The sequence below is a fragment of the Curtobacterium sp. NPDC098951 genome (assembly GCF_044759965.1).
Classification (GTDB): domain Bacteria; phylum Actinomycetota; class Actinomycetes; order Actinomycetales; family Microbacteriaceae; genus Curtobacterium.
Genome location: NZ_JBIWAG010000003.1, coordinates 644,870 through 700,991 on the forward strand (window position 1 = coordinate 644,870; position 56,122 = coordinate 700,991).

Annotated in this window: 55 protein-coding genes and 1 tRNA gene (1 of these 56 only partly in view); 37 read left to right on the forward strand and 19 right to left on the reverse strand. The window is 72.0% G+C overall.

Annotation, left to right across the window (positions count from 1 at the left end; genetic code table 11):
* Nucleotides 1-242 precede the first annotated feature (242 nt).
* The 7 genes from ACIQUC_RS12130 to ACIQUC_RS12160 all read left to right on the forward strand — a co-directional run bounded on the left by ACIQUC_RS12130 (nucleotide 243) and on the right by ACIQUC_RS12160 (nucleotide 7,529).
* Nucleotides 243-1,577, forward strand: a complete 1,335-nt coding sequence (locus ACIQUC_RS12130; RefSeq protein WP_402267127.1) for an enolase C-terminal domain-like protein — start codon at nucleotides 243-245, stop codon at nucleotides 1,575-1,577.
* Nucleotides 1,578-1,634: 57 nt separating this feature from the next.
* Nucleotides 1,635-2,873, forward strand: coding sequence for a sugar ABC transporter substrate-binding protein (locus tag ACIQUC_RS12135; RefSeq protein WP_022908585.1), 1,239 nt, complete (start codon nucleotides 1,635-1,637; stop codon nucleotides 2,871-2,873).
* Between the two features lie 102 nt (nucleotides 2,874-2,975).
* Nucleotides 2,976-3,944 carry a carbohydrate ABC transporter permease gene (locus ACIQUC_RS12140; RefSeq protein WP_402267131.1) on the forward strand — a complete coding sequence of 323 codons (969 nt, stop codon included), beginning with the start codon at nucleotides 2,976-2,978 and terminating at the stop codon, nucleotides 3,942-3,944.
* A complete protein-coding gene (locus ACIQUC_RS12145; RefSeq protein ID WP_022908587.1) occupies nucleotides 3,937-4,857 on the forward strand; it encodes a carbohydrate ABC transporter permease in 921 nt (306 codons plus the stop codon). The genes ACIQUC_RS12140 and ACIQUC_RS12145 overlap by 8 nt, the downstream gene beginning before the upstream one ends.
* Nucleotides 4,858-4,918: 61 nt before the next feature.
* Nucleotides 4,919-6,244 carry an alpha-L-fucosidase gene (locus tag ACIQUC_RS12150; protein ID WP_022908588.1) on the forward strand — a complete coding sequence of 442 codons (1,326 nt, stop codon included), beginning with the start codon at nucleotides 4,919-4,921 and terminating at the stop codon, nucleotides 6,242-6,244.
* A complete protein-coding gene (locus ACIQUC_RS12155) occupies nucleotides 6,244-6,570 on the forward strand; it encodes an L-rhamnose mutarotase (protein ID WP_402267134.1) in 327 nt (108 codons plus the stop codon). Before ACIQUC_RS12150 ends, ACIQUC_RS12155 begins: the two co-directional genes overlap by 1 nt.
* Nucleotides 6,567-7,529, forward strand: a complete 963-nt coding sequence (locus tag ACIQUC_RS12160) for an aldo/keto reductase (protein WP_402267137.1) — start codon at nucleotides 6,567-6,569, stop codon at nucleotides 7,527-7,529. Before ACIQUC_RS12155 ends, ACIQUC_RS12160 begins: the two co-directional genes overlap by 4 nt.
* 92 nt (nucleotides 7,530-7,621) lie before the next feature.
* Here ACIQUC_RS12160 and ACIQUC_RS12165 read toward each other — a convergent pair whose 3' ends face one another.
* From ACIQUC_RS12165 to ACIQUC_RS12190, 6 genes are all read right to left on the reverse strand, one after another.
* Nucleotides 7,622-7,900: a GlsB/YeaQ/YmgE family stress response membrane protein gene (locus tag ACIQUC_RS12165; RefSeq protein WP_402267140.1), complete on the reverse strand. Its 279-nt coding sequence runs from the start codon at nucleotides 7,898-7,900 to the stop codon at nucleotides 7,622-7,624.
* Nucleotides 7,901-7,997: 97 nt separating this feature from the next.
* Nucleotides 7,998-8,633 carry a FadR/GntR family transcriptional regulator gene (locus ACIQUC_RS12170; protein ID WP_402267272.1) on the reverse strand — a complete coding sequence of 212 codons (636 nt, stop codon included), beginning with the start codon at nucleotides 8,631-8,633 and terminating at the stop codon, nucleotides 7,998-8,000.
* Nucleotides 8,634-8,747: 114 nt separating this feature from the next.
* Nucleotides 8,748-9,494 (reverse strand): SDR family NAD(P)-dependent oxidoreductase, encoded by a 747-nt coding sequence (locus ACIQUC_RS12175; RefSeq protein ID WP_402267143.1) that lies wholly within the window; start codon nucleotides 9,492-9,494, stop codon nucleotides 8,748-8,750.
* Nucleotides 9,491-10,360, reverse strand: a complete 870-nt coding sequence (locus tag ACIQUC_RS12180; RefSeq protein WP_402267145.1) for a fumarylacetoacetate hydrolase family protein — start codon at nucleotides 10,358-10,360, stop codon at nucleotides 9,491-9,493. The genes ACIQUC_RS12175 and ACIQUC_RS12180 overlap by 4 nt, the downstream gene beginning before the upstream one ends.
* A gap of 41 nt (nucleotides 10,361-10,401) precedes the next feature.
* Nucleotides 10,402-11,241 (reverse strand): amidohydrolase family protein, encoded by an 840-nt coding sequence (locus ACIQUC_RS12185; RefSeq protein WP_402267148.1) that lies wholly within the window; start codon nucleotides 11,239-11,241, stop codon nucleotides 10,402-10,404.
* A gap of 51 nt (nucleotides 11,242-11,292) precedes the next feature.
* Complete coding sequence (locus ACIQUC_RS12190; protein WP_402267150.1) at nucleotides 11,293-11,556, reverse strand: glutaredoxin family protein; 264 nt, start codon at nucleotides 11,554-11,556, stop codon at nucleotides 11,293-11,295.
* 73 nt (nucleotides 11,557-11,629) lie between these two features.
* Between ACIQUC_RS12190 and ACIQUC_RS12195 the strand changes: the two genes are divergently transcribed.
* From ACIQUC_RS12195 to ACIQUC_RS12225, 7 genes are all read left to right on the forward strand, one after another.
* Nucleotides 11,630-12,607: a PrsW family intramembrane metalloprotease gene (locus tag ACIQUC_RS12195; protein WP_402267154.1), complete on the forward strand. Its 978-nt coding sequence runs from the start codon at nucleotides 11,630-11,632 to the stop codon at nucleotides 12,605-12,607.
* Between the two features lie 43 nt (nucleotides 12,608-12,650).
* Nucleotides 12,651-14,339, forward strand: a complete 1,689-nt coding sequence (locus tag ACIQUC_RS12200; protein ID WP_402267157.1) for an adenosylhomocysteinase — start codon at nucleotides 12,651-12,653, stop codon at nucleotides 14,337-14,339.
* Nucleotides 14,336-15,706 carry an amidohydrolase family protein gene (locus ACIQUC_RS12205; protein WP_402267160.1) on the forward strand — a complete coding sequence of 457 codons (1,371 nt, stop codon included), beginning with the start codon at nucleotides 14,336-14,338 and terminating at the stop codon, nucleotides 15,704-15,706. Before ACIQUC_RS12200 ends, ACIQUC_RS12205 begins: the two co-directional genes overlap by 4 nt.
* Nucleotides 15,703-16,200 carry a cupin domain-containing protein gene (locus ACIQUC_RS12210; protein ID WP_022908599.1) on the forward strand — a complete coding sequence of 166 codons (498 nt, stop codon included), beginning with the start codon at nucleotides 15,703-15,705 and terminating at the stop codon, nucleotides 16,198-16,200. The genes ACIQUC_RS12205 and ACIQUC_RS12210 overlap by 4 nt, the downstream gene beginning before the upstream one ends.
* A gap of 83 nt (nucleotides 16,201-16,283) precedes the next feature.
* The gene (locus ACIQUC_RS12215; RefSeq protein ID WP_402267163.1) at nucleotides 16,284-17,105 is read left to right on the forward strand and encodes an ABC transporter substrate-binding protein; all 822 of its coding nucleotides are present in this window, start codon (nucleotides 16,284-16,286) and stop codon (nucleotides 17,103-17,105) included.
* Nucleotides 17,106-17,109: 4 nt separating this feature from the next.
* Nucleotides 17,110-17,988, forward strand: coding sequence for an amino acid ABC transporter permease (locus ACIQUC_RS12220; protein ID WP_402267166.1), 879 nt, complete (start codon nucleotides 17,110-17,112; stop codon nucleotides 17,986-17,988).
* On the forward strand, nucleotides 17,985-18,761 hold the full coding sequence (locus ACIQUC_RS12225; protein ID WP_022908603.1) for an amino acid ABC transporter ATP-binding protein: 777 nt from the start codon (nucleotides 17,985-17,987) through the stop codon (nucleotides 18,759-18,761). The genes ACIQUC_RS12220 and ACIQUC_RS12225 overlap by 4 nt, the downstream gene beginning before the upstream one ends.
* A gap of 8 nt (nucleotides 18,762-18,769) precedes the next feature.
* On the opposite strand, the gene ACIQUC_RS12230 is transcribed toward ACIQUC_RS12225, so the two are convergent.
* Nucleotides 18,770-19,735, reverse strand: coding sequence for an NAD(P)H-quinone oxidoreductase (locus tag ACIQUC_RS12230; RefSeq protein WP_402267170.1), 966 nt, complete (start codon nucleotides 19,733-19,735; stop codon nucleotides 18,770-18,772).
* A gap of 131 nt (nucleotides 19,736-19,866) precedes the next feature.
* Between ACIQUC_RS12230 and ACIQUC_RS12235 the strand changes: the two genes are divergently transcribed.
* A complete protein-coding gene (locus ACIQUC_RS12235) occupies nucleotides 19,867-20,337 on the forward strand; it encodes a hypothetical protein (RefSeq protein WP_402267173.1) in 471 nt (156 codons plus the stop codon).
* A gap of 75 nt (nucleotides 20,338-20,412) precedes the next feature.
* Here the strand turns inward: ACIQUC_RS12235 and ACIQUC_RS12240 are convergent, their stop codons facing one another.
* From ACIQUC_RS12240 to ACIQUC_RS12255, 4 genes are read right to left on the reverse strand one after another with little or no spacing between them, the layout of a single operon-like run.
* The gene (locus tag ACIQUC_RS12240) at nucleotides 20,413-21,291 is read right to left on the reverse strand and encodes an aldo/keto reductase (protein ID WP_402267176.1); all 879 of its coding nucleotides are present in this window, start codon (nucleotides 21,289-21,291) and stop codon (nucleotides 20,413-20,415) included.
* A gap of 55 nt (nucleotides 21,292-21,346) precedes the next feature.
* Nucleotides 21,347-22,606, reverse strand: coding sequence for an FAD-dependent oxidoreductase (locus ACIQUC_RS12245; protein ID WP_402267179.1), 1,260 nt, complete (start codon nucleotides 22,604-22,606; stop codon nucleotides 21,347-21,349).
* 36 nt (nucleotides 22,607-22,642) lie between these two features.
* Nucleotides 22,643-23,110: a DUF6264 family protein gene (locus tag ACIQUC_RS12250; RefSeq protein ID WP_022908608.1), complete on the reverse strand. Its 468-nt coding sequence runs from the start codon at nucleotides 23,108-23,110 to the stop codon at nucleotides 22,643-22,645.
* 10 nt (nucleotides 23,111-23,120) lie between these two features.
* Nucleotides 23,121-23,993, reverse strand: a complete 873-nt coding sequence (locus tag ACIQUC_RS12255) for an HpcH/HpaI aldolase/citrate lyase family protein (RefSeq protein WP_402267182.1) — start codon at nucleotides 23,991-23,993, stop codon at nucleotides 23,121-23,123.
* Nucleotides 23,994-24,246: 253 nt separating this feature from the next.
* On the opposite strand from ACIQUC_RS12255, the gene ACIQUC_RS12260 reads away from it, so the two are divergent.
* Entirely contained in the window at nucleotides 24,247-27,969 is a 3,723-nt protein-coding gene (locus ACIQUC_RS12260; RefSeq protein ID WP_402267275.1) for an AAA family ATPase, read from the forward strand.
* A 367-nt stretch (nucleotides 27,970-28,336) separates the two neighbouring features.
* A complete protein-coding gene (locus ACIQUC_RS12265) occupies nucleotides 28,337-28,924 on the forward strand; it encodes a CDP-alcohol phosphatidyltransferase family protein (RefSeq protein ID WP_022907543.1) in 588 nt (195 codons plus the stop codon).
* 93 nt (nucleotides 28,925-29,017) lie between these two features.
* Here the strand turns inward: ACIQUC_RS12265 and mscL are convergent, their stop codons facing one another.
* The 3 genes from mscL to ACIQUC_RS12280 all read right to left on the reverse strand — a co-directional run bounded on the left by mscL (nucleotide 29,018) and on the right by ACIQUC_RS12280 (nucleotide 30,503).
* Nucleotides 29,018-29,521 (reverse strand): large conductance mechanosensitive channel protein MscL, encoded by a 504-nt coding sequence (gene mscL, locus ACIQUC_RS12270; RefSeq protein ID WP_402267185.1) that lies wholly within the window; start codon nucleotides 29,519-29,521, stop codon nucleotides 29,018-29,020.
* A 72-nt stretch (nucleotides 29,522-29,593) separates the two neighbouring features.
* Nucleotides 29,594-29,917, reverse strand: coding sequence for an FmdB family zinc ribbon protein (locus ACIQUC_RS12275; protein ID WP_402267188.1), 324 nt, complete (start codon nucleotides 29,915-29,917; stop codon nucleotides 29,594-29,596).
* A gap of 1 nt (nucleotide 29,918) precedes the next feature.
* Complete coding sequence (locus tag ACIQUC_RS12280) at nucleotides 29,919-30,503, reverse strand: 5-formyltetrahydrofolate cyclo-ligase (RefSeq protein ID WP_022907540.1); 585 nt, start codon at nucleotides 30,501-30,503, stop codon at nucleotides 29,919-29,921.
* Between the two features lie 114 nt (nucleotides 30,504-30,617).
* Here ACIQUC_RS12280 and galU point away from each other — a divergent pair, with 114 nt between their 5' ends.
* The 4 genes from galU to ACIQUC_RS12300 all read left to right on the forward strand — a co-directional run bounded on the left by galU (nucleotide 30,618) and on the right by ACIQUC_RS12300 (nucleotide 33,596).
* A complete protein-coding gene (gene galU / locus ACIQUC_RS12285) occupies nucleotides 30,618-31,508 on the forward strand; it encodes a UTP--glucose-1-phosphate uridylyltransferase GalU (protein WP_022907539.1) in 891 nt (296 codons plus the stop codon).
* Nucleotides 31,509-31,578: 70 nt separating this feature from the next.
* Nucleotides 31,579-32,238: a GNAT family N-acetyltransferase gene (locus ACIQUC_RS12290; protein ID WP_022907538.1), complete on the forward strand. Its 660-nt coding sequence runs from the start codon at nucleotides 31,579-31,581 to the stop codon at nucleotides 32,236-32,238.
* Between the two features lie 130 nt (nucleotides 32,239-32,368).
* Complete coding sequence (locus ACIQUC_RS12295; protein ID WP_402267193.1) at nucleotides 32,369-33,472, forward strand: hypothetical protein; 1,104 nt, start codon at nucleotides 32,369-32,371, stop codon at nucleotides 33,470-33,472.
* A gap of 51 nt (nucleotides 33,473-33,523) precedes the next feature.
* Nucleotides 33,524-33,596, forward strand: a tRNA-Ala gene (locus tag ACIQUC_RS12300).
* Nucleotides 33,597-33,656: 60 nt separating this feature from the next.
* Here ACIQUC_RS12300 and ACIQUC_RS12305 read toward each other — a convergent pair.
* A complete protein-coding gene (locus ACIQUC_RS12305) occupies nucleotides 33,657-34,040 on the reverse strand; it encodes a hypothetical protein (RefSeq protein ID WP_402267195.1) in 384 nt (127 codons plus the stop codon).
* A 73-nt stretch (nucleotides 34,041-34,113) separates the two neighbouring features.
* Here ACIQUC_RS12305 and ACIQUC_RS12310 point away from each other — a divergent pair, with 73 nt between their 5' ends.
* Nucleotides 34,114-35,157, forward strand: coding sequence for an amidase domain-containing protein (locus ACIQUC_RS12310; protein ID WP_402267197.1), 1,044 nt, complete (start codon nucleotides 34,114-34,116; stop codon nucleotides 35,155-35,157).
* Between the two features lie 47 nt (nucleotides 35,158-35,204).
* Here the strand turns inward: ACIQUC_RS12310 and ACIQUC_RS12315 are convergent, their stop codons facing one another.
* A complete protein-coding gene (locus tag ACIQUC_RS12315) occupies nucleotides 35,205-36,404 on the reverse strand; it encodes a hypothetical protein (protein WP_402267200.1) in 1,200 nt (399 codons plus the stop codon).
* Nucleotides 36,405-36,530: 126 nt separating this feature from the next.
* Between ACIQUC_RS12315 and ACIQUC_RS12320 the strand changes: the two genes are divergently transcribed.
* Nucleotides 36,531-37,379, forward strand: a complete 849-nt coding sequence (locus ACIQUC_RS12320) for an alpha/beta fold hydrolase (protein ID WP_402267203.1) — start codon at nucleotides 36,531-36,533, stop codon at nucleotides 37,377-37,379.
* Nucleotides 37,380-37,535: 156 nt separating this feature from the next.
* Here ACIQUC_RS12320 and ACIQUC_RS12325 read toward each other — a convergent pair whose 3' ends face one another.
* Together ACIQUC_RS12325 and ACIQUC_RS12330 are read right to left on the reverse strand one after the other, a co-directional pair.
* On the reverse strand, nucleotides 37,536-39,452 hold the full coding sequence (locus ACIQUC_RS12325) for a glycoside hydrolase family 2 protein (RefSeq protein ID WP_402267206.1): 1,917 nt from the start codon (nucleotides 39,450-39,452) through the stop codon (nucleotides 37,536-37,538).
* Nucleotides 39,453-39,536: 84 nt separating this feature from the next.
* Nucleotides 39,537-39,992 carry a MaoC/PaaZ C-terminal domain-containing protein gene (locus ACIQUC_RS12330; protein ID WP_402267209.1) on the reverse strand — a complete coding sequence of 152 codons (456 nt, stop codon included), beginning with the start codon at nucleotides 39,990-39,992 and terminating at the stop codon, nucleotides 39,537-39,539.
* Between the two features lie 89 nt (nucleotides 39,993-40,081).
* On the opposite strand from ACIQUC_RS12330, the gene ACIQUC_RS12335 reads away from it, so the two are divergent.
* On the forward strand, nucleotides 40,082-41,353 hold the full coding sequence (locus tag ACIQUC_RS12335) for a phosphotransferase (protein WP_402267212.1): 1,272 nt from the start codon (nucleotides 40,082-40,084) through the stop codon (nucleotides 41,351-41,353).
* Between the two features lie 102 nt (nucleotides 41,354-41,455).
* On the opposite strand, the gene ACIQUC_RS12340 is transcribed toward ACIQUC_RS12335, so the two are convergent.
* A complete protein-coding gene (locus ACIQUC_RS12340) occupies nucleotides 41,456-41,803 on the reverse strand; it encodes a DUF1844 domain-containing protein (protein ID WP_402267215.1) in 348 nt (115 codons plus the stop codon).
* Between the two features lie 284 nt (nucleotides 41,804-42,087).
* On the opposite strand from ACIQUC_RS12340, the gene infC reads away from it, so the two are divergent.
* From infC to argH, 13 genes are all read left to right on the forward strand, one after another.
* Entirely contained in the window at nucleotides 42,088-42,750 is a 663-nt protein-coding gene (gene infC / locus ACIQUC_RS12345) for a translation initiation factor IF-3 (protein ID WP_083858072.1), read from the forward strand.
* Between the two features lie 61 nt (nucleotides 42,751-42,811).
* Nucleotides 42,812-43,006, forward strand: coding sequence for a 50S ribosomal protein L35 (rpmI, locus tag ACIQUC_RS12350; protein ID WP_022903519.1), 195 nt, complete (start codon nucleotides 42,812-42,814; stop codon nucleotides 43,004-43,006).
* A 28-nt stretch (nucleotides 43,007-43,034) separates the two neighbouring features.
* Nucleotides 43,035-43,418, forward strand: coding sequence for a 50S ribosomal protein L20 (gene rplT, locus ACIQUC_RS12355; protein ID WP_022908516.1), 384 nt, complete (start codon nucleotides 43,035-43,037; stop codon nucleotides 43,416-43,418).
* A 66-nt stretch (nucleotides 43,419-43,484) separates the two neighbouring features.
* Nucleotides 43,485-44,354 carry an RNA methyltransferase gene (locus ACIQUC_RS12360; RefSeq protein ID WP_022908515.1) on the forward strand — a complete coding sequence of 290 codons (870 nt, stop codon included), beginning with the start codon at nucleotides 43,485-43,487 and terminating at the stop codon, nucleotides 44,352-44,354.
* A 70-nt stretch (nucleotides 44,355-44,424) separates the two neighbouring features.
* Nucleotides 44,425-45,465: a phenylalanine--tRNA ligase subunit alpha gene (gene pheS, locus ACIQUC_RS12365; RefSeq protein ID WP_402267220.1), complete on the forward strand. Its 1,041-nt coding sequence runs from the start codon at nucleotides 44,425-44,427 to the stop codon at nucleotides 45,463-45,465.
* Entirely contained in the window at nucleotides 45,465-47,957 is a 2,493-nt protein-coding gene (gene pheT, locus ACIQUC_RS12370; RefSeq protein ID WP_402267223.1) for a phenylalanine--tRNA ligase subunit beta, read from the forward strand. Before pheS ends, pheT begins: the two co-directional genes overlap by 1 nt.
* 77 nt (nucleotides 47,958-48,034) lie before the next feature.
* Nucleotides 48,035-49,132: an N-acetyl-gamma-glutamyl-phosphate reductase gene (locus ACIQUC_RS12375; protein WP_402267225.1), complete on the forward strand. Its 1,098-nt coding sequence runs from the start codon at nucleotides 48,035-48,037 to the stop codon at nucleotides 49,130-49,132.
* Nucleotides 49,129-50,331 carry a bifunctional glutamate N-acetyltransferase/amino-acid acetyltransferase ArgJ gene (gene argJ, locus ACIQUC_RS12380; protein ID WP_402267228.1) on the forward strand — a complete coding sequence of 401 codons (1,203 nt, stop codon included), beginning with the start codon at nucleotides 49,129-49,131 and terminating at the stop codon, nucleotides 50,329-50,331. Before ACIQUC_RS12375 ends, argJ begins: the two co-directional genes overlap by 4 nt.
* Entirely contained in the window at nucleotides 50,331-51,371 is a 1,041-nt protein-coding gene (gene argB / locus ACIQUC_RS12385) for an acetylglutamate kinase (protein ID WP_022908511.1), read from the forward strand. Before argJ ends, argB begins: the two co-directional genes overlap by 1 nt.
* Nucleotides 51,368-52,606, forward strand: coding sequence for an acetylornithine transaminase (locus tag ACIQUC_RS12390; RefSeq protein ID WP_402267231.1), 1,239 nt, complete (start codon nucleotides 51,368-51,370; stop codon nucleotides 52,604-52,606). Before argB ends, ACIQUC_RS12390 begins: the two co-directional genes overlap by 4 nt.
* Nucleotides 52,603-53,550 (forward strand): ornithine carbamoyltransferase, encoded by a 948-nt coding sequence (argF, locus tag ACIQUC_RS12395; protein WP_402267233.1) that lies wholly within the window; start codon nucleotides 52,603-52,605, stop codon nucleotides 53,548-53,550. The genes ACIQUC_RS12390 and argF overlap by 4 nt, the downstream gene beginning before the upstream one ends.
* A gap of 15 nt (nucleotides 53,551-53,565) precedes the next feature.
* Nucleotides 53,566-54,762, forward strand: coding sequence for an argininosuccinate synthase (locus tag ACIQUC_RS12400; RefSeq protein ID WP_022908508.1), 1,197 nt, complete (start codon nucleotides 53,566-53,568; stop codon nucleotides 54,760-54,762).
* Between the two features lie 202 nt (nucleotides 54,763-54,964).
* A protein-coding gene (gene argH / locus ACIQUC_RS12405; RefSeq protein ID WP_402267237.1) for an argininosuccinate lyase crosses the window boundary here: on the forward strand, nucleotides 54,965-56,122 show its 5' portion. The gene runs 294 nt beyond the window's last position; the window shows 1,158 of its 1,452 coding nt (coding positions 1-1,158); it begins with the start codon at nucleotides 54,965-54,967; its stop codon lies off the right edge, out of view.

Sequence of the window (56,122 nt, forward strand, 5' to 3'; positions counted from 1 at the left end):
TGGGGGGGGGGGGGGGGCCCCCCCGGGGGGCGGGGGGGGGGGGGGGGGGGTGGGGGGGGGGGGGGGGGGGGCCCCCCCCCCCCCCCCGCCTCCTGTCCGTCTGCACGCCGTCTCACGCTGTCATCCGATCACTCGCCGCGCTTCGTGGCCGGAACATCGCAAAAGTCCCTCTTGACAGGCAAGACATCGGATGTTTCGATGAGTCCGTTCGGTCGACGGTGACCGGACGGGTAGGAGAGACGATGAGCCGCATCACCGGTCTGCGCGTCCGCGACGTCCGGTTCCCGACCTCGCGGGACCACGACGGATCCGACGCCATGAACCCGGCGCCCGACTACTCCGCCGCCTACGTCGAGATCGCGACGGACGCCCTCGACGGGCACGTCGGCGCCGCCTTCGTCTTCACCATCGGACGCGGCAACGAGGTGCAGGAGGCAGCGATCGCAGCGCTCCGCGAGCACGTCGTCGGAGCGGACGCCGAAGCGGTCCTCGCCGACATGGGCGGGACCTGGCGCACCCTCGTGCACGACTCGCAGCTGCGCTGGCTCGGTCCGGAGAAGGGCGTCATGCACATGGCCATCGGGGCCGTCGTGAACGCACTGTGGGACCTCCGGGCGAAGCGCGCCGGACAGCCGCTGTGGGCACTGCTCGCCGACCTCCGCCCCGAGGAGCTCGTCGACCTGGTGGACTTCCGCTACCTGAGCGACGCCATCACCCCGGACGAGGCCCTCGAGCTGTTCCGGACGGCCGAACCCCTCCGCGCCGAGCGGCGCCGGCGGTTGGAGCAGACCGGATACCCGGCGTACACGACCACCCCCGGCTGGCTCGGCTACGACGACGAGAAGCTCGCACGCCTCTGCCGCGAGGCCGTCGACGAGGGCTTCACGCAGATCAAGCTCAAGGTCGGCGGTGACCTCGACGAGGACGTCCGACGTCTGGGGATCGCCCGCGCCACGGTCGGTCCGGACGTCCGGATCGCGATCGACGCCAACCAGCGCTGGGACGTCGACGAGGCCGTCACGTGGATCGAGCGCCTCCGTCCGTTCGACCTGGCGTGGGTCGAGGAGCCGACGAGCCCCGACGACGTCCTCGGGCACGCCGAGATCGCCCGCCGCATCGCCCCGATCCCGGTCGCGACGGGCGAGCACATGGCGAACCGGGTGATCGCGAAGCAGCTCATCCAGGCCGACGCGATGTCCGTGCTGCAGATCGACGCGACGCGGGTCGCCGGGGTGAACGAGAACCTCGCGATCCTGCTCCTCGCCGCCAAGCACGGGGTCCGGGTGTGCCCGCACGCCGGCGGGGTCGGCCTGTGCGAGGCGGTCCAGCACCTGTCGATGTTCGACGCGGTCGCCCTCACCGGGGACCTCGACACCCGCTGCATCGAGTTCGTCGACCACCTGCACGAGCACTTCGTGACCCCGGTCGACGTGCACGACGGCCGCTACTGGCCGCCGACCGCCCCCGGTGCCGGGACCGAGATGCTCGCCGACAGCCTCGACGACCACGCGTTCCCGGACGGACCGGTCTGGGCTGCCGTCGACACCGACGTCCCCGACGCCGTGCGCGTCGCCTGACGCCTCCCGATCCGCTCCATCCCTCACCCCGATCACCACGACGAAGTGGAGACTCCGATGCACCGACGCCGAATCGTCGCGGGACTGGCGGCCGCCGCCGCCACCGCGCTCGTCCTGGCTGGTTGTTCCTCCGGCAGCAGTGCCGGTGGCAGCCAGTCGAAGGACGCCATGACCTGGTCCATGTGGATCGCCGGGAAGGAGGACAAGGCCGCCTGGCAGAAGGTCGCCGACACCGTGAAGAGCGAGGACGGCATCACCCTCACCATCCAGGGCGCCCCGTTCGAGAACTACTTCACGAAGCTCAGCACGCAGCTCAGTGCCGGCAGCGCGCAGTGCATCGTGAGCATGCAGTCGCTCCGCGCGGCGAACTACACCTCGTCGCTCCTGTCGCTCGACGACCTCGCGAAGAACGACGGGCTCGACCTGTCGGCGTACGACAGCACGGCACTCGACGGCATGAAGGTCGACGGCAAGCTCTACGGTCTGCCGTACGACACCGGGCCCATCCTGATGTTCTACAACAAGGACCTCTTCAAGCAGGCCGGCGTGGCCGACCCGGAGCCGGGCTGGACCACCGACGACTTCGAGCAGGCCGGCAAGGCGCTCAAGGCCAAGGGCATCACCGAGTTCGGCTCGACCGTCGGCGACCTCAACCTCGAGTCGATGATCTACGGCTACAACGGCGGCCGCGTGATCACCGAGGCCGGCAAGATCGACGCCACGGACCCGAAGTTCGCGGACGGCCTCGACTGGCTCGCCAGCCTCGTGAAGAAGGGCTACGCGACCGAGGCGTCGTCGGACACCTCGACCCCGGGCAACGACTTCGCCGCGGGCAAGGTCGCGATGTACACCGACGGTCCGTGGTCGCTCATCAGCCAGAAGGCCAAGGTGCAGTTCGACCTCGGCGTCACGACGCTGCCGGCCGGGACCTCGGGCCCGTCGACCTTCGCCGCCGGTTCGGGCTTCGGCATCTCGAAGCAGTGCAAGTACCCGGAGCAGGCGTTCAAGGCCGTCCAGACGATGACGAGCGAGAAGGTGCTCACGTCGCTCGCCGAGCAGGGACGCGCCTTCCCGGCACGCACCGCGGCCCAGGGGGCGTGGTACTCCAGCGCCGGCATCGACGGGGCGGAGACCGCGCTCAAGGCGGCCCTCGCGAAGTCCTCGCCGCTGCCCGGCAACAAGCAGAGCGACCAGCTCGGCCAGCTCTTCACGCAGTACGCGCTCCAGGCGATCAACGGGCAGACGTCCGGCAAGGACACGATGTCCTCGATCGCCGGCCAGCTCGGCACGCAGTGACCGACGTGACCGTCTGACGGACGGGAGGCGCGGGTCGACCCCGCCCCGCGCCTCCCGTCCGACCCACCCAGCAGGAACCGGCGAACGACGAGGAGGTCGTCCATGACCACCATCCAGGACCCACCGGCGGTCCCCGCCGTCGCGACCGCGGTCGCGACGGGCACGGCGACGCCTCGCCCCAGGGGCGGCGACGCCGCGGGCGTCGTCGGACGACGATCGTGGTGGGGCGCCGCCTTCGCCGCCCCGCACTCGATCGGCCTCGTCGTCTTCACGGCGTTCCCGATCATCGCGTCGCTCGTCGTCAGCTTCATGAACTGGCCGATGCTCGGCGAACGCAGCTGGGCGGGCGTCGAGAACTACGCGCGGCTGTTCCAGGACCTGGTGTTCCGGACGGTGACGCTCAACACGGCCCTGTTCGTCGTGCTGTACGTGCCGCTCAACCTCGTCGTGTCACTCGGGCTGGCGGCCTGGTTGACGCCCAGGATCGCCGGTCGGCACGTCTTCCGCGTCCTCTTCTTCATCCCGACCATCACGCCGATCGTCGCGAACGTCGTGGTCTGGCGGATGCTCTACCAGCCGGGCGGGGCGATCGACGCGAGCCTGCGGTCGACCGTCGGCGTCGGGGCTCCGAACTTCCTCGCCGACGAGCACTGGGCGATGCTCGCCATCGTCGCGATGAGCGTCTGGCAGGGCTTCGGTTACAACATGCTCATCTTCTCGGCGGCGCTCGACGCCGTCCCGGAGAACCAGATCGAGGCGTCGCAGCTCGACGGGGCGAACGCGTGGCAGACGTTCTGGGCGATCAAGTTCCCGCTCATCTCGCCGTCGGTGTTCTTCGCCACGATGATGACCCTCATCACGTCGTTCCAGGTGTTCGTGCAGCCCTTCGTCCTCACCAAGGGCGGACCGGGCACCGCGACGGAGACCCTCGTGCAGTACATCTACAACACGGGCTTCCAGAACCAGCAGCTCGGGCTGGCCTCGGCCGGCGCCTGGGTGCTGTTCGTCATCATCCTCGGGATCACGGCCGTCCAGTTCCTCGGACAGAAGCGGTGGGTGCACTATGAGTGAGCTGACCCGACCCCGCACGAGCGGGTTCACCACGGCGAACCGGACGGTCAACCCGCGGTCCGTGCCCCGGACCGCCTCGGCGCCCCGCCCCGGACGCGTCCGGCACGCGATCGGCTACGCGCTGCTCTGCCTCGTCGCGCTGCTGTTCGTGTCGCCGCTCGTCTACATGGTCGCCACGAGCCTCAAGCCGGCGGACCAGGTGTTCACCACGCCGCCGACGCTCTGGGGGCGGTCCCTCGAGTGGGACAACTACGTGCAGGCGTTCACCTACCTGCCGTTCGCCCGCTTCATCCTCAACGGGATCCTCGTCGCGGCCGCCGGCACCGCGATCAACGTCGTCGTCGCGGTGCTCTCCGGCTACGCCTTCTCGCGGCTGCGCTGGCGGGGCCGGAACACCGTGTTCCTGCTCTTCCTCGTGACGCTGATGATCCCGCAGGACGTCCTCGTCATCCCGATGTACGTGATGATGCAGGGCTTCGGCTGGGTCGACACGTTCCAGGCGCTCATCGTGCCGTGGGCGTTCACGGCCCTCGGGGCGTTCCTGATCCGGCAGTTCTTCCTGACCGTCCCGCAGGAGCTCGACGACGCCGCACGCGTGGACGGCGCCGGCGCGATCCGGACCTTCGTGTCGGTGATGCTGCCGCTCGCCCGGCCGACCATGGCCGTGCTCGCCGTGTTCTCGTTCATCTCCTACTGGAACTCGTTCCTGTGGCCCCTCGTCGTGGTGAACGACGTCGAGGCCCACGGCACGATCCCGCTCGGTCTGCAGCAGTTCTTCGGACAGCAGGGTTCCGAGTGGAACCTCGTCATGGCGGCGTCGGTGATCTCGATGCTGCCCACCGTGATCCTGCTGATCCTGCTGCAGAAGCACCTCGTCAAGGGCATCGTCACCTCCGGCCTCGGTGGCCGGTAGCCGACCTCGCCAGGGCGCGCCGCGCCTCCCGACCGTCACCCCTGAAAGGAAACCGCCCCACATGACCATCACCGCACCCGCAGAGCCGCAGACCGCGACCGACGCCTCCGGGCTGCCCGCGTGGTTCCGCCACGACCGGTTCGGCATGTTCATCCACTGGGGGCTGTACGCCCTGCCCGCCCGGCACGAGTGGGTGAAGAACCGCGAGCGGATCACCGACGCGGACTACCAGAAGTACTTCGACCACTTCGACCCGGACCTGTTCGACGCCGCCGACTGGGCACGTCGCGCCCGCGAGGCCGGCATGAAGTACGTCGTGCTCACCACGAAGCACCACGAGGGCTTCGCGCTCTGGGACTCCGCGCTCACCGACTACAAGTCCACGAACACCCCGTTCGGCCGCGACATCGTCCGCGAGTTCGTCGACGCCGTCCGCGCCGAGGGCCTGCGGGTCGGCTTCTACCACTCGCTCATCGACTGGCACCACCCGGACTTCACCGTCGACGGTGTGCACCCGCGCCGGGACGACGGCGACGAGGCGATCGCGGCGTTGAACGAGGGCCGTGACATGGCGCGGTACCGGGAGTACCTGCACGGACAGGTGACGGAGCTGCTGTCGGACTACGGGCGGATCGACTACCTGTTCTACGACTTCTCGTACCGCGACAACGACCACGAGGACATCTGGGGCGGCAAGGGCCGCGACGACTGGGGCTCCGAGGAGCTCCTGGCGCTCACCCGACGGCTCCAGCCCGGCATCATCGTCAACGACCGCCTCGACCTGCCGGGGGACATCGTCACGCCGGAGCAGTACCAGCCGGACAAGCCGATGGAGGTCGACGGTGTCCCGGTGCCGTGGGAGGCCTGCCAGACGCTGAACGGTTCGTGGGGCTACGACCGCGACAACCTGAACGTCAAGAGCACCGACCTGCTCGTGCGCATGCTCGTCGACGGCGTCTCGAACAACGGGAACATGCTGCTCAACGTCGGTCCGACCGGCCGCGGCGAGTTCGACGGGGTCGCCCGCACCGCGCTCGCCGGGATCGGGGAGTGGATGCGTCAGCACGCCCGGTCGGTGTACGGCGCCGGACCGTCCTCGTTCACGGCCCCGGCGGGGACCGTCCTCACCCAGAACGGGAACCGGCTGTACCTGCACCTGTTCACGTGGCCGTTCGAGCACGTGCACCTCGCCGACCTGGCCGGACGCGTCGAGTACGCCCAGCTCCTGAACGACGCGTCGGAGATCCACTTCCGTGAGATCCCGCCGGGGACCCGGGCGCAGAACACCGGGCTCGGCGGTCAGCCCGCGGGGACGCTGACGCTCACGCTGCCGATCGTGCGGCCCGACGTCGCGGTGCCCGTGGTCGAGCTGTTCCTGCGCGACTGATGCAGCGCGTGCTGACCCGCACCCGGTTGCGGGCGGGGAGCGAGGCGGCGTACGAACGTGTGCACGCCTCGGTCCCGCCCGAGCTGGCCGCCCGACTGCGTGCTGCCGGTGTGCGCGACTGGACGATCTGGCGGGACGGGCAGGACCTCGTCCACCTCGTCGAGGTCGAGGACTACCGGGCGATGCGGAAGGCGCTCGCCGACGACCCCGTGAACGCCGAGTGGCAGGCGGTCGTGAACCCGCTGCTCGAGGCGGACGACGACTACTCCGGCAGCGACGACGGGATCCCGCGGGTCTGGTCGCTCGCGGCGCAGGTGGACGCGTGACCGGCGGTCTGCCGGACCTCGACCGCGGGCTGTTCTGGTTCGGTGGCGCCGGGATCGGCAACCTGCTGCGCGAGGTCTCCGACGAGGACGCCCATGCCACGGTCGACGCGGCCTGGGACGCCGGGGTGCGCGGGTTCGACACCGCGCCGCACTACGGGCTCGGGCTGTCCGAACGACGGCTCGGCCGGGCGCTCGCCGAGCGGCCGCGGTCCGACTACCTGGTGTCGACGAAGGTCGGACGCCTGCTCGTGCCGGGGCGGGGAGCCGGGGACGACCTGGCCTCCGGCGGGTTCGCGGTCCCGGACGACCTGGTCCGGCAGTGGGACCCGTCGCCGTCTGGTGTGCGCCGGTCACTCGACGAGTCCCTCGGGCGACTCGGGCTCGACCACGTCGACGTCGCGTACCTGCACGACCCGGACGTGTACTCGCTGCGGGACGGGTTGACGCAGGCCCTGCCGACGCTCGCGGAGCTGCGGGACGAGGGGATCGTGCGGGCGGTCGGCGTCGGGTCGAACTCCGTCGAGGCCCTGGACGCGGCGGTGTCCACGGGCCTGTGCGACGTCGTGATGCTCGCGGGGCGGTACACGCTGCTCGAACAGCCGGCGGACGCCCTGGTCGCACGGTGCGAGGACCTCGGGGTCGCCGTGGTCGCGGTCGGCGTCTACAACTCGGGGCTGCTCGGGCGGGAGCGGCCGGACGCCACGGCGACGTACGACTACGCGACTGCCCCGCGGGCGCTCGTCGACCGGGCGAACGCGATCGCGGACGTCTGCGAACGGCACGGGGTCACGTTGCCGGAGGCCGCGCTCGCGTTCCCGCGCCGGGCCGCTGCGGTCCGGGCGATCGCGCTCGGAGCGCAGTCGGCCGAGCAGGTTCGGTCGAACGTGGCCCGGGTCGCGGCGACGGTGCCCGAGGCGCTCTGGGACGACCTGCGCCGGGAGGGCCTGCTCGCCGTCTGACGCGCCGCGCGCGGGGTGGAACCACGAAACCGACGTCGAACCAGCAGCAGTGGCTGGTTCGACGTCGGTTCCGTGGTTCGACGTGCGTCCGACTAGCGGGTGCGGGCGCTCCGGCCGGCGAAGCGCGTGTAGATGAAGAGCACGATGACCGCGCCGATGATCGAGCCGATGATGCCGGCCGGCTGGAAGAAGCCGTCCATCGGGTCGTGCTGGAAGATCAGGAACCCGAGGAACCCACCCACGAACGACCCGATGATGCCGAGCAGGATGGTCATGGGGATCGAGATGTGCTGCTTGCCGGGGATGATGAGCCGGGCGAGTGCGCCGGCGATGAGTCCGATGATGATCAAGCTGATGATGAGACCGAGCACGGTTTCCTCCTCGTGGGTGCGGTTGCCGCGGCATGGTTTGCCGGAGTCAGCGCCGAGGTCAGACCCAACTCGCCCCTGCCTGGGAGGATTGTCGGCTTCAGTCGAGCGACCGCCGCAGCCAGCGCTCGACGCCCTCGACGTGCGCCACGACGAGCGCCTGCACGAGCTGGGGGTCGCGGCGCTGCATCGCGTCGACGATCGCCGCGTGCTCGTCGAGCGTGCGCTGCACGGAGCCGTTCTGCGTGAGCCCGCGCCAGACCCGCACCCGCACGGTCTTGCTCGAGAGCGCGTCGAGCAGGCCGGACAGGTACTGGTTGCCGCCGATGCCCGCGATCGTGGAGTGGAAGAGGAGGTCGTGGGCGACGAGGTCCTCGACGCCGGTGTCCTTGCCGACGGACTGCATGAGCGCGTGCAGGTCGTCGATCTGCTGTTGGGAGGCGCGGGCGGTCGCGAGGACGGCGGACGCCGGTTCCAGGATGCGCCGGACCTCGAGCAGGTCCACGAGCGAGCGGTCGTGGTGCATGTCGACGACGAACGAGACCGCCTCGAGCAGGACGGCGGGCTCGAGCGAGGTGACGTAGGTCCCGTCGCCGCGTCGGACGTCGAGCACGCGGATGAGCTCGAGGGCCTTCACCGCTTCGCGCAGGCTGTTGCGGGACAGGCCGAGCGACTCGCTCAGCTCCTTCTCGGGCGGGAGGCGCTGCCCGGGTTGGAGCTCGCCGCTCACGATCATCTGCTGGATGCGTGCGATCGCATCGTCGGTCAGCGACGCCACGTCACCACCTCCTGCTCGGCCGCTCGCGGACGTGAGCGGACAAGACGACGATAGCCGCGCCTCCGGGCACCATCAGGCCGGACGGAGCCGGAGTGCCTGCATCCCGCCGTCGACCGCGAGGTCGACGCCCGTCGTCGACCGGGCGAGGGGACTCGTGAGGTACGCGACGGCCTCGGCGACCTCGTCGGCGGCGACGAGGCGTCCGTGCGGTTGGCGCGCCTCCAGGGCGGCCCGTTCCGCCGCAGGGTCCGCCGCCGTCGACAGCAGTCGCGCCACCCAGGGCGTGTCCGCGGTGCCGGGGTTCACGGCGTTGACGCGGATGCCCTCGCGGATGTGGTCCGCTGCCATCGCACGGGTGAGTGCGGCGACGGCGCCCTTCGTCGCGGAGTACAGCGCCCGCTGCGGCAGCCCGGCGGTGGCCGCGATCGAGCAGGTGTTCACGATGCTCGCGGCGTCCGACTCCCGCAGGTGCGGCAGGCAGGCGCGGGACAGGCGGACGGCGCCGAGGACGTTCACCTCGTACACCCGGCGCCACTCGTCGTCGGGGTTGTCCTCGACGGTGCCCTGGGCGCCGATGCCGGCGTTGTTCACCAGTACGTCGAGACCGCCGAGCGCGTCCACCGCCTCCCGCACCGCCGCGCGGACGGAGTCGTCGGACGCGACGTCGCAGCGGAACGACAGGTCGTCGTCGCCGGACTGCAGGTCGAGCACCGCCACTCGGGCACCGCGGTCCCGCAGGGCGGCGGCGATCGCGGCACCGATCCCCGAGGCGCCGCCGGTGACGATCGCGCGCAGGCCCTCGTGGGTCCCGGCGGTCACGCCGCACCGACCGTCTGGCGCTGCGAGCCGAGACCCTCGGCGGTGAGCTCGACGACGTCGCCGGGCCGCAGGTAGGGCGCTCCGCTCCCGAGCGCGACCCCCGCCGGCGTCCCGGTGCTGATCACGTCGCCCGGGTACAGCACCATGAACTGCGAGAGGTACCGGACGATCTCGGCCGGCCGGAAGATCATGTCCCGGGTGCTGCCGTCCTGCCGCAGGTCGCCGTTGACCCGGAGCTGCAGCGACAGCGCGTCCGGGTCGAGCCCGTCCGCCGCGAGCGCCGCCGGGGTGACGAGCCACGGTCCGAGCGGGTTGAACGTCTCGCACGACTTGCCCTTGTCCCACTGCCCGCCGCGCTCGAGCTGGAACGCCCGCTCGGAGACGTCGTTGGCGATGGCGTACCCGGCGATGTGCGCCGCGGCCTCGTCCTCGGACGCGCAGTACCTGGCCGTCGTGCCGATCACGATCGCGAGCTCGATCTCCCAGTCGGTCTTCTCGCTGCCGCGGGGGACCAGGACCTCGTCGTCGGGGCCGATCACCGTCATCGGGTCCTTCATGAACACGATCGGCTCGGTGGGGATCTCGGCACCGGTCTCGGCGGCGTGGTCGCGGTAGTTCAGGCCGATGCAGACGACCTTGCCGGGCCGGGCGACGGGCGCTCCGCGCCGGAGGTCGTCCGCACGGTCGAGCACGGGCAGGTCGCCGGCGGCGCGGGCGTGCCGGACGAGCGCGTCGGGACCGGGGTCGGACGCCAGGAAGCCACCGCTGATGTCGCTCGTGAGGCTCCGGAGGTCGAGGACCTCGCCGTCGTCGTCGATCGCGACGGGGGTCTCGCTCCCCGCCGGGCCAAGTCGTGCGAACCGCATCGTTCCTCGCTCTCCTGCTGCGCCGGTGCAGCGGAAACATCCTATGTCTGCGCCGGCGCTCCGGCAAGGTACACACGCTCGGCCGTTCCCCGGAAGACCGCGTCGCGTTCGGTCGGCGAGAGGTCGGCGAGTGCGTCGCCCGTCGTCCGCAGCACCTCGGCGTACCCGGCTGCCAGCGTCGACACCGGCCAGTCGGACCCGAACAGCGAGCGGTCGGGGCTGAAGTGCTCGACGACCATGCGGGCGTACCGGGCGACGGGACGCCCCCGCCAGTCGGCGCCGGCCTCGGTGAGGAGCCCCGACACCTTGCACGTCACGTTCGGCCGGGCGGCGAGCTCCCGCACCCGGTCCGGCCACGCGGGGTCCCCGGTGTCGATCGTCGGCTTGCCGGCGTGGTCGAGGACGAACGACCCCTCCGGTACCGCGTCGACGAGGGCGACCGCCGCCTCGTGATCGCGGGCACGGACGAGCAGGTCGAACGCCAAGCCGGCGCTGGCGACCGCCCGGACGCCACGGACCACCTCGGGGCGGGCGAGCCAGGCGGGGTCGGGCTCGTCCTGCGCCTGGTGCCGGATGCCGACCAGCCGGTCGCCGCCGGTGCTGCTCCGGATCGAGGCCAGCCGATCGGCCACGTCGGACGCGGTGAGGTCGACCCACCCCACGACCCCGGCGACCGGTGCCGGTTGCGCCAGGAGCCAGGCGGTCTCGTCGGCGTCGTGCACGGCCTGCACAGCGATCGTCCGGCGGACGTCCGTGCCCGCCGTCGCCCGGCGCAGGTCGTCCACGTCGAAGCGGCGTCGAATCGGGGCGACGGAGTCGTCCATCCAGGGGTACGGCCGGTCGGCAGGGTCCCAGAGGTGATGGTGAGCGTCGATGATCACGCGGCCATCATGCCGGATTCATCCGATGTCCGCGCGTGTCGCGACCCGACGTCAGACGACGCCGGCGGCCTCGAGCTCCGAACGCAGCTCGGCGTCGGACGGCTCGACGAAGTGCTTGCCGTTCGGCAGCACGACGACGGGGATGTTCTTCCGCCCGCTGATCTCCTCGGCGCGGTCCGCGGCCGTCAGGTCCTGCTCGACGTCGACGTACTCGTAGTCCACGCCGAGCGTGTCGAGCAGCGCCTTGGAACGGCGGCAGTCGCGGCACCAGTCCGCACCGAACATCGTGACCTTGTCGAAGGATGCATCGCTCATGCCGAGAGACTACGTCCGGCGCCCCCGCCGCATTCCCGTGACGACCCGCGCCGCCACGGAGCAGCATGGCCCCATGAGCCTGTCCACGGACGTCCGCGCCGTCCACCCGCACCACCGCCACGGCTGGTGGTGGAAGACCCTGCTCGTCGGGTTCCTGCTGTGGGTCGTCACCATCGTCGTCACGATCACGACGCTGAACACGAACCTCGTCCCGACGATCATCCTGCTCGGCAGCTTCCTCGTGCCCTTCACGGTCGTGCTCTTCGTCATCGAGCGGGTGACCGGCTCGGTGAGCACGATGCAGCTCATCGTCGCGTTCTTCGTCGGCGGGATCCTCGGCGTCCTCGGGGCGTCGCTGCTCGAGGCGAACCTGCAGCAGGACGCCCTCGTGTACATCGTCGTCGGCTTCGTCGAGGAGTTCGTCAAGGGCGTCCTCCTGCTGTTCGTCGGGTGGCGCGTCCGTCCGAAGACGGCCAGGCAGGGGGCGCTGCTCGGGGCGACGGTCGGTGCCGGGTTCGCCGCGTTCGAGTCGGCGGGCTACGCGTTCAACGCGGCGATCACCGCGCGCGGCATCGACCTGGCCTCCCTGCTGCAGACCGAGGTCGTCCGGGCCGTGCTCTCGCCCGTCGGGCACGTGCTCTGGACGTCGATCCTCGGCGCGGTGCTGTTCGGCGCCGCCCGCGGCCGGGACCGCTTCCGGTGGTCCTGGGCGCCGCTCGTCGCCTACGTGGGGGTGTCCCTGCTGCACGGGCTCTGGGACTCGAACTCGACGATCTCCACGCTCCTGGCGTTCGTCGTGACGGGCACCCCGTTCTCGGCGGCGCGGAACGGGTACGTCCCGGCGTCGATCGCCGGTGTCGCCACGACCCTGTACGTCATCGGGCTGGCGATCGTGTCGGCCGTCGGCGTCGTGGTCCTCGTCACGGTGCTGCGTCGGCACCGCCGGCTCGACCGGGCGGGGACCGCACCCGATGCCTGGCCCGCGCCGTGGCGGTCGGGGCCGGCGGACGGCGGCTGGGACGCCACACCGCCGCCGCACGTGGTGCGCTGAGCGCCGGCGCCTCCCCGCCACCCGCTCGCCCTACGATTGGGGCATGCCGTCAGGAGCCGACCCCGAGACCCGCGCCTGGGCCTCGGCGGCCGTCCGACGCTTCGCGGGCGCGACGAACCTGCTCGTCGCCGCTCGTCGCTTCCGCATCGTCGGCGGCGACCCCCGTGACGTCGCCGCCCTCCGCACCCTCCTCACCGGACTCGGCGCGCGCGAGGCCCTGCCCCACGAACCCGTCGACCAACTCTGGTGCGCCGGGTCACCCGAGGACTCCACGCCCGTCATCGAACGCGAGGCCGACCGACCACGTGGAGCCACCCTGGTCGTGGTCGACGCCGGACGGCACCTCCCCGCCGTCGACGAGGACGCCTTCGGCCCGGTCGCGATCGCCCGTCCCGGCGTCCTCGCGGTGCCGATGCTGTCCGACGACGTCTTCCTCGTCTCCACCGGCCGCGACCCCGAGGACGACCCCGCGGCCGAGGCCCGCCTGCGCTGGGCCCGCCGGTCGATGCCGGTGTCGCGTGCGGTCGCCGCCGAGCTCCGGGACGGGGGACTCCTGCGCGGCACCCGGATCGGCGTCGCGATGGTCCTCGAGCCGAAGACCGCCGTGCTGAGCCTGCTCCTCCGGGACGCCGGTGCCGAGGTCGTCGTCTACGCGCACGCCGACGAGACCGACGACGCCGTCGCCGACGCACTCCGCCGTGCGGGGCTGACGGTGCACGCGAACAGCACCGCCTCGCTCCCCGAGCAGCGGGCCCTCGCCCTCGCGATGCTCGACACCCGGCCGCACGTCCTGCTCGACGACGGCTCGCACGTGATCCGGCTCGCCCACCAGGAACGGCCGGACCTGCTGCCCACGATGCTCGGCGCGGCCGAGGAGACCACGAGCGGCCTCCGCCCGCTCCGCACCATGGCAGCGCGCGGGGAGCTCGGCATCCCCGTGGTCGCGGTGAACGACGCCCGCACCAAGACCTTCTTCGACAACCGGTACGGCACCGGCCAGTCCACGGTGTTCGCGGTGCTCGACCTGCTCGACCGGCTCCCGTCCGGCACGCACCGCGTGGTCCCGGGAGGCGCGGCGGTCGTCGCCGGGTTCGGGCACGTCGGCGAAGGGGTCGCGCTGGTGCTCACGGCGCTCGGCCTGCGCGTGACCGTCGCCGAGACGGACCCCGTGCGCGCCCTGCAGGCGCTCTTCGCCGGCCACGCCGTCGCACCCCTCGCCGAGGTGGTGCAGGACGCCGACCTCGTGATGAGCGCCACCGGGGTCGCCGACACGATCGACCTCCGCGCACTGCGGTCGTGCGCGGACGGCACGGTCGTCGCGGTCGCGGGCGGGGTGGAGCACGAGGTGGCACTCGACGACGCCCGCGCGGCCGGCGCCGAGCGGACCGTGGTCGGCCCGAAGGCCGAGCGGCTCGTCTTCCCCGGTCGGGACGACGGCCCGATCGTGCTCGACGGCGGCGGCTGCATCAACATCACCGCAGCCGAGGGCAACCCGGTCGAGATCATGGACCTGTCCTTCGCCGCACAGCTCGGTGCCGTCCGGATGCTCCTCGAACGCGGCGACGAGCTCGACCGCGCCGTCGTGCCGATCGACCCCGCGGTCGACGACGCGACCGCCCGCGTGGCGCTCGCCGCGTTCGGAGCGCCGGCCGCGCCTCCCGGACCGCTCGCCGAGCACCCCGCCGACCGCGAGCCGGACGTCCGGACCCACCGGTTCGGAGACCCCGCGTGAGCGGCGCGCACCCCGTCACCGTGCACTCGGCGCGCGTCGTCGTGCCGATGACCGCACCGCCCATCGCGGACGGCGCGGTGGCGGTGCGGGACGGTCGCATCCTGCACGTCGGCGACCGCTCCTGGGTCGTCGACCAGCTCGCCGGCTCGGGCACGCCCTTCACCGAGCGCCCGTGGCGGGGCGCCCTGCTGCCGGGGCTCGTGAACGCGCACTCGCACCTGCAGTACACCGGCATGGCCAGTGTCGGCCAGCGTCAGTACACCGGGTTCGAGGACTGGGCCGCCGCGTTCAACGAGGACTACGCCGAACCGCACGACTGGCACGCCGAGGCGACCCTCGGTGCGACGGCGTCGGTCCTCGCGGGCGTGACGAGCATCGCCGACATCGTCACGGACATCGAGGCGTCGACCGTGCTCGCCGAGGCCGGACTCGGGGGCATCGCCTACTGGGAGGTCATGGACTGGGAGAACGCGGCGTGGCAGACCCACGGCCGCGACCAGGTCCTCGCCGAGCTCGAGCGGATCCCGACGGACCCGGGCGCGGGGCTCTCGCCGCACGCGCCGTACTCGCTCGACGTCGCACCGCTGCTCGAGCTCCCCGACATCGTGCGCCAGCGCGGACTCCGGCTGCACCTGCACCTCGGCGAAGCCGCGTTCGAGGGGGAGCGCACCGCCCTCGGTCCCGTCCCCGGACTCGAGGGGGTCGACGGGGTCGGCCACGGCAACGACTGGCACCTCGCCAACGTCCCGTCGTTCCGGGCCATGCGCGCCCTCGGCTTCGGCGCGAGCGCGACCGCGTTCGTCGACCGACTCGGTGTCCTCGGGCCGGACTGCCACATCGCGCACGGCGTCTACATGACCGCCGCCGACCGGGCACTCCTCCGCGCGCGGGGGACCGCGGTCGCACTCTGCCCGCGCTCGAACGCCGTCATCGGACTCGACCCACCGCCCGTCGCCGACTACCTGCGCGAGGGCAGCCCGATCGCCATCGGCACGGACTCGCTGTCCTCGTCGCCGTCGCTCGACCTGATGGCCGACGTCACCGCCCTGCACCGGATCGCCCGCGCCCAGGGCTACGGCCACCGCGACCTGCACGAGCGGCTCCTGGCGGCGGCGACCCTCGGCGGTGCGCACGCCATGGGGCTCGCCGTCGGACCGGACCGGATCGGGCACCTCGCCGTGGGGGCCCGTGCCGACCTCGCGGTGTTCGACGTCGACGCCCGGACCGTGCCGGACGCGCTGGCCGAACTCGTCGAGGACGGTGCCGGCCGCGCGGTCGCGACCGTCGTCCGCGGCACGGTCCGCGCCGTCGAGGGCGCGCTCACCGCCGTGCCCACCGCCCCTGGACGTCCCCTGGAGGAATCGTGACCGAGACCGCACCCCGCCCCGGCATGGCCGCCCGTCGCACCGTCGACGGCACGCTGATCGAGTGGCTCGACGTGCCGAAGCGCGCCGTCGCCCTCGGCATGGAACCGCACCCGGAGGGCGGCTGGTACGTCCGCACCTGGACCTCGCCCGCGACGGTGTCGACGCCCGCCGGCGACCGCCCCGCGGCCACCCTGATCCACTTCCTGCTGCCGCCGGGTGAGGCGTCCGCCTGGCACCGGGTGACGAGCGACGAGATCTGGATGTGGCACGGACCCGATGCCGTCGACCTGCAGCTCGGCGGCGACGGCGACCAGCCGGAACCCGGCGCGACGATCACGCTCGGCCCGGACGCCGGACGCGACCGGGTGAACGACGCGCAGGCGTTCGTGCGCGGCGGCGTGTGGCAGCGGACCCTGCCCGGCGAGGGCGAGGTGCTGCTGAGCTGCCTGGTGTCGCCCGGGTTCTCGTTCGAGGACTTCACGCTCGCCGAGTAGTCGCGAGACATCCGTTTCGCGTTGGTATCCCACCGCGAAGTACACTTCCTCCTGCCCCCTCCCCCTCGCACGAAGGCCCGACCGTGACCCGATCCCTCCGCCTGACCATCGCCGTCGCGACCGCCGCGGTCGCCGCCCTCGCCCTCAGCGCGTGCTCGACCGGCAGCAGCAACGCCGCGGGGACCGTGACCGACGGCAAGCTCACCATCGCGACCGGCCAGCCCGCGTACTCGCCGTGGGTCGAGGACAACAAGCCGCAGTCCGGCAAGGGCTTCGAGGCCGCCGTGGCGTACGCCGTCGCGAAGGAGATGGGCTACGCGAAGTCCGACGTCGTCTGGAAGCGCAGCACCTTCGACAGTGCGATCGCCCCGGGCCCGAAGGACTGGGACCTCAACATCCAGCAGTTCTCGATCGACGCCAAGCGCAAGAAGGCCGTCGACATGTCCACCGCGTACTACACGACCACCCAGGCCGTCGTGACCACCGAGTCCTCGAAGGCCGCGGGCGACACGACCATCGCCGCGCTCAAGCAGGACGCGATCGGCGTCGCGACCGGTTCGACGAGCATCCAGAGCGTCAAGGACGTCCTCGGCGTGACCCCGCAGGTCTTCAACTCGAACGACGACGCGATCCTCGCGCTCAAGTCCGGCCAGATCGACGCGATCGTCACCGACCTGCCGACGGCGTTCTACATGTCCGGCGCGCAGCTCGACGGCAAGGGCACCGTCTCGGCGCAGTTCCCGGCGGACGGCTCCGGCGACCAGTTCGGCTTCGTGCTGCCGAAGGGCTCCGAGCTGACGAGCAAGGTCGACAAGGCGCTGAAGGCACTCAAGGCAGACGGCACGCTCGAGGACCTGCAGACCAAGTGGCTCTCCTCGGAGACCGGCACCCCGGTCCTGAAGTAGCTCCGTGAGCCTGCCAGCAGGCGCCGGGTCCCCGGTGGCCGCACCCGCGCCGAGCCAGGTCGAGCTGGAGCGTCGGCTGTACCGTCGCCAGCGCGGGCGGCGCTCGCTCGTGGTCTCCGTGGTGTCGACGCTCGTGGTCGTCGCCGTCGTCTACTTCGGTGTCGTGAACACCCCGGGGTGGGCCGCGGTCCAGCAGTCGTTCTTCGACCCGCAGACCGCGATCGACTCGTTCCCCGACATCCTGCTGGGCCTCTGGCTGAACATCCGGATCCTGTTCTTCAGCGCGATCGGCGTCGCCGTGTTCGGCACGCTGCTCGCCGTCGTCCGGGGTCTGCGGAGTCCGGTGTTCTTCCCGCTGCGGATGCTCGCCACCGGGTACACCGACCTGTTCCGCGGTCTGCCGCTCATCATCGTGCTGTACCTGGTCGGCTACGGGATCCCGGGGCTCGGGGTCTTCCCCCGCCTGCCCGCCGAGGTCTGGGGCACGATCGCGATCATCCTGACGTACTCGTCGTACATCGCCGAGGTGCTCCGCGCCGGCATGGAGGCCGTGCACCCGTCGCAGCGTCTCGCGGCCCGGTCGCTGGGGCTGTCGCACGCGAAGACCCTGCGCCTGGTCGTGCTGCCGCAGGCGATCCGCAAGGTCACCCCCGCGCTCATGAACGACTTCGTCTCGATGCAGAAGGACGTCGGCCTCGTGTCGATCCTCGGCGCCGTCGACGCCGTCCGGTCGGCGCAGATCGCCCAGGCGGAGACCTACAACTTCACGCCGTACTTCGTCGCCGGTCTGCTGTTCGTGCTGATCAGCCTGCCGCTGATCCGCGTCACGGACGCGATCGCGCGCCGGCAGCAGCGCCGTGAGCAGATCGGAGGGACCGTGTGAGCGAGGTCAGCCAGGAGGCGCGGGTCGCGCCCGACACGTCGGCTCGCGTCCTCGAGCTGCGCGGGGTGCGCAAGTCCTTCGGTGAGCACGAGGTGCTGCGCGGGATCGACCTGGCGGTGCACCGCCACGAGGTCATCTGCGTCATCGGCGCGTCCGGCTCCGGCAAGTCGACCCTCCTCAAGACGGTCAACCTGCTCGAGGGCATCGACGACGGCGAGATCCTGCTGCAGGGCACGGACATCGCGGACCCGCGGATCGACGTCGACGCGACCCGGGCGCGGATCGGCGTCGTGTTCCAGCAGTTCAACCTGTTCCCGCACATGAGCGTGCTCGACAACGTGACGCTCGCCTCGCGACAGGTGCACGGCGTCGGCAAGGCCTCGGCCGAGGCGACCGCGCGGCGGCTGCTCGACCGGATCGGTCTCGCCGACTTCGCCGGGGCGTACCCGGACCGACTCTCCGGCGGGCAGCAGCAGCGCGTCGCCATCGTCCGGGCGATCGCGTCCGACCCCGAGCTCCTGCTGCTCGACGAGGTCACGAGCGCCCTCGACCCGCAGCTCGTCGGCGAGGTGCTCGACCTCGTCACCGAGCTCAAGCGTCAGGGATCGACGATCCTGATGACCACGCACGAGATGCACTTCGCGCGGAACGTGGCCGACCGGATCGTGTTCCTGCACCGGGGCGAGGTCGTGGAGCAGGGCGCCCCCGCCGACGTCCTCGACGCACCGCAGCACCCGGCCCTCGTCGCGTTCCTCGCCCGCGTCCACGCCTGACCGCGCGCCTAGGGCGTCAGCAGCACCTTCCCGACGACCTCGCCGTCGCGGACTCGGCGGTGGGCCTCGGCGGCCTGGTCGAGGGGCAGGACCGAGTCGACCACGGGACGCACCCGGCCGTCGGCGACGAACGGCCAGACCTCCCGTCGGACGGCCTCGACGATCGCGGCCTTCTCGTCGAGGGGGCGGGCACGGAGCGTCGTCGCGCTGATCGTCGCCCGCTTCCGCATCATCGCGCCGAGGTTGAGTTCGGCGGTGCTCCCGCTGCCCGAGGCGATCACGGCGACGTGCCCGTTCGGGGCGAGGACCTCGAGGTTCCGCGCCAGGTAGTCGGGTCCGACGACGTCGAGCACCACGTCGACCCCGCGGCCGTCGGTGAACGCGAGCGTGCGCGCGACGAAGTCCTCGGTGCGGTGGTCCACCACGAGGTCGGCGCCGAGCTCCCGTGACGCCCGGACCTTCCGCTCGCCGCCGGACGTGGCGACGACCCGAGCGCCGAGCGCCTTCGCCCAGAGCACCGCGTGCGACCCCATCCCACCGGTGCCGCCGTGCACGAGCAGGGTCTGCCCCGGTCGGAGCCCGGCGAGCATGCCGACGTTCGAGTACACCGTGCACGCGGCCTCCGGCAGCCCGGCGGCCTCGATGATGTCGACCCCGTCCGGGACCGGCAGCACCTGGGTGGCCGGGGCGACGACGAGCGACGCGTAGCCGCCGCCGGACAGCAGAGCGCAGACCCGGTCGCCGACGGCGAACCCGTCGACGCCGTCACCGAGCGCGCGGACCACGCCGGACACCTCGAGCCCGAGGACGTCGGAGGCACCGGGCGGCGGCGGGTAGTTGCCGGCGGCCTGCTGCAGGTCGGCGTTGTTCACGCCGGCGGCGGCGACCTCGATCAGGACCGCACCGGCGCCGGGGACCGGGTCCGGGACGTCGTGCAGGTCGAGGGTGCCGTGCTCGGAGGTGATCGCTCGCATGCACCCGACGGTACTCAGGGCCGGTGAGCCGTCCCCGTGGGCCCGTCCCTCCTGTGCGTCTCCCATGTAGCCTCGATGCGGATCCGCACCCCGTCCGGGGTCGCGGGCACGATCCCCGGGGGACCATCACCATGCGCACGAAACTCGTCTCGCTCACCACGGCCGTCATCGCCGTCGCACTCCTCACCGGCTGCTCGGCCGGCGGCTCGGGTTCGGGGTCCGACGCCACGACGGCTGCCAAGTCGACGCCGACCGCGACCCAGACCAAGGCCGAGGCGTGCAAGCTGTTCACGACCGAGGTCACCGACGCCACCAAGGGCATGCAGTCGCAGCTCACCGAGCTGCAGAGCGACCCGCAGGCCGCGATGGCGAAGCTCGACGAGTTCGACGCCACGCTGGAGGAGAGCGCCGACAAGGTGACGAACACCGAGGTGAAGCCGAAGACCGATGCGTTCGCCGGCGCCTTCTCGGACTTCGTCGGCATGACGAAGGAGCTCGCCGCCTCGAAGGACCCGTCCGCACTGTCGAGCTCCGGCTTCACCGAGGGCCTCCAGAAGCTGGAGACCACCGGCAAGGAGTTCCAGCAGGTCTGCCAGTCCTGACGCTGGCCGACACGCGCGCGCGACCCGCGCCTCCTGGACCGTCACGGACCGTCCTGGAGGCGCGGGTCGCGTCGTCTACGCAGCCGCCGGTCGCGACGCGTCCAGGCGGGCGACGTCCTCCGGACGGAGCTTGACCGTCGCGGCAGTCACCGAGTCGAGGATCGACTGCGGCCGCGAGGCGCCGGGGATCGGGACGACGACGTCGCTCTTCTGCAGCTCCCACGCCAGCGCGACGACCTGCGGGGTGACGCCGCGGTCGCGGGCGATGGTGGCGAAGTCCTCGTAGGCGGTGCCGAGGGTCGCGGCGTTCGCGATGCCGCCGAGGGGGCTCCACGGCAGGAACGCGATGCCGAGCTCGTCGCACAGCGCGAGTTCCGGTTCGCTCGAACGGAACTTCGGGGAGAACCGGTTCTGCACCGAGGCGAGCCGACCGCCGAGGACCTCGTTCGCCGTGCGGATCTGGTCGGGATCGGCGTTCGAGATGCCGGCCATCCGGATGACGCCCTCGTCGAGGAGCTCGGCGAGCGCGCCGATCGAGTCGGCGTACGGCACGGCCGGGTCGGGACGGTGGAACTGGTAGAGCCCGACCGCGTCGACTCCGAGGCGCTTCGCCGAGGCCTTCGCGGCCTCCTTGAGGTACTCGGGACGGCCGTCCTGGGCCCAGGCGCCGGGCTCCGGGCGGAGGTGTCCGCCCTTGGTGGCGATGAGGACGTCCGAGGTGTCGCCGTGGAAGCCGCGCACGGCCTTGGCGATGAGCTCCTCGTTGTGCCCCACCTCGTCGTGGGCGGCCAGGTGGTAGGCGTCGGCGGTGTCGATGAGCGTCACGCCCGCTTCGAGCGCCGCGTGGATCGTCGCGACCGCCTGCCGCTCGTCCGGACGCCCCTCGATGGACATGGGCATGCCGCCCAGTCCGATGGCACTGACCGACACGTCTCCGATGACTCGTTGCTTCATGCCCCCCAGCATGCGCCGGAGGGGCGTGCACGCGCCCAGGTGCGTCAGGGGCCGGTCACACCGTCGGACGTCGCGCCCACGAGGGTGCGTGCTCGGGGAGCGGACCGAAGGCGATCCCCCGCGCGTAGAGCCCCCGCACCGGCGGCACGTACCGGGCGAGCAGGACGGGGAGCAGGGGCGGCCCCTCCCGGAGCGCACCCGCGAAGGCCCGGGCGAACACCACCCGGTGCAGCACCGCCTGCGCCGCCTGCACCACGACCGCCGGTGGGGTCCGGCGACGCTGCACGGCGGCGAGGGTGCCGTCGAGGGCTGCGCCGCGGAGTCCGCGCCCGAGCGCCGGGGCCAGGACCGCGGCCGTCGCGACGGCGTCCTGCACCGCCAGGTTGATGCCGACGCCGCCCGCGGGGGACATGGCGTGCGCGGCGTCGCCGATGCAGAGCAGCCCCGGACGCCACCACCGGGGGAGCCGGTCCATCCGGACGTCGAGCACGTGCACGTCGTCCATCGAGGCGATCGCGTCCACCCGGTCGGCGAAGTCCGGTCTGAGCCTGGCGACGCGTTCCCGGAAGGACGCCAGCCCCTCGGCGCGGAGCGCGGCGTCCGAGCCCTTCGGGGCGAAGTACGCGACCTGGTGGTGTTCCGGTCGGGGGAAGCTCAGCAGGACGTCCGTGCCGGAGAACGCCGGGACGAGGGCGGTGGCCTGGTCGCCGGGTTCGCGGGGGAGCCGGAACCACCACGTGTCGAACGGCACCGGGAACGACCGCGGGCGGAGTCCGGTGGCGGCGCGGAGCACCGAGTCGCGGCCGTCCGCGGCGATCACGACGTCGGCGCGGAGCTCCTCGACGGGGCCGTCGGGATCGCGGTACGGGCGGAGGTGCACGCCCGTCACCACCCCGTTCTCCTCGATGGTGCCGGTCGCTGCGAGGCCCATCGAGATCCGGAACGACGGTTCCTCGCGCGCGGCGGTGACGAGCAGGTCGAGCAGGTCCCACTGCGGCACCATCGCCACGTGGTCGTACGGGGGTCGCAGGCGGGAGAAGTCGCCGAGCAGCAGCCGTGACCCGTCCGGCATCGGCAGGGAGAAGTCGTCGAGGCGCGACTGCGGCAGGCGCCGGAAGCGGGCACCGAGTCCGAGCTCGTCGAGCAGCCGGATCGTCGACGCGTGCACGGTGTCTCCGCGGAAGTCCCGGTTGAAGTCGTCGTGCTTCTCGACGACCCGGACGGCGATGCCGGCGCGGGCGAGCAGCAGGCCGAGGACGACCCCGGCGGGGCCGCCGCCGACCACCGCGACCGTCGTCCGCGAGACCGTCACCATGCCGGGGACGCTACGCCGATCGGAGCGACGTGCGCCCTACGCGCTCGCGGAGACCGAGGACGAGGCCGACGGGCCGTCGGCGGCGTCCGCGAACACCACGCCGCCCCACGCGATCACGACGATCGCGAGCACGAACCCGATCGCGGCGATCCACCACGACGACCGCCGGCGGATCCACGCGCCGATCGACAGCACGAGCGTGGCGACGCCGACGACGAAGGCGCCACCGACCGCGATCGCCGCCCCGCCGAGGTAGCCGCCGGGTGTGCACCCGGACGTGGCGTCGCACGTGGCGGTCGCCGACACGACCGCGATGATCCCGACGACCGCGGTGACGATCGTCATCACCGCGCCGAACGCCAGGAGCAGCACGGTCGAGATCCGGTCGGCGAGCTTCGCGGGTGGGAAGAGCGTCGTGCCGCCCCGCTCCCAGGCGCCGCGCTGCGGGTCCCGGGGGTCGGGCGAGGACTGCGGCGGGCCGCCGGGGACGTTGGACCAGGTCATGGCTGCAGTCCTACCGCGCCTCGACGCCGAACGCCTGTGCGAGGCGCTGGATCTTCTGCGCGCGCCCGAGTCGGGGCAGGTCGGAGCCGTCACGGATGACGCGGCCCCGTGCCTCGAAGTCGTCGAGGAAGTCCTGCGCCCAGGCGACGTCGGTCGGCGTGGGGGAGATGACCTCGTTGATGACCGGCAGCTGCTCGGTGTCGAGGCACAGCTTGCCGGTCAGCCCGAGCGAGACCGCGACCTGGGACTGCTCGCGGAGGATCGGGTGCGACGACCCCACCGTCGGGCCGTCGATCGGTCCGGGCAGGTCACCGACGCGCGAGGCCACGACGAGCTTCGAGCGCGGGTACGCCATCGCGAGCGTGTCCGCGCTCGTCCCGGTGTCGCGTCGGTAGTCGCCCGAGCCGAACGCCAGGCGGAACGCGCCCTGTGCCTTCGCGATCGAGACCGACTCCTCGATGCCGAGCGCCGACTCCACCAGGGCGATCACCGGGGTCTGCCCGCCGAGCCGGTGCCACGTGTCGGTGACCTGCGCCGGGGACTCGGTCTTCGCGAGCATCACGCCCTGCAGCCCCGGCAGGCCCCGGAGCTCCTCGACGTCGTCGGCCCAGAAGTCCGTCGTCACGTCGTTGATCCGCACCCAGGCCTCGCCGCCGCCCGCGAGCCAGGACGCCACGGTGCCGCGGGCCTCGGGCTTCGCCGCCGGGTCCACCGCGTCCTCGATGTCGAGGATGATCTGGTCGGCACGGGACCGCTGGGCCTTCTCGAAGCGGTCGGCGGCGGTGCCGGCGACGAGGAGCCACGAGCGTGAGATCTCGGCGGGGACCGATCGACGCCGGCTCGGCGTGGGGGTGGGAGGGGCGGTGCGGTCGTCGATGGCCATGCCCCGTTGGTACCACACCGGCGCGCCCGGTCGCGCGTCGGCGGGGTCCGGAAAGTCCGAAACTTCGGGTCATTGCCAGAGTGCCAGCCCGCTTCCGCCTACAGTGTCGGATGTGTGGCGAGCGGACAGGGTGACCGACGGCGAGGACGACGTGAACGACGACGTCCCCGTCGAGGGCGCCGACGCGCCCGCGGACGGGCGGGACGGACAGCAGGGGGAGCAGGACCAGCGGGGGCAGCAGGAAGAGACCGCCGTGACGGACGAACCCGACCGCACCCTGCGCCCCGAACTCCAGCTGACGAGTCCGCAGGCGATCAGCCTGGGTGACCCGCGCCTCCAGGCCGGCAACGCCGCCGAGCCGGTGTGGGACGTCTGGCGCGGCCAGCTCGCCGGCGTCGGCGGCACGAGCCCCCTCACGCACTTCAGCGACCACCCGCGTGCCCGCATCGAGCTCTCGACGACGCACCCCGGTGGCCTCGCACAGTTCATCACCGGCAAGACGACGCTCCTGTCGAGCCTGATCCGCGACGAGGTGGCGCTCCGTGCCGCCCGCATCGCCGCCGGTCACGTCGAGGCCAAGGGCACCGAGCTGTCCACCGTGCGCGGCATCGACGCCGTCAAGCTCGGCATCGGCATGGCCGACTGGCAGCACGGCGACGAGCAGTTCCGCGGACCGGTCCTGCTGCGTCCGCTCGCGATCCGTCGGCACGGCCGCGACTTCGAGGTCCGCCTGCTCGGCGAGCCCGTCCTGAACCCCGGCCTCGCCGACGCCCTGCACGAGCAGTTCGGCGTCATCCTCGACGCCCAGTCCTTCGTGGCGTTGGCCCAGCAGGACGGCTCGTTCACGCCGAACCCCGTCATCGACCGGCTGCGCGGCCTCACCGCGCACATCCCGGGCTTCTCGGTGCACGCACGCCTCGTCGTGTCGACCTTCGCCGAGGTCGCGACCGGCATGGTCGAGGACACCGAGGACCTGTCGCACCCCGTGCTCGACGCCCTCGCCGGCAACCCCAGCGCCAAGTGGCAGGTCGAGCAGTCCTACCACCCGGTCGAGCAGACCCCGTCGGACGAGCGGAGCCCGGAGACCGACACGCTCCTGCTCGACGCCGACGACGAGCAGGAGAACGTGATCGCGCAGATCACGGCCGGCAACTCGATCGTCGTGAAGACCCTCCCCGGCACCGGTGGCACGCAGACGATCGTGAACGCGCTCGGCGGTCTCGTCGCGGCGAACAAGCGCGTGCTCGTGGTCAGCCCGCGCCGGGCGACCCTCCGCGGCATCGCGGCGCGCTTCGCCGAGGTCCAGCTCCCCGGTGTCGCGGTCACTCCTGGCACCCTCCGCCGTGACGTCGTCCGCGCGATCGCCCGCAACGAGAAGGCGTCTCGTCCGAACCTGCGCGAGGTCGACGACGCCCTCGTCCGGCTCCGCAAGGTGCTGAAGGACTACCGCGGTTCGCTGACCCGCGTCGACCCGGACTTCCGGGTCTCGGTGCTCGACTGCCTCGTCGAGCTCTCCCGCCTGTCGCTGCTGCCGGTCCCGCCGTCGACGACCGCGCGCCTGTCCGCGACGTCGGTGACGAGCATGGTCGAGGGACGCTCGCGCGTCGCCGAGACGATGGTCAGCGCGGCGAACCTCGGCGAGTTCCGCTACGGCCCCGACGACTCGCCCTGGTACGGCGCGAAGTTCTCCACGAGCGACGGCGCCCAGCGGGCACACCGGATCGCGAAGGACCTCGACGCCGACGCGCTGCCGACCCTGCTCCGCCGCGCCCACGACCTGGTCGCCACGACCCACATGCGGCAGTTCACGACGATCAACGAGCTCGGCATCTACCTGCGTCTGCTCACCGAGATCCGCGACACGCTCGACCGCTTCCTGCCCGTCGTCTTCGACCGTTCGGTCTCCGAGCTCGTCGCCGCCACGGCCCCCCGGGGCGAGGGCGCGCCGATGTCGTCGACGAACCGGCGCCGGCTGAAGAAGCTCGCCCGCGAGTACGTCCGCCCGGGTGTGCACGTGTCCGACCTGCACGAGGCGCTCACCCGCGTGCAGCAGCAGCGCGTCCTGTGGCAGCGGTACGTCGCCGCCGGGGTGAACCCCGAGGTGCCCACCGGCATCGCGGACGTCCAGGTGCTGTTCTCGAACGTGGTGGAGGACCTCGCGCGCCTCGACGAGCCGCTCGGCCGCACCGCCCGCGAGACCCAGCTGGCGAACGTGCCGATCGACGAGCTCGTCCCGACGATCGCCCGCCTCGCCGAGGAGTCCGACGTCCTGCACAACCTGCAGGAACGCACCGAGCTCATGCAGACCCTGCGCGACCTGCAGCTCGAGCCGCTCATCACGGACCTGGCGAACCGGCACGTGCCGGACACCCACGTCCCCGCCGAGCTCGAGCTCGCGTGGTGGCAGTCCGCCCTCGAGACGATGCTCGAGTCCGACCGGGCGCTGCTCGGTGCGAACACCGACATGCTCGACCGGGTCGAGGCCGACTTCCGGCTCGTCGACGACGCCCACGCGGCCGGGGTCTCCCAGGGCCTCGCGTGGCAGCTCGCCGAGAACTGGAAGGTCGGACTCGTCGACTGGCCGGACGAGGCCACCGCCCTGAAGACGCAGCTCAAGGAGGGCGCGATCACCTCGCGTCTGCTGCAGGACTCCGCGCCGCACCTGTCGCGGTCCATCGCGCCCGTCTGGCTCGCGAGCCCGTACGAGGTGTCGCAGATCGCCGACACGATGCCCTTCGACACGGTCATCCTCGTCGACGCCGGTGCCGTCACCATCGCCGAGACGGTCGGTGCGGTCCGTCGCGCTCGACAGACCGTCGTGTTCGGTGACCCGGTCACGCAGACCCCGTCGCCGTTCCGGATCGCCGTCGACCCGGCGCACCGAGCGCTGCAGGTCGACGAGGGCACGCTCGACGCCTTCCACGCCGACTCCGCGCTCGCCAAGCTCTCCACGCTCCTGCCGACGCTGTCGCTCACGCGCTCGTACCGGGCCGGCGGCGAGGACCTGGCCGAGCTCGTCAACCGTCGCTTCTACGGCGGTCGCATCGAGTCGCTCCCGTGGGCCGGCTCGTTCCTCGGGCACGGCTCGATCGCGCTCGACTACGTCAGCGACGGCAAGGCCGTGCCGGACCCGGAGTCCGGAGCGGTCGAGAGCGTCGACGCCGAGGTGGACCGTGTCGTCCGGCTCGTCATGGACCACGCCCGCACCCGCCCGACCGAGTCGCTCATGGTCATCACCGCGTCGGCGAAGCACGCGGTCCGCGTCGAGCAGGCCGTGCTCACCGCAGCCCAGGGGCACAAGGACCTCACCGAGTTCGTCATCGGCGACCGCGCGGAGCCGTTCATCGTCGCGACGCTCGAGCAGTCCGTCGCCCAGAGCCGCGACCGCGTGGTCTTCTCGATCGGCTACGGCCGGACGCCGCACGGCCGGGTGCTCCGCGACTTCGGCCCGCTCGGCAAGCCCGGCGGCGAGCGGCTGCTCGCGGTCGCGATGACCCGTGCGCGCCGCTCGATGGTGATCGTCACGTGCTTCCAGCCGTCGGACATCGAGGCCGAGCGCATGGGGCACGGCACCGTCGCCCTCGCCGAGATCCTCGCCGAGGTCCGCGCGCGCACCACCGCCGAGTACGTGCCGGACGACTCCGACCCGCTGCTCGTCGACCTCGCCCGCCGGCTCGAGATGCGCGGCATCCCGGTCGCGCTCGGGCACCGTGGCAAGCTCGGCCTCGTCGCCGCGCACGGCGGGGTGTGCGTCACGATCGAGACCGACGCGACGCTCGTGCAGGGGTCGCTCCGCGAGTCGCTGCGCCTCCGCCCCGAGGTCCTGCGCCGACTCGGCTGGCACTACGTGCGCGTGCACGCGTTCCAGCTCTTCTCCGACCCGGACCGCGTCGCGAACACCGTCGCCCAGGTGCTCGGCGTCGACCGCGGCGTGACGCAGGAGATCTCGATCCCGCCGATCCCCGCTCGCCGATGAGCACGTCGGATCTCGATCCCGGCGTGCCCGCCACCGGGCCCGCCCGCCGATGACCCCTCGGCCGAGCCGGCGGGCCTCCCGGCCGGCCGGTCCGGTGACGCCGGAGACCGACCAACTGGTGGGCACGTGGTCGCGGGCCGACGACGCGTCGTCAGCCGCGCCTCCCGACCGCCCGGCGACCGACGGCGGCGAGCCGGAACCTCGTCCAGGAGGCGCGGCTCGGCCCCGCCGCCGCGTCACCACCCAGCCGGTGCCGGGGTACGACCCGGTGGCGCCGCCGGAACCGGCGCGGCACCGCGACGGGGAGAACGACGACCAGCTCCGGCGGGACGTCCCGCCCCACTGGTAGCGGGTAGCCTGTCCTGCGATGACTGACACCGTGCGGGAGCGCCCCGACTGGCAGACCTGGCCGAACCTGATCTCGCTGGTCCGCCTGCTGCTGATCCCGGTGTTCGTCTGGCTCGTCGTCGCCGGACACCCCGGCTGGGCACTCGTCACGCTCGTCGTCATCGGCGTGAGCGACTGGGCGGACGGCTTCATCGCCCGCAAGTTCGACCAGGGGTCGAAGCTCGGCAAGGCCATCGACCCCGTCGCCGACCGCCTCGCGATCATCGCGATCGTCCTGTCGCTCGTGCTGACCGGGCTGCTGCCGTGGTGGGTCGTCGCCGTGGTGGTGCTCGTCGACCTGGTGCTCGTCGTGCTCTCGAGCGTGCTGTTCCACGGCAACCCGGACCTCGACGTCACCTGGACCGGCAAGATCCGCTCGGCACTGCTCTTCGTGGGCCTGCCTGTGCTGCTGTTCTCGGCCGTGCACACCGTCGACGAGAACGCCCCGTGGGTCCGGGTCGTCGCCCTGGTGTTCGTCTACCTCGGCACCGTCGGCCACGTGCTCGCGGGTGCGCAGTACGCGGTGGCGATGTTCGCCAAGCGCCGCTCGGTCGCCGCCGCGCGCTGACGCCGCGCGCCGCCGCTGCGCCCCGCACGACGACGAAAGTCCGCCCGAGCCACGCGATCGCGCGGTTCGGACGGACTTCGGTTGTGCGCCGGACTAGAGCTTCGTCGTGCCGCCGATGCCGGGACCCTCGGGAGCGGTGGACGGTGCCACGTGCGCACCCCCGCCGGTGGCCACGGCGCCGCCGTTCTGCGAACGGAGCAGGTCGCGGATCTCGAGCAGCACCTCGACGTCGGTGGGCGGGACGTCCTGCGGCGTCTGCTCCTCGTCGTTCTTGACCCGCTCGAACGCCACCTTCTTGAGGTGGTTCACCGGCAGCACGAGGGCGAAGTAGACCACCGCGGCGACGATGACGAAGTTGATGACCGCGCCGATGATCGCACCGAACTTGAGCTCGGCGGGATCGGTGCCCGTCGCGGTCGGGATCTTCAGGATCAACGCCGAGTCGAGCGAGGACGCGTTGAACACGGCCCCGATGAGCGGGTTGATGAGTGCGTTGACGATGACGGTCACGATGGCGGTGAACGCCGCACCGATGACGACTGCGACGGCCAGGTCGATGACGTTGCCGCGGAGCAGGAACTCCTTGAACCCCTTCACGGGACTCCTTCCGGGTCGAGGACGGCCGCCGGACGGCGACGCCTTCAACCTACCGAGGAGTCCGGACGACGGTCAGGACGCGGCGGGCTTCGGCGTGGTCGAGGCAGCGGGCTTCGCGGCTGCGGGCTTCGACTCGGTCTTCGCGGGCGTCGACGACGACGAGCCGGACGAGCTCGACGAGCCCGACGAGCCGGACGACTCCGACGAACCCTTCGGGGCCGGACGGGAGTCGGTGCGGTAGAAGCCGCCGCCGTTGAACGTCACGCCGACCGGCGAGAAGACCTTGCGCAGGACGCCGCCGCACGCCGGGCACTCGGTGAGCGTGGCGTCGGAGAAGGACTGCTTGATGTCGAAGGCGTTGCCGCACTCCGTGCAGCGGTACGAGTAGGTGGGCACCCTAGCTCCGGAAGGTGATGATGCGGGACGGCGTGATGATGCCGTCGACGGGTTCGTCGTGGGTCTCGCGCGGGACCTCGTCGAGGTACTCCGCGTCGAAGATCACAGCATAGACGGGCGGTCGGTTCGCCATCGACCCGAGGGTCTTGTCGTAGTAGCCGCGTCCCCAGCCCATCCGGACGCCGTCGTGGCCGACCGCCGCGGCCGGGGCGAGGATCGCGTCGACGTCGTTGATCGCGAGGGGGGAGAGGACCTCACCGACGACCTCGGGCACACCGGCGATCCCCTCGGTCTCCGAGACGCCGTCGCCGACCGCCCAGTCGAGCAGCCCGTCCTCGCGCGTGATCGGCAGGAGCACCCGGATGCCGCGCTCGAACGCCCAGTCCAGGAACGGCCGGACGTCCGGCTCGTCCGGCGCCGAGAGGTACACCGCGATCGACTCGACCTGCCGTTCCTCGGCGAAGCGCTGCAGGGTCGCGGTGAGCGACTCGGTGTCCGTCTCGCGTTCGGTCGTGGTCCGGGTGCGCCGCCGCTGCCGGAGCTCGGCTCGCAGGGCGCGCTTCTCGTTCCCGAGATCGGCGGTCATGCCGAGGAGTCTACCGAGGGCACGTGTTGCGGCTTTCCGCCGCCGAGCGCGGGAAGCCGTGTCCTCCGTAGCGACGACATGCCCCGTCCAAGGGTCATCCGATACCGTCCAGGCATGGGCTTCCAGATTTCGAAGGCCGTGATCCCCGCCGCAGGCCTGGGCACGCGCTTCCTCCCCGCCACCAAGGCGATGCCGAAGGAGATGCTCCCCGTCGTCGACAAGCCGGCCATCCAGTACGTGGTGGAAGAGGCCGTCGGCGCAGGGCTCACCGACGTGCTGATGATCACGGGCCGCAACAAGAACGCGCTCGAGAACCACTTCGACCACGTGTCCGAGCTCGAGGAGACCCTGAAGAAGAAGGGTGACCACGAGAAGCTGCAGAAGGTGAACCAGTCCACGGACCTCGCCGACATGCACTACGTCCGCCAGGGCGACCCGCTCGGCCTCGGCCACGCCGTGCTCCGCGCGAAGATGCACGTCGGCCGCGAGCCGTTCGCCGTGCTCCTCGGCGACGACATCATCGACGCCCGCGACCCGCTGCTCAAGCGCATGATCGAGGTCCAGGGCGAGAAGAACGCCACCGTCGTCGCGCTGCTCGAGGTCCCGGAGTCGCAGACGCACCTGTACGGCATCGCCACGGTCGAGGAGACCGACACCGACGACGTCGTGAAGATCACCGGGCTCGTCGAGAAGCCCCCGCAGGGCGAGGCGCCCTCCAACCTGGCGATCATCGGTCGCTACGTCATCCGCCCCGAGGTCTTCGACGTCCTCGAGAAGCAGGAGCCGGGCAAGGGCGGCGAGATCCAGCTGACCGACGCGCTCATGAAGATGGCGAACGCCGAGGAGTGGACCGGCGGCGTGTACGGCGTCGTGTTCCGTGGACGCCGGTACGACACCGGTGACAAACTCGACTACATCAAGGCGATCGTCCAGCTCGCCTCGGACCGCGAAGACCTCGGCCCCGACCTCAAGTCGTGGCTCAAGGAGTTCAACGCGGGCGAATAGACGACCCGTCGCCGAACGGGTCCGGGGATCATCCCCGGGCCCGTTCGACGCTCCCGGAGGAACCAGCGCGATGACGACGATCCCGACCCTGTCCCACGGGCGGGTCACCATCCGGCCCCTCCGCCTCCGTGACACCCGTGACCTCGACGTCGCCCTCGCGACCAACCGTTCCTGGCTCCGCACGTGGGAGGCCACGAACCCCTCCGGACACGTCTCCACCGACGTCCGCGGCAGCATCCGCGCGCTCCAGGCCAACGCCCGCGCGGGGCTCGGGCTCCCGTTCGCGATGGAGCTCGACGGCCGCTTCGTCGGGCAGCTGAACGTCTCCGGCATCACGTACGGCTCGCTGGCCAGTGCGTCGATCGGCTACTGGGTGGTCGAGGACGCCGCAGGCCACAACGTCACGCCGATCGCCGTCGCACTGGCGGTGGACCACTGCTTCCGCGTCGTCGGCATCCACCGCATCGAGATCTGCATTCGTCCCGAGAACGCGCCGTCGCTCCGCGTCGTCGAGAAGCTCGGCTTCCGGTACGAGGGGCTCCGCCGCCGCTACATCCACATCAACGGCGACTGGCGCGACCACTTCTGCTTCGCCCTCGTGGCCGAGGAGGTCCGCGAGGGCGTCCTCGAACGCTGGGTCCGCGGCCAGGTGCCGCCCGGGCTCGGTTCCGTCCCGCTCGCGGCGCGCGACGAGGCGGCGATGCCGCTGCACACCACGCCCCGCGTCTGACCCGAGGGTCCGGTCCGTCCGGCGCGACGGCCCGGGAGGCGCGGCTCGTCCCCGGTGATTTCGTCGCGACACGCGCAACACGCGTCCGGCAATCACCGGACGGGGGAACGCCCGCCCCTACCGTGTCCCCATGGCAGGTATCGGCTCCTGGGGCGGCGGCATCGTCCTGCTCATCGCGGCCGTGCTCTGGCTCGTCTACCTCATGCCGTCCTGGGCGGCCCGTCGGCAGTACCTCGCCACCGAGCGGAACGCGATCCGGCTGCAGCAGACCCTCCGGATCCTCGCGCAGACCGCCGAGCTGCCGGACGAGGTCCGCATCGAGATGAACGCGAAGTCCCTCGCCGAGGCCCAGCGGGTCGCGAAGTCGGAAGAGGCGAAGCGCACCGCGATCGTCCGCGCGCACGAGGCCGCCCGGCAGCGCGAGATCACCCGTCGCCTCGCCGAGCAGGCGCCCGTGCTCGAACGCGCCTCGTCGGTCCCCGCCCTCACCGCGATGCGCATGCGCCGGTCGCGGCTCGGCGCCACCCTGCTCGGCACGGCGGGTCTCGTCGTCGCCGTCGTCGTGTTCGTCGCCGTGCCCACCGCCTGGCTCGTCGGCGTCGCCGGCCTCGTCGCCGTCGGTGGATCCGCAGCGGTCCTCGCGCAGCTGCACCAGGTCGCGACGGCGCGGAAGGCGCGGACCGCGACGGCCGTGCCGGAGCCCAGCCGCGCCTCCAGGCCCGCGAGCGAGTGGACGGACCCGGCGCCGCCGCTGTCCACCGAGCAGGCGGCCGAGCCCGCTCGTGATCGCAGCTGGACGCCGAACAGCATGCCGAAGCCGCTGTACGTCGAGCGCCCGAAGGTGCCGGTGGCATCGCCGGAGTCGTCGGCGGAGCTCGCCGCGCGACTCAGGGAGCGCGTCGCCGCGGCCAAGGCGGAAGCCGAGGCCGAAGCGGCCGCGATCCGTGCCGCCGAGACCGACCCGTCGCTCGCCCGGGTGTCGCGCATGCGCCCCGACGTCGAGGAGGCCGTCGCGTCGCTGTCCGCGCACGACCAGGGCCGACTCGCGGAGCGTCTGGGACTCCGAGCCCCCGTGACGGAGACGGCGGCCGCCGAGCCGTCGATCGCACCGTCGCCCGCACCCGCCGCGCCCCCGGCACCGCCGAGCAAGTGGGCGGGGATGGGGGTCATCGACGACGACGGCTACCAGCAGACCGACCTCGACGCGATCATGCGTCGGCGGCGCGCCGTCTGAGTGGTCGATTTCGGATCGACCGCGCGCTGGTGCTAGTGTGGTCGAGCACTTGGGGCTATGGCGCAGTTGGTAGCGCGTCTCGTTCGCAATGAGAAGGTCAGGGGTTCGAATCCCCTTAGCTCCACTCCACGGCAGAAGGCCACCCGATCGGGTGGCCTTCTCCCGTTCCCGGGGTCGTCCGACGTCAGCCGGGGACGCTGTCCGTCAGGACGCCCGCGTGCGCGAGGTCGGTGTGGATCGCGTTCGCGGCCTGCTCGAAGGCGCGGTTGCCCCGTGCGATCCCGAGCGCACCGCCCTTGAGCGCCGACTTCCCGGCACCGCGCAGGAGCCGCGCGACCGTCCGGCCGTCCGGTGTCACCATGATCTGCACGTCGAGCCGGGTGTGGAACGTGCGGTCGTTCGCCATCCCGCCGATCAGCAGGGTGAGGCCCATGCTGCCGCGGGTGGCGCGGAGGGCTCCCTGCTCGCCGTCCTCGACGGTGTAGCCCTCGCGGGCGAGGGTGCCGCGGACGCGGGTCCGGACCGACTCGGGGTCGGCGGCGACGAAGAAGTCGTGGCTCTCGGGCATGTGCGTGCTGATCCTCTCGATGGTGGTTCCTGCCAGCGATCATGCCGTGCCGTCGCCTACCCTGGGAACCACCATGACTGCTTCCCTGACGCGCCGCTCCCTGCTGTCCCTCGCCGGGGTGACCGGGATCGGGCTCGCCGTCGCCGCGTGTTCGTCGGGGGACGACGGCACGGACGCGGGCGGGAGCACGGGTCGTGCCGCGTCCGGCAGCGGATCGGCCACGCCCACCGCGAAGCCGGTCGCGAAGGCGCTCACCCCGGCGCAGGTCCCGCTCGCCGGCGGCGTGACGATCACCGTGGCCGGCTCCGGGCTGGCAGCGGTCAAGGGGGTCACGGTCGGTGGCATCGCCGCGCGCGACGTCACGGCGACCGCCACGAAGGTGACGTTCACGGCACCGCACCAGGCGATGTACACGCCCGGGTCGGCGGACGTCGCACTCTTCACGACCGCGATCGAGCCGTCGCCGTCGGCGAACCAGTCCTCGGACGGCAACGGCAGCGCCGCGAACGACGGGCAGACCGGGGCGACCCAGGACTCCGCGACCGCCACGCCCACACCGACCACCGCGCCCGTCCCGGATGCCTCCACCGCGGTCGCGACGACGAGCCTCGCGTACGCGGCGCTGACGGACGTCGACCGGCAGCTCGAGTACGCCATGGCGCATTGGAAGGACTACAACCTCGCCGAGTACGGCACCATGAACCCGATCGGCGGCGACTGCGCGAACTACGTCTCGCAGACCCTGATCGCCCGCGGCTGGCAGCAGCGCTCGGACTGGTACAACCGTGCGGCCGGCGCCGAGCACTCCGCGACGTGGACCTACTGCCCGACGATGGACCCGTGGCTGAGCGCGAACGCCGCCGAGTTCGGGCTCACCCGGCGATCCCTCGACGAGCGCGACAAGGTCAAGGTGGGCGACATCGTGTTCTACGACTGGAACGACAACGACTCGCCGGACCACACCACGATCGTCTCCGAGGTGTTCACCGAGCCGGACGGCACGATCCGCATCAAGTCGGCGAGCCACAACCAGGACGGCCCGTACCGCGACCTCGACGAGATGATCATGGTGCAGCACCCGGGCGGCACCGCCTGGTTCCACACCTTCGACGCGTAGCGCCCGCGCCGCCGCGCGCCAGGCGCGCATCAGCACGACGCCGCCCGTCAGGGGTAGCCGAGGAACCAGAGCAGCACGACGGCGACCGGTTGCAGGCACACGCCCACGACGAGCCACGCGACCGCCCGGCGTCGCGTGCCGACGAACACGTCCGACCCGAGCAGCGGTGCCGTCGGCATGAGCAGACGGGGCAGGGACTGCTGCGGCAGGAACACCGCCACGAGGTACAGCCCGTACGCCGCGGTGAACGCCCACACGTCGACGCCGAGCGCACGGACCGACCTCCGGGTCCAGAACCACACCGCGCCGGCGAGCACCGCCACCACGAGCACGATCCCGAACGGCCCGAGCCACGTCCGGGCCATCGTGAACCACGGGGTGAGCGGCGCGAAGTGCTGCCGGCCGACGAAGCCCACCCACCAGGACAGCTCGGTGTCGAGGTACGCGTTCGGCCGCCCGGTCACGGCCGAGGCGATCACCGGCCACGCCAGCCCGGCCGCGGCGACGACGAGCCCCGACACGACGATCGCGACGGCGTCCCGGACCGGCAGCGTCCGGCGCTCCGCGACCCACCGCGCGACGAGGTGCACCGCGAGCGCGACGGCCAGCGCGAGCACCCCGGGCTTCGTGAACGCGGCCACGAGCCCCAACGGCGCGATCAGCCAGTACCGCCGCCGGACGAGCGCCAGGAGCGCCCCGAAGAGCAGCAGCAGGAACGTGCTCTCGGCGTAGGCGACCTGCAGCAGGAAGCCGGTCGGCCCGAAGGCGAAGAGCGCGGTCGCCCAACGTGCCCGGTGCGAGCAGCCCACGGCCAGCACGAGCCGGTACAGCAGGACGCACGCGCCGGCACCGGCGAGGGTCGCGACGAGCACACCGGCCACCCAGAACGAGCCGCCCGTGAGCGGCATGACCGCGCGCACGATCGTCGGGAACACCGGCAGGAACGCCCAGGCGTTCGGCACGACGTGCCCCGCGTCGTCGAGGGGGAGGGTCGTCGGGTACCCGTGCTCCGCGATGATCCGGTAGAACGACGCGTCCCACGACCCCGAGAACGTGAAGAATGACGGGTCGCGTCGGACCGACGCGAACGGCCAGCCGTTCGCGGTCGCCACGCCGTAGACGGTGGCGAGCAGGACCGTGCTGACCACGCGTGAGGCGAGCCACAGGAGCAGGGGAGTGGTCCAGCCGCCGTGACGCGCCTCCGGGGCCGGCCGGGAGGCGCGGGTCGTCTCCGGCGCGCTGGTCACCGCCCGATCCTCGCACGTCCAGGGCGCCGCCCCGGTGTCCGCAAGGCGTACACGACCAGCGTCGGCGCAGTGCGCAGGGCGTTGCATGGACCGCGTTCCCTGGAAGACCGAACCACAGGAGGCACCATGCCGTTCATCACCGTCGGAGCCGAGAACGGGCACGACATCGACCTGCACTACGACGACTTCGGGTCGGGCGACCCGGTCGTCCTCATCCACGGCTGGCCGCTGTCCGGCCGCTCGTGGGAGGGGCAGGTCCCTGCTCTCGTCGAGGCCGGGCACCGTGTCATCGCCTACGACCGCCGTGGCTTCGGCCAGTCGTCGCAGCCGTGGGGCGGGTACGACTACGACACGTTCGCGGCCGACCTCGAGTCGCTGCTCGACCAGCTCGGGCTGACCGAGGTCACGCTCATCGGGTTCTCGATGGGCGGCGGCGAGCTCGCCCGCTACGTGTCCACCTACGGCACCGGCCGGGTGAAGAAGCTCGTGTTCGCCAGCGCGGTGCCGCCGTACCTGTGGAAGTCCGACGACAACCCGGACGGCGGGGTCGACCAGGACCTCGCCGACTGGTTCTCGAACGGGATCACCGGGGACCGCCCCGCGTTCCTGCACGAGTTCGTCGACCTGTTCTACACGGCGGGGGAGCCCTCGCCCGCGAACGAGCCGCTCGTCTCCGCCGACCAGCGCGCCTACGACCTGGCGATCGCCGAGCTGGCGTCGCCGAAGGGCACGCTCGACTGCACGGTCGCGTTCGCCACGACGGACTTCCGCGACGACCTCACCAAGGTCGACGTGCCGACGCTCGTGATCCACGGCGACTCCGACGGCATCGTGCCGTTCGAGGTGTCGGGCAAGCGAACCGCCGCGGCGATCCCGGACGCGCAGACCCACCTCATCGCGGGTGGGCCGCACGGCGTCCTGGCGTCGCACCGGGACGAGTGGAACGAGGCCGTGCTGCGGTTCCTCGCCTCCTGACCCGCGCCTCCTGATCCGCGCCTCCTGATCCGCGCCGAGACGCCGCGTCGGTCTCTCGCCGATCTCCGCGTCTCGTGAGCAGCAGTGGTCGGGTCCGTTCGACGGACCCGACCATTCCTGCTCACCGAGGACGTGCCTCCCGGCTCCTGCGCCCGGTCAGCGCCCGGTGACCGCCCGTCGGATCTGCTCGATCGGCATCTTCGGGGTGCGGTCGGCGTGCAGCAGGCCGTTCGTCTCCTGCATCGTGTCCGTCAGCTGCGTGTAGCAGGACCCCGCCAGGAACGAGCTCGCCCGGATCGCGTCGTACAACGCGGTGATCCGGGCGATCCAGTCGTCACCGTCGGCCGCGGTCGTGTAGCCCCAGCCGTCCTCGCGCTGGACGCCCGGCTGGTGGTTCACGCCACCGAACTCGGTGAGCATGACCGGCTGCCCGCGGTCGACCGCACCGCCGACGAGCACCAGGCGGTCCGCCGGCCCCGTGCCGTGGAACAGCTCCGTCCGAGCGGCCTCGTCGGCGTACGTCGCGGCGAGCCGATGCCCGTCGCCCTCGTAGTCGTGGATCGTGGTGATGTCGGAGTCGACGTGCTCCCAGCCGTCGTTCGAGATCACCGGGCGGGTCGGGTCGATCGCCCGGGTGACGTCCGCCAACGCCCGCGCGTAGGCCTGCTGCGCCGGGTCGGTCGCGATGTGCTGGACGCCCCAGCTCTCGTTCGCGGGGACCCACGTGACGATCGAGGGGTGTGAGGCGTCGCGTTCCACGGCGTCCATCCACTCCCGCATCAGCCGCTGCACCGCCCGCGGCGAGAACGCGTAGGCGCCGGGTGCCTCGCCCCACACCAGGATGCCGAGCCGGTCCGCCCAGTAGAGGAACCGGGGGTCCTCGATCTTCTGGTGGTTCCGCGCGGCGTTGAAGCCGAGCTCCTTGATGAGCTCGACCTCGCGGCGGAGGGCAGCACGCGACGGCGCCGCGATGTGCGAGTCCGGCCAGTAGCCCTGGTTGAGGACGCTCCGGACGTCGTAGCTCCGACCGTTCAGCAGGAACGCGCCGCCGCCGACCCCGACGGTGCGGACGCCGAAGTACGTCGAGACGGCGTCGAGGCTCCGGCCGTCCGGGTCGAGCAGTGCAACGGTCGCGTCGACGAGCCGCGGCGTCTCCGGGGACCAGTGCAGTTCGTCCTCGGCCTGTCCGTTCGCCTGCCGCGCGATGGGGACGAGCACGTCGAACTCGGTCCCGGTGTCGCCGAGCGTCGACTCGATGGTCGCGAGGTGCTCGTCCTGCTCCTCCCAGCGGGCGTCGACGCGGAGGCGCTCGCCGCCCACCCGGGGTCCGGCGGTGCGGACGGTCAGACGGAGGGTCTGGTGGTCGACGGTCGTCCAGCGGAGGTACTCGATCGACGTCGTGGGCACGGCCTCGAGCCAGACCGTCTGCCAGATGCCGGTGGTGCGGCGGTACCAGATGGCGTGCGGCTCCTCGTGCCAGTCCTGCTTGCCGCGGGGCTGGGTGAGGTCGTGCGGGTCGTCCTCGGCGCGGACGACGAGCGTGTGCACGGCGTCGGCGCCCGCCTGGCCGTCGATGCCCGCCTGGCCGTCACCGTCGGCCTGGCCGTCGATGCCGCCCGCCGTCAGGGCGTCCGTGACGTCGAACGAGAACGGCGTGTGGCCGCCCTCGTGCGCCCCGACGAACCGGCCGTCGATGAAGACCCGCGCGCGGTGGTCCACGGCGCCGAAGTGCAGGAGGAGCCGCGGAGCCGCGTCGCCGTGGCCGGCTGCCTGCAGGTCGGCGCGGTCGATGGTGCGGGAGTACCAGACGACCGGGTGGAAGCCCGGCTCGTCGATGCCGGACGCGACGGACTCCGGTGGGAACGGGACGACGATGTCCCGCGCGTCCGGGAAGCCCGCCCGCCACCGGGGGTCGTCGCCGTCGTTCCGGAACGACCAGGTGCCGTCGAGGTCGGCCCAGTGCGTGCGGAGCATCTGGGGCCGGGGGTACTCGCCGCCCTGCCGGGTGGCGAGCGGGAGGGCGTCGGGGGAGGCGGTGGCGGGTGCGGCGACGATGCCGTCGAGCGAGCTCATGGCACCATGCTGGCGTGCTCCGTACATCGTTGTAAAGAGCACGTCGACGATTGCCGGAGCGTCCGTCGGGGTCCGCCCGGCGGCTCAGTCGATCGCGGCGTCCCGGGTGAGGACCATGACGTCCATGCGGCCCTGCTGCACGAGCTCACCCCGCTGGTTCCGGAGCGAGACGGTCCGCTCGACGATGCCCGTCCGCCCCGAACTCGTCAGCCGGGTCGACAGGATCTCCACCTCGCACGTCAGGGTGTCCCCGATGAACACCGGCGCGGTGAAGCGCCACTGGTCGATGCCGAGAAGGGCGACCGCCGACCCCTCGAAGACCCCGGTGCGCGCGATCAGCCCGAGGCAGAGCGAGGTGCCGAGCAGCCCGTGCACCACCCGCTGGCCGTACCGGGTCTTCGCGGCGAACTCGACGTCGGTGTGGACCTGGTTGTTGTCGTTCGTCCACGAGGCGAACGACACGACGTCCGCCTCGGTGATGGTCCGGCCCGGGGTCGTGAAGGTCTGTCCGGCGGCGAGGTCCTCGAGGTAGTGCGGCACCCGGTCATCCTCGCAGACCGGCCGTGGGCCGGCGCCGCGTGCCGAGCCGGACGCACCACCCTCAGGCCCCGGCGCGTACGGTTCGCCCCATGAGCGACGAGGCACCCGTCCCCGCCCCCGGCGAGCCCACCGACCGCACCCTCGCGGGCTGGATCGCCCACCAGCGCTGGTACACCGCGAAGGGCGGGACCCCCCGGCTCCGCACCCTCGCCGAGCCCGCCGGGACCCGGCTCGTCCTCGACGACGTCCCCACCGGCCCGGTCCTCTACCAGGTGCCGGTCGGCACCGACGACACCGGGGCCGTCCGCGACGCGACCACCGACCCGGACTGGATCCGCGGCCTCGCGGCCCGCATCGACGCCGACGACGAGAGCCTCGTCCCGATCGGCTCGGTGCGGAGCTCCCGGGTGCTCAGCGGCGAGCAGTCGAACACCTCGGTGATCTGCGAGACCGACTCCGGGGCCGAGGTCATCGTGAAGGTCTTCCGCGTGCTGCACCACGGCGACAACCCGGACGTGACCACGCAGCTCGCCCTCTCGGTGGCCGGCAGTGCCCGGGTGCCGCGCGTCCACGGCGCACTCCGGGCGTCCTGGCCGGACGCGGGCCGTGCCGACGGCACCGCGACCGGGCACCTCGCCTTCGCGCAGGAGTTCCTGCCCGGCCTACAGGACGCCTGGCGCGTGGCGCTCGGCGACGCCCGCGACGGCACCCCCTTCGCCGCCGACGCCGAGCGGCTCGGTGCCGCGCTCGCCGAGGTGCACCGCACCCTCGCCGAGACCCTGCCGACCGAACCGGCCGACGAGGCCCGCCGCACGGCCGCGATCGCCACGATGCACGGCCGGCTGGACGCCGCGGCACGCGAGGCCCCGGCGATCGCCGAGCACGTCGACGCCGTCCGCGCAGTGTACGCCCGGGCAGCCGACGCCGAGTGGCCGGACCTGCAGCGGATCCACGGCGACCTGCACCTCGGACAGGTGCTCGCCGCCCCGGAGCCCCGCGGATGGGTCTTCCTCGACTTCGAGGGCGAACCGCTCCGCCCGCTCACCGAACGCTCGTTGCCGGACGTCACGCTCCGCGACGTCGCCGGCATGCTCCGCTCGTTCGACTACGTCGCCGGTGCGCTCGCGCAGGACGCCGAGCCCGTCGACGCCGGGGCGTGGGCACACGACGCACGGTCGGCGTTCCTCGACGGGTACCAGCGGGGGACGGGATCGGACCTGCGGGCACACCGCGAACTGCTCGACGCGTTCGAGCTCGACAAGGCCGTCTACGAGGTCGTCTACGAGACCCGCAACCGTCCCGACTGGGTCGGCATCCCGCTCGCCGCGGTCACGCGCCTGGTCGCGCGCAGCGCGGCCTGACCGACCGACCGAGGGCTGCGGCCCGGGACGGGACCGGACGACGGACGGGAGGCGCGGTGCCGGCGGGCACCGCGCCTCCCGTGGGTCATCGGGTGACGCCCGTCAGGTGACGGGGCCGGTGTACTTCTCGCCGGGGCCAGCGCCCGGCGCGTCCTGGATGCTCGACGCCTCGCGGAACGCGAGCTGCACCGAGCGGAGGCCGTCACGCAGCGGACGAGCGTGCTGGTCCCCGATCTCCGTCGCGGCGGCGGTGACGAGCCCCGCGAGCGCGGTGATGAGCTTCCGTGCCTCGTCGAGGTCGGTCTGCTCCTCGGGGTCGTCCGCGAGGCCGACCTTCACGGCCGCCGCACTGAGCAGGTGCACGGCCACGGTGTTGATGAGTTCGACGGCCGGCACCTCGGCGATGTCGCGGGCGGCCTCGCCGGGCTCGGGGGATGGGGTGTCGGTCACGGTGCTCCTCTGCTAGACTCTTCCGCGGCAGATGCTGTCTGCGTGCCCGGACTCGTGCGAACGAGGCCGAACACGTGCTCAGCGTCATGAAAGAGGAGTCTCTCCCACCCGCGGCCGCGCACCACAGGCTACCGGGTCCACACCGCTCCACCGGCGTCCGCGCCGGTCGGCCGTCCCGCAGGGGTCGGCGTCGGGCGGCTGCCGAACGGGTCGAAGATCCGTGCGTCAGATCTCCTCTCTCGTGCCGTCGCCCAGGGCAAACGCCCCGGACGGCCACCACCTGATTGAAGGAGCTCCGCATTCCCGATCCCCGTACCAACGACCGTATCCGCGTCCCCGAGGTCCGACTCGTCGGCCCCCAGGGCGAGCAGGTCGGCGTTGTCCCCATCGCCGTCGCACTGCGCCTCGCGCAGGAAGCCGAGCTGGATCTGGTCGAGGTCGCGCCGAACTCGAAGCCGCCCGTGGCCAAGATCATGGACTACGGCAAGTTCAAGTACGAGGCCGCTCAGAAGGCCAAGGAAGCCCGTCGCAACCAGGTGAACACGGACCTCAAGGAAGTCCGGTTCCGCCTGAAGATCGACGTGCACGACTACGAGACGAAGCGCAAGCGCGCCGAGGGCTTCCTCCTCGGTGGCGACAAGGTGAAGGCGATGATCCTCTTCCGTGGTCGCGAGCAGTCGCGTCCGGAGCAGGGTGTCCGTCTCCTCCAGAAGTTCGCCGAGGAGATCGCCGAGTTCGGTGTCGTCGAGTCGCGTCCGACCCAGGACGGCCGCAACATGACGATGATCATCGCCCCGCTCAAGAACAAGTCCGACGTCAAGGGCGAGCAGAACGCCAAGCGCGCTGCTCAGAAGGCCGAGCGTCGTGCGTCGGAGCACGCTGCGAAGGGCAAGGAGACCACGGACGTGGCTCCCGAGTCCGAGCAGGCCGAAGCTCCCGCCGAATAGGTCCCACCGACCGATCCCGCAACGACGCGGCCCCCCATCCATCCCACGGAAAGGCACCACCATGCCCAAGCAGAAGACCCACTCCGGGTCGAAGAAGCGCTTCAAGGTCACCGGTAGCGGCAAGATCATGAAGCAGCAGGCCGGTATGCGTCACAACCTCGAGGTCAAGAGCGCCAAGCGCAAGGCCCGCCTCAACGAGGACCAGGTCCTCGCCAAGGCTGACGCGAAGAACGTCAAGAAGCTCCTCGGCCACTGAGCCCCGCAGAACGTAAAGGAATAGATCAATGGCACGAGTAAAGAGAGCGGTCAACGCCGCCAAGAAGCGCCGCGTCATCCTCGAGCGCGCCGAGGGCTACCGCGGTCAGCGTTCGCGTCTGTACCGCAAGGCCAAGGAGCAGGTCACCCACTCCCTCGTCTACGCGTACCGCGACCGTCACGCGAAGAAGGGCGAGTTCCGTCGCCTCTGGATCCAGCGCATCAACGCCGCGTCGCGTGCGAACGGCCTGACCTACAACCGCCTCATCCAGGGCCTCGGCCTGGCCGGCGTCGAGGTCGACCGTCGCATCCTCGCGGACCTCGCGGTGAACAACCCCGAGACCTTCGCGGCGCTCGTCGAGACCGCCAAGAAGGCGCTCCCGGCCGACACCTCGGCCCCGAAGGCTGCGTAGTCAGTTCTTCTGCTCCCGAAACCCCCGCCGGTCCGGCGGGGGTTTCGTCGTTCCTAGACTTGTCCCGTGAGCGATCTCCTCGAGAACCCCAAGGCCGGCCGTGTCCGCGCCGTCGCAGCGCTGTCGAAGAAGGACGTGCGCGCCGAGACGGGCCTGTTCCTGCTCGAGGGGCCGCAGGCGGTGCGCGAGGCCATCGAGTACCGCCCGGAGCTCCTCCGCGAGCTCTACGTGACCCCGACGGCCGCCGCGCGCTACGGCCTCGACGACGCGCCCGTCGACACCTGGTTCGTCACGGAGCAGGTGCTCGACGCGATGGCCGACACCGTGACGCCGCAGGGCGTCGTCGCGGTGTGCCAGCAGTTCCCGACGTCGGTGAAGGACGTCTTCCCCGACCCGGGTGCGGTCGTCGAGACCGACGACGACGCGGGCCAGGAGGCGCGGGGCGGCCTGCCGGGGATCGTCGCGATCCTCGAGGAGGTGCGTGATCCGGGCAACGCCGGCACGATCATCCGTGCGGCCGACGCCGCCGGCGCCGACGCGGTGGTCCTCACCGGGCGCAGCGTCGACCCGTACAACCCGAAGGTGGTCCGGTCGACCACGGGATCGCTCTTCCACGTCCCGGTGTCGGTCGGCGTGACCCTCGCCGACGCGGTGACCCGTGCCCGGGGCCTCGGTTACACGATCCTCGCCGCCGACGTCTCGGGCGACGACCTGCCGGAGGTCCGCGCCGACGGCATGCTCGACGGCCCGACCGCCTGGGTGTTCGGCAACGAGGCCCGCGGCCTGACGAGCGAGGACCTCGCCCTCGTCGACCGTGCGGTCAAGGTGCCGATCTACGGCCGGGCAGAGTCGATGAACCTCGCGACCGCGGCGTCCGTCTGCCTGTACGAGTCGGCGTTCGCCCAGCGCACGGCCCGGTCCTCCACAGGGGACTGACGCGCCGGGTCGATCCACCCGTCCGGCGGGACGGGCCGCGGTATCCCAGGGGCCGGTAGGCTTGGGCCTCGTGTCAGAACCTCTCGAGATCAGCGAATCGGCCGTCGCCGACGCCGTGGACCGGGCCCTCGCTGCGGTCCGTGCCACGACGACCGTCGCCGAGCTGAAGCAGGCCAGGGCCGAGCACACCGGCGAACAGTCCGCGCTGGCGCGGATGAACGCGTCGATGCGCAGCGTGCCGCCGGAACAGAAGGCCGCCGCGGGCAAGCTCGTCGGACAGGCCCGTGGCCGGGTGAACCAGGCGGTCGCCGAGCAGGAGTCCGTGCTCGCCGAGGCCGAGGAACGCGCACGGCTCGACGCCGAGCGCGTCGACGTCACGGCGCTCCCGACCCGCCGGGCGCCCGGGTCCCGGCACCCGCTGTCGCTCCTCAACGAGACCGTGGCCGACATCTTCGTCGGCATGGGGTGGGAAGTGGCGGAGGGCCCCGAGCTCGAGCACGAGTGGTTCAACTTCGACGCGCTGAACTTCGACCCGGACCACCCTGCCCGTGCCATGGCCGACACGATCTTCGTCGAGCCGGTCGAGCGGCACCTCGTCATGCGCACCCACACCTCGCCGGTGCAGGTGCGGTCGCTGCTCTCGCGCGACCTCCCGCTCTACGTCATCGCACCGGGGCGGGTCTACCGCGCCGACGAGCTCGACGCCACGCACCTGCCGGTCTTCACCCAGGTCGAGGGCATCGCGATCGACAAGGGCCTGACCATGGCGCACCTGCGCGGCACGCTCGAGCACTTCGCGCGCCAGATGTTCGGGGCCGAGGCGCAGATCCGCCTCCGTCCGAACTACTTCCCCTTCACGGAGCCCAGCGCCGAGATGGACGTCTGGCAGCCGAACGCCAAGGGCGGCGCACGGTGGGTCGAGTGGGGCGGCTGCGGCATGGTCAACCCGAACGTCCTGCGAGCCGCCGGCATCGACCCGGCCGAGTACCAGGGCTTCGCGTTCGGCATGGGCATCGAGCGGACGCTGCAGTTCCGCAACGGCCTGAACGACATGCGTGACTTCCTCGAGGGCGACATCCGCTTCTCGCAGCAGTTCGGAACGGTGGTCTGATGCGCGTCCCACTCCGTTGGCTCGGCGAGTCCGTCGACCTCCCCGACGACGTCTCCCTCGAGCACGTCCACGCGGCGCTCGTGTCGGTGGGCTTCGAGGAAGAGGACGTCCACACGTACGACCTCACGGGTCCGATCGTCGTCGGCCGGGTGCTCGAGCGTGAGCCCGAGCCGCAGAAGAACGGCAAGACGATCAACTGGTGCCAGGTGGACGTCGGCGAGCCCGAGCCCCGCGGCATCGTCTGCGGCGCGCACAACTTCGACGTCGGCGACCTCGTCGTCGTGACGCTCCCGGGTGCGGTCCTGCCCGGGCCGTTCCCGATCGCCGCGCGCAAGACGTACGGGCACGTGTCCGACGGCATGATCGCGTCGGCCCGCGAGCTCGGCCTCGGTGACGAGCACGACGGCATCCTCCGCTTCGCGGACCTCGGCATGGAACCAGAGGTCGGCGCCGACGCCATCGCGCTCCTCGGGCTCGACGACGCCGCGGTCGAGATCAACGTCACGCCGGACCGCGGGTACGTGCTGAGCATGCGCGGCGTCGCCCGCGAGTACGCCCACGCGACCGGTGCGACCTTCCACGACCCGGTCGAGCGCGTCACGCCCCGCTCGGGCGAGGGCTTCCCCGTCACGATCGACGACACCGCGCCGATCCGGGGCCGGGTGGGCGCGCACACGTTCGTCACCCGCGTCGTCCGCGGGATCGACCCGACCGCGACGACCCCGGCGTGGATGGTCTCGCGTCTCGCCCTCGCCGGTGTCCGGTCGATCTCGCTGCCCGTCGACGTCACGAACTACGTCATGTTCGAGCTCGGCCAGCCGCTGCACGGGTACGACCTCGCCACGCTGCAGGGTGGGCTCGGCGTCCGTCGTGCGATCGCCGGCGAGACCCTGACGACCCTCGACCACGTCGACCGGACGCTCGACCCCGAAGACCTCGTCATCACCGACGACGCCGGTCCCGTCGGCCTCGCCGGCGTGATGGGTGGCGCCCGGACCGAGATCTCCGACCGGACCACCGACGTCCTGATCGAGGCGGCGGGCTTCGACCAGGTGTCCATCGCCCGGACGGCGCGTCGGCACAAGCTCCCGAGCGAGGCGTCCCGACGCTTCGAGCGCGGCGTCGACCCGCTCGTCGCCGAGGCCGCCGCGAACCGTGCCGTCGACCTGCTCGTCGAGCTCGCCGGCGGCACCGCCGACGCCCTCGGCTCGACGCTCGTCGACACCGAGCCCCGCCCGACGGTCACGATGCGCATCGCCCGTCCGTCCGAGCTGGTCGGCGTCGACTACACCGACGCCGAGGTCGTCGACACCCTCCGCGCGATCGGTGCGTCGGTCGACGTCGACGGCGACACCCTCGCCGTCACCCCGCCGACCTGGCGCCCCGACCTCACCGACGACACCACCCTCGTCGAAGAGGTCGCGCGCATCGTCGGCTACGACCGGATCCCGAGCGTCCTCCCCGTCGCACCGCCCGGCCGCGGGCTCTCCGGGCACCAGCAGGCACGGCGTCGCGTCGCCGCCGCACTGGCCGCCGACGGGCTGGTCGAGGTCGTCACCGCACCCTTCGTGTCCCAGGCCACGCAGGACGCGTACCCGGGCATCGACGGCGAGGGCGGCCCGAGCGTCGTCCTGGCCAACGCCCTCGACAGCGAGCAGAGCCTCCTCCGGCGCAGCGGCGTCCCGGCGCTCGTCGACGCCGCCCGCCGCAACGTGTCCAGGGGGCTCGTCGACGTCGCGCTGTACGAGACCTCGCGGGTGTTCCTGCCGGTCGCGGGCGAGACGCTCGGGACCGACACGGTGCCTGCCGGTGCGGCCCTGCCCGACAGCGACACCCTGGCCGCGCTCGACGCGTCGTTGCCCGCGCAGCCGTTCCACGTGTCCGCGCTGCTCACCGGCAACCGGGTCGTGAAGCAGCCCGGCGTGCAGCCCGAGCCGTACGGCATCGCGGACGCGCTCGACGTCGCCCGCTCGGTCGCCTGGGCCGTCGGCGTGGACCTCACGGTCGCGCAGACGACGCACCCGTCCCTGCACCCTGGTCGCGCGGCGGCGCTCCTCGTCGGCGGGCGCGTCGTCGGCGTCGCTGGCGAGCTCCTGCCCGAGCTGACCGAGGCCGCGGTGCTGCCGCGGGTGGTCGCGGTCGTCGAGCTCGACCTCGACGCCCTCGTCGCTGCGGCACCCGAGCTCGTGTCGGTCGCCCCGATCGTCTCCTACCCGGCGGCGACGCAGGACCTCTCCCTCGTGGTGGGTGCCGACGTCCCGGCGGGTGACGTGCTGGACGCCGTCCGCGGTGGTGCCGGAGACCTGTTGGAGTATGCTCGGCTCGTGGACGACTACCGGGGCTCCGGCGTGGACGAGGGACAGAAGTCCCTGACGTTCGCGCTGCGCTTCCGCGCCACGGACCGCACGCTGACCGCTGCCGAGGCCACCGAGGCCCGTGACGGCGCAGTCCGACGTGCCGGCGAGCGATTCGGGGCGACCCTGCGCGACTGATCCCATCGGGACCAGCACCGCCCGGGGCCGCCGCCTCCGACTCTCTCGACGACCAGTCCGACCAAAGGTGGAATCCCATGTCCGTATCCGTCGCCGTGGCGGGAGCCTCCGGCTACGCGGGCGGTGAGCTCCTGCGCGTGCTCTCCGCCCATCCCGAGTTCGACGTCAGGACGGTGACGGCGTTCTCGAACGCCGGACAGCCGCTCATCGCGACGCAGCCGCACCTCCGCTCGCTGTCGCACCTGACCCTCGTCGAGACGACGGCGGAGAACCTGCGCGGACACGACGTGGTGTTCCTCGCGCTGCCGCACGGGCAGTCCGGCGCGATCACCGAGGAACTGGGTGGGGACGCCCTGGTCGTGGACTGCGGGGCGGACCACCGGCTGACGGACCCGGCGGCGTGGGAAGCGTTCTACGGCGGCGAGTACCACGGCGCGTGGACCTACGGCCTGCCGGAGCTGCTGCACGCGGCACCGACGCCCGGGTCGGCCGACGAGTGGCGGGACGTCGACGACATCGAGACGCAGGGACGGCAGCGCGCGGCCCTCGTCGGGACCAAGCGGATCGCCGTCCCCGGGTGCAACGTGACCGCGGTGACGCTCGGCATCCAGCCGGGCATCCAGGCCGGCCTGGTCGAGTCCGACGACCTCGTCGCCGTCCTCAGCGTCGGTCCGAGCGGTGCCGGCAAGAAGCTCGCGACGACGTACCTGGCGTCCGAGATCATGGGCTCCGCCAGTGCCTACGCGGTCGGCGGGACGCACCGGCACGTCCCCGAGATCCAGCAGAACCTCGTGGTCGCCGGGGCCGCCGACGTCACGATCTCGTTCACGCCGGTGCTCGTCCCGATGGCCCGTGGCATCCTCGCGACGACGACCGCGAAGCTCGCCCCCGGCGTGAGCGCACGCGACGTCCGCCTCGCGTGGGAGCAGGCCTACGCCGACGAGCCCTTCGTGCACCTCCTGCCCGAGGGCGAGTTCCCCCGGGTGTCGGACACGATCGGTGCCAACACCTGCCTGGTCGGCATCGCGGTCGACGAGGCCGCAGGCCGCGTCGTCGCGGTCAGTGCCCTCGACAACCTCGCGAAGGGCACCGCCGGAGCGGCGGTCCAGTCCACGAACATCGCCCTGGGCTTCCCGGAGACCCTCGGCCTCAGCACGGACGGAGTCGCACCGTGAGCGCAGACGCAACCCAGTCCACCCAGGGCGACCCGGGCCTCCAGGGCGTCACCGCGGCAGCGGGGTTCCGCGCGGCGGGCGTGACGGCGGGGCTCAAGGCGAGCGGCACGCCGGACGTCGCCCTCGTCGTCAACGACGGACCGGCGGCCGCGGTCGCCGCGGTGTTCACGAGCAACCGGGCACAGGCACACTCCGTCATCTGGTCGCGCCAGGTCGTCGGTGACGGTGTGGCGCGCGCGGTGGTCCTCAACTCCGGCGGTGCGAACTGCTTCACCGGCCCCTTCGGCTTCCAGACCACCCACCTCACGGCCGAGGCGGTCGGCGCGGCACTGGGCATCGGCGCGGGTGACGTCGTCGTCTGCTCGACCGGGCTGATCGGGGTCGGCGACCAGACCTTCCGCGACAACGTCCTCCGGGGCGTCGACCTCGCGAGTGCGGCCCTGTCGTCCGACGGCGGCCCGGACGCAGCGACCGCGATCATGACCACGGACACGAAGCCGAAGCAGTCGGTCGTCTCCGAGGACGGCTGGACCGTCGGCGGGATGGCCAAGGGCGCCGGCATGCTCGCGCCGGGCCTCGCGACCATGCTCGTCGTCATCACGACCGACGCGGTCCTCGGCTCCGACGACCTCGACCAGGCGCTCCGCGCGGCCACGCGGGTCACGTTCGATCGCGTCGACTCCGACGGCTGCATGTCGACGAACGACACCGTCGTGCTGATGTCCTCGGCAGCGAGCGGCGTCACCCCCGAGGTCGGTGACTTCCAGGAGGCCCTGACCGCCGTCTGCGCGGACCTCGCACGGCAGCTGCAGCAGGACGCGGAAGGCGCGAGCCACGACATCGCGATCGAGGTCGTGCACGCCGCGACCGAGGACGACGCCGTCACGGTGGGGCGGAGCGTCGCCCGCAACAACCTGTTCAAGGCCGCGGTGTTCGGCAACGACCCGAACTGGGGCCGGGTGCTCGCGGCGATCGGCACCACCGACGCCGAGTTCGACCCCTACGCCGTCGACGTCTCGATGAACGGCGTGCGCGTCTGCCACGCCGGCGCACCCGACGAGCCGAGCGACCGCGTCGACCTGACCCCACGCGACACGCACGTGCTGATCGACCTCGGGGTCGGCCCGCACGCGGCGACGATCCTGACGAACGACCTCACGCACGACTACGTGCACGAGAACAGCGCGTACTCCAGCTGATGGCCGACGACACCGGATTCCTCTCGAAGGAAGAAGAGCACGAGCTCGCGACCGTCAAGGCCGCGACGCTCATCGAGTCCCTGCCGTGGCTGAAGCGGTTCTCGGGCAAGATCGTCGTCGTCAAGTTCGGCGGCAACGCGATGATCAACGGGGACCTCAAGCGCGCGTTCGCCGAGGACATGGTCTACCTCCGCTACGCCGGCCTGCACCCGGTCGTCGTGCACGGCGGCGGCCCGCAGATCTCCGCCGCCCTCAAGGAACAGGGCATCGAGTCCGAGTTCCGCGGCGGGTACCGCGTCACCACGACCGAGGCGATCACGGTCGTCCGCGACGTGCTCGCGGGCGAGGTCAACCGCGAGATCGTCGACCTGGTGAACGAGCACGGCGAGGGCCTCGCGGTGGGCGTGTTCGGTGACGGCGGCTCGCTGTTCACCGGCGAGAAGAAGGGCGTCGTCGTCGACGGCGAGCACTTCGACCTCGGACACGTCGGCGACATCACGCACGTGGACCCGTCCGGGGTGCTCGCCGCGATCGAGGCCGGTCGCATCCCGGTGGTGTCGAGCATCGCGATCGACGACGCCCACCCCGACCAGGCGCTCAACGTGAACGCCGACGCCGCGGCCGGAGCGCTCGCGATCGCCCTCAAGGCGTCGAAGCTCATGATGCTCACCGACGTCCCGGGCCTCTACCGCAACTGGCCGGACCGCGACTCGATCGTCGACCTCATCGCGGTCGAGGAGCTGCGCGCACTCCTGCCGTCGCTCGAGTCGGGCATGATCCCCAAGATGACCGCGTGCCTCGACGCCGTGGTCGGCGGGGTCGGCGGGGCGACGATCATCGACGGGCGCATCCCGCACTCGATCCTGCTCGAGGTCTTCACCCTGCGCGGTGCCGGCACCGAGGTGATCCCGGACCCCAGCCGACGCACCGAGAACCAGATGACCCACGCCGAGATCGGCCGACGCGTCGCAGCACCGTCGACCGACAGCGGCACCGGCCAACACGTGGCCAGCACGACCGAGAAGGGACAGCAGCAGTGAGCACCGAGACGCAGACCGAGACCTGGAACGACCGGTTCGGGGCGTCGCTCATGCGATCCCTGACCCCGCCGAAGATCATGCTCGAACGTGGCCAGGGCTGCCGCGTCTGGGACGTCGACGGCAACGAGTACCTCGACTTCCTCGCCGGCATCGCCGTCAACTCGCTCGGCCACGCGCACCCCGCGCTGGTCGAGGCGATCAGCGACCAGGCCGCGAAGCTCGTGCACGTCTCGAACTACTTCGCGACGCCGCCGCAGCTCGAACTCGCCGAGCGACTCAAGCGCATCACGGGTGCCGGGGACGCCGGCCGGGTGTACTTCGGCAACTCCGGCGCCGAGGCGAACGAGGCCGCCTTCAAGCTCGCGCGCCTCAACAAGGGCGCCGACGGCCGGAAGACCCGCATCCTCGCCCTGAAGCAGGGCTTCCACGGCCGCACGATGGGTGCGCTCGCGCTCACCGGCAAGCCCGCCCTGCAAGAAGACTTCCTGCCGATGGTCCCGGGTGTCGAGCACATCGACACGTCCGTCGACGCCCTCGAGGCGGCCCTCGACGACACCGTGGCCGCGCTGATCCTCGAGCCGATCAAGGGCGAGGCCGGCGTGGTCGACCTGCCCGAGGGATTCCTCCTCGCCGCCCGTCGCCTGACCGAGGAGCACGGCGCGCTGCTGATCCTCGACGAGATCCAGACGGGTGTCGGCCGCACCGGCAACTGGTTCACGTACCAGGGGCACGGCTTCCAGCCGGACGCCGTCACGGTCGCCAAGGGCATCGCCGGCGGGTTCCCGATCGGGGCGCTCGTCACCTTCGGCTGGGCGTCCGACCTGTTCTCGGCCGGCCAGCACGGCTCCACGTTCGGCGGCAACCCCCTCGGCACCCGGGTGGCGAACGCCGTCCTCGCCGAGATCGAGCGCGCGGACCTCGTGTCCGGTGCGGTGACGAAGGGGGAGCGCATCCGCGCGGGCATCCAGGGCATCGGGTCACCCCTCGTCGAGGAGGTCCGCGGATCCGGCCTGCTCATCGGGGTCGGACTCACCGGGCCGATCGCCGCCGCCGTCAACGCCGCCGCGCTCGAGCGCGGTCTGATCATCAACGCCCCGAACGAGTCGAGCCTGCGCATCGCGCCGCCGCTCATCGTGTCCGACGCCGAGATCGACGAGTTCGTGTCGATCCTCGGCGAGAGCCTCGCCGCAGTCGCCGCCGAGCAGGGCACCACCACCCAGGAGACCTCAGCATGACCCGTCACTTCCTCCGGGACGACGACCTCAGCCAGGCGGAGCAGTCCGCGATCCTCGACCTCGCCGAGCAGATGAAGGCCGACCGCTGGGGCGCGAAGCCCCTCGCCGGGCCGCAGAGCGTCGCCGTGATCTTCGACAAGTCGTCGACGCGGACGCGGGTGTCGTTCCACGTCGGGATCTCCGACCTCGGCGGCAGCCCGCTCATCATCTCCACCGCCAACAGCCAGCTGGGCGGCAAGGAGACCCCGACGGACACCGCGCGGGTCCTCGAGCGCATGGTCTCGGCGATCGTGTGGCGCACCTACGGTCAGGCCGGACTCGAGGAGATGGCGGCGGACACGAGCGTGCCCGTCGTCAACGCCCTGTCCGACGACTTCCACCCGTGTCAGCTGCTCGCCGACCTGCTGACCATCCGCGAGCACCGCGGCACCCTCGCCGGGCAGACCGTGGCGTTCGTCGGCGACGGCGCGAGCAACATGGCGCAGTCCTACCTGCTCGCCGGCGCCACCGCCGGCATGCACGTGCGGGTCGCGGCGCCGTCCGCGTTCTCGCCCGCCGCCGATGTCGTCTCCGACGCCGAGCGCCGCGCTGCCGAGACCGGCGGGTCGGTCCTCGTCGTGACGGACCCGGTCGCGGCCGTCGCCGGTGCGGACGTCGTCGTCACGGACACCTGGGTGTCGATGGGCAAGGAAGACGAGAAGCAGGCGCGCCTGGACACGTTCAACGGGTACCGCGTGGACGACGCGATGATGGCGCACGCCGCCGACGACGCCGTCTTCATGCACTGCCTGCCGGCCGACCGGGGCTTCGAGGTCACGGCCGAGGTCATCGACGGTCCGCGCAGCATCATCTGGGACGAGGCGGAGAACCGGCTCCACGCCCAGAAGGCACTGCTCGCCTGGCTCCTGGCAGCGAACGCGACCGGCGCCCCGGCGACCGCCTGACCGAGGGAGACCACCGTGGCAGACCGCGTCGTCCTCGCGTACTCCGGCGGACTCGACACGTCCGTCGGTATCGGCTGGCTGCGTGAGGCCACCGGCAAGGACGTCGTCGCGCTCGCGGTGGACGTGGGCCAGGGCGGCGAGGACCTGGCGGCGATCCGGCAGCGCGCACTCGACTGCGGCGCCGTCGAGTCGATCGTCGTCGACGCCAAGGACGAGTTCGCGGACGACTACCTCGTGCCCGCGCTGCAGGCGAACGCGTCGTACCAGAAGCGCTACCCGCTCGTCTCCGCGTTGAGTCGGCCGCTCATCGCGAAGCACCTGGCGCTCACGGCGAAGCAGCTCGGCGCCGACAGCGTCGCCCACGGGTGCACGGGCAAGGGCAACGACCAGGTCCGGTTCGAGGCCGCGGTCGCGGCGATCGCCCCCGACCTGACGAGCATCGCGCCCGTCCGGGACCTCGCGCTGTCCCGAGACGAGGCCTTCGCCCACGCCCGGCAGCGGGGTCTGCCGATCGGGCAGTCGGAGCGGTCGCCGTGGTCCGTCGACCAGAACGTGTGGGGTCGTGCGGTCGAGACCGGGTTCCTCGACGACCCGTGGACCGCGCCGGTCGAGGAGCTCTACGCGTACACGCAGGACCCGACCGTCCCGCGTGACCCGGACGAGGTGACGATCACCTTCGAGCGGGGCGTGCCGGTCGCCATCGACGGCCAGCGCTTCAGCGTCCTGCGCGTCGTGCAGGAGCTCAACGCGCTCGCCGGCAAGCACGGTGTCGGCCGCATCGACGTGGTCGAGGACCGCCTCGTCGGCATCAAGTCGCGCGAGGTCTACGAGGCCCCGGCTGCCGTGGCGTTGATCACGGCGCACGAGGAGCTCGAGAACCTGACCCTCGAGCGCGACGTGAACCGGTACAAGCGACGCGTCGAGTCGGACTGGGCCGACCTGGTCTACGACGGACTGTGGTTCAGCGGGCTCAAGCGGAGCCTCGACGCCTTCATCGCCCACACCCAGCAGCACGTCTCGGGCGACGTCCGGCTCCGGCTGCACGCGGGCCGCGCGGTCGTCACGGGTCGTCGGTCGAGCCAGAGCCTCTACGACTTCGAGCTCGCGACCTCCGAGACGGGCGACGCCTTCGACCAGTCGCGGTCGAAGGGCTTCATCGACATCTGGTCGCTGCCGAGCAAGATCTCCGCCCGACGGGACCTCGCGAACTGACCCGGACCCCAGACCGCGACCCCCGGACCCGGCACCCCGAACCCCGACCCCGGACCCCGGACCCCGAACCCCGACCCCGGACCCCGGACCCCGAACCCCGGACCCCGAACCCCAGACCGCGACCCCCGGACCCGGACCCGGACCCAGAACCCCGACCCCGCACCACCACCCCAGCACCGCTCGACCGGATGACGAGAGAACCATGACCGACGCGAACCAGCCCGCCGCCAAGACCGACGCCACCAACACCGGCGCCCTCTGGGGTGGCCGCTTCGCCAACGGCCCGAGCGCCGAGCTCGCCGCCCTCTCCCGATCGACCCACTTCGACTGGCAGCTCGCCCCCTACGACATCACCGGTTCGCGGGCTCACGCCCGGGCCCTCGCCACCGCCGGGTACCTGTCGGCGGACGAACTCGAGCGGATGCTCGCCGGACTCGACCGCCTCGAGGCCGCGCACGCCGACGGCTCCCTGCAGCCGGCCGACAGCGACGAGGACGTGCACGGCGCCCTCGAGCGCCTGCTCATCGCCGATCTCGGCCCCGAGCTCGGCGGCAAGCTGCGGGCCGGCCGGAGCCGCAACGACCAGATCGCCACGCTCGGCCGGATGCACATGCTCGACCACGGCCGCCGCATCGGCCACCTCGTCATCGACCTGGTGGACGCGATCTCGCAGCAGGCGAGCGAGCACCCCGGCGCGATCATGCCGGGCCGGACGCACCTGCAGCACGCACAGCCGGTCCTGCTCGCACACCACCTGCTCGCCCACGCGTGGCCGCTCGTCCGCGACCTCGAGCGACTCCGGGACTGGGCGGACCGCGCGAGCGTCAGCCCCTACGGTGCCGGTGCCCTCGCCGGCAGCTCGCTGGGACTCGACCCGTCGGCGATCGCCCACGAGCTCGGCTTCGCCCGCCCCGCGGACAACTCGATCGACGCGACGGCGGCACGCGACGTCGTCGCCGAGTTCGCGTTCGTCCTCGCCCAGATCGGCATCGACGTGTCCCGCCTGGCGGAGGAGGTGATCCTCTGGAACACGAAGGAGTTCGGGTTCGTCCGGCTCCACGACGCGTTCTCGACCGGGTCGAGCATCATGCCGCAGAAGAAGAACCCGGACATCGCCGAACTCGCCCGGGGCAAGTCCGGTCGGCTCATCGGCAACCTGACGGGCCTGCTCGCGACGCTCAAGGGCCTGCCGCTGGCCTACAACCGGGACTTGCAGGAGGACAAGGAGCCCGTCTTCGACTCGGTCGCCACCCTCGAGGTCCTGCTCCCCGCCTTCACCGGCATGATCGCGACCCTGACCTTCGACACCGACCGGATGGCCGAGCTCGCTCCGCAGGGCTTCTCGCTCGCGACGGACGTC

Excerpts from the sequence above, each read along its gene's own strand:
- ACIQUC_RS12295 (WP_402267193.1), top strand. The coding sequence starts at position 32,369 with ATGGCAGGTATCGGCTCCTGGGGCGGCGGCATCGTCCTGCTCATCGCG.
- ACIQUC_RS12320 (WP_402267203.1), top strand. The coding sequence starts at position 36,531 with ATGCCGTTCATCACCGTCGGAGCCGAGAACGGGCACGACATCGACCTG.
- rplT (WP_022908516.1), top strand. The coding sequence starts at position 43,035 with ATGGCACGAGTAAAGAGAGCGGTCAACGCCGCCAAGAAGCGCCGCGTC.
- galU (WP_022907539.1), top strand. The coding sequence starts at position 30,618 with ATGGGCTTCCAGATTTCGAAGGCCGTGATCCCCGCCGCAGGCCTGGGC.
- ACIQUC_RS12200 (WP_402267157.1), top strand. The coding sequence starts at position 12,651 with ATGCCGTCAGGAGCCGACCCCGAGACCCGCGCCTGGGCCTCGGCGGCC.
- ACIQUC_RS12170 (WP_402267272.1), bottom strand. The coding sequence starts at position 8,633 with ATGATCGTGAGCGGCGAGCTCCAACCCGGGCAGCGCCTCCCGCCCGAG.
- ACIQUC_RS12280 (WP_022907540.1), bottom strand. The coding sequence starts at position 30,503 with ATGACCGCCGATCTCGGGAACGAGAAGCGCGCCCTGCGAGCCGAGCTC.
- ACIQUC_RS12240 (WP_402267176.1), bottom strand. The coding sequence starts at position 21,291 with ATGAAGCAACGAGTCATCGGAGACGTGTCGGTCAGTGCCATCGGACTG.
- ACIQUC_RS12375 (WP_402267225.1), top strand. The coding sequence starts at position 48,035 with ATGTCCGTATCCGTCGCCGTGGCGGGAGCCTCCGGCTACGCGGGCGGT.
- rpmI (WP_022903519.1), top strand. The coding sequence starts at position 42,812 with ATGCCCAAGCAGAAGACCCACTCCGGGTCGAAGAAGCGCTTCAAGGTC.
- ACIQUC_RS12190 (WP_402267150.1), bottom strand. The coding sequence starts at position 11,556 with ATGAGCGATGCATCCTTCGACAAGGTCACGATGTTCGGTGCGGACTGG.
- ACIQUC_RS12155 (WP_402267134.1), top strand. The coding sequence starts at position 6,244 with ATGCAGCGCGTGCTGACCCGCACCCGGTTGCGGGCGGGGAGCGAGGCG.
- ACIQUC_RS12230 (WP_402267170.1), bottom strand. The coding sequence starts at position 19,735 with ATGCGAGCGATCACCTCCGAGCACGGCACCCTCGACCTGCACGACGTC.
- pheT (WP_402267223.1), top strand. The coding sequence starts at position 45,465 with ATGCGCGTCCCACTCCGTTGGCTCGGCGAGTCCGTCGACCTCCCCGAC.
- ACIQUC_RS12250 (WP_022908608.1), bottom strand. The coding sequence starts at position 23,110 with ATGACCTGGTCCAACGTCCCCGGCGGCCCGCCGCAGTCCTCGCCCGAC.
- ACIQUC_RS12235 (WP_402267173.1), top strand. The coding sequence starts at position 19,867 with ATGCGCACGAAACTCGTCTCGCTCACCACGGCCGTCATCGCCGTCGCA.
- ACIQUC_RS12145 (WP_022908587.1), top strand. The coding sequence starts at position 3,937 with ATGAGTGAGCTGACCCGACCCCGCACGAGCGGGTTCACCACGGCGAAC.
- argF (WP_402267233.1), top strand. The coding sequence starts at position 52,603 with ATGACCCGTCACTTCCTCCGGGACGACGACCTCAGCCAGGCGGAGCAG.
- ACIQUC_RS12245 (WP_402267179.1), bottom strand. The coding sequence starts at position 22,606 with ATGGTGACGGTCTCGCGGACGACGGTCGCGGTGGTCGGCGGCGGCCCC.
- ACIQUC_RS12150 (WP_022908588.1), top strand. The coding sequence starts at position 4,919 with ATGACCATCACCGCACCCGCAGAGCCGCAGACCGCGACCGACGCCTCC.
- ACIQUC_RS12290 (WP_022907538.1), top strand. The coding sequence starts at position 31,579 with ATGACGACGATCCCGACCCTGTCCCACGGGCGGGTCACCATCCGGCCC.
- ACIQUC_RS12305 (WP_402267195.1), bottom strand. The coding sequence starts at position 34,040 with ATGCCCGAGAGCCACGACTTCTTCGTCGCCGCCGACCCCGAGTCGGTC.
- ACIQUC_RS12265 (WP_022907543.1), top strand. The coding sequence starts at position 28,337 with ATGACTGACACCGTGCGGGAGCGCCCCGACTGGCAGACCTGGCCGAAC.
- ACIQUC_RS12195 (WP_402267154.1), top strand. The coding sequence starts at position 11,630 with ATGAGCCTGTCCACGGACGTCCGCGCCGTCCACCCGCACCACCGCCAC.
- ACIQUC_RS12335 (WP_402267212.1), top strand. The coding sequence starts at position 40,082 with ATGAGCGACGAGGCACCCGTCCCCGCCCCCGGCGAGCCCACCGACCGC.
- ACIQUC_RS12130 (WP_402267127.1), top strand. The coding sequence starts at position 243 with ATGAGCCGCATCACCGGTCTGCGCGTCCGCGACGTCCGGTTCCCGACC.
- ACIQUC_RS12180 (WP_402267145.1), bottom strand. The coding sequence starts at position 10,360 with ATGCGGTTCGCACGACTTGGCCCGGCGGGGAGCGAGACCCCCGTCGCG.
- ACIQUC_RS12140 (WP_402267131.1), top strand. The coding sequence starts at position 2,976 with ATGACCACCATCCAGGACCCACCGGCGGTCCCCGCCGTCGCGACCGCG.
- argB (WP_022908511.1), top strand. The coding sequence starts at position 50,331 with ATGGCCGACGACACCGGATTCCTCTCGAAGGAAGAAGAGCACGAGCTC.
- ACIQUC_RS12255 (WP_402267182.1), bottom strand. The coding sequence starts at position 23,993 with ATGGCCATCGACGACCGCACCGCCCCTCCCACCCCCACGCCGAGCCGG.
- ACIQUC_RS12325 (WP_402267206.1), bottom strand. The coding sequence starts at position 39,452 with ATGAGCTCGCTCGACGGCATCGTCGCCGCACCCGCCACCGCCTCCCCC.
- ACIQUC_RS12310 (WP_402267197.1), top strand. The coding sequence starts at position 34,114 with ATGACTGCTTCCCTGACGCGCCGCTCCCTGCTGTCCCTCGCCGGGGTG.
- ACIQUC_RS12135 (WP_022908585.1), top strand. The coding sequence starts at position 1,635 with ATGCACCGACGCCGAATCGTCGCGGGACTGGCGGCCGCCGCCGCCACC.